Raw genomic sequence first — 57,671 nt, 5'->3', positions numbered from 1 at the left:
CATCAAAGAAGTTATATGCCATTCCATCTTCTCCTCCGAAGGCTTTACGGAAAGCTTTTTTATAGGAAAGCTTCAGAAATTCCTCCTCACCGTAAAGAAGATAATAGGGCTTGAAATCTCCGCTTTTAAGGTCAGTTCCAAGCTGCTGATAATCATTTTCGTTTTCTTTTTTCTTGTATGCCATATATACCCCGATGAATCATGATTTTCATAAATCTTATAAAAGTATATCTCCCGCTTATGACTTAACACAAGCGGGAGATTGCCAAAATATATTATGTTGACTTATTTGAAGCTTACAGAATTGAGGATCTTGTCACCCATGGTTCCGTCGCTGAGATCCACTCTTACTATACCGATAGATACAGCATGAGTATCATCAAGTTGGGCAAGGTACTCTGTCCATTCATAACCTATGTTCTTGTAGGTGCGTCCCTTAAAGGTCTTTCCACCGATTTCACGGTCATCGATGTCCTTGTAGTTCTCGAATTTCTCCTTATAGGTATCAAACTTATCCAGGTTTTCTTCAACTTTAAACTGGATAAATCCTGCTCCGAAAGAGTTAATGTCTTCGTTCTCTACAAGATGCGCCTTCTTTTCATCATAAGCCCATCCTGAGTCAGGAATCTGCATGCCGACCTTAACAATGTCATCCTTATTTCCCCATGGAGTAATCTCTATGGTGAAGTCCTTCATCTTGGCATTGGCAGTTGCTGCTTTATCTGCATCACTTGCCTCAGCCTTAACTGCATCAAGATACTTTGCTTCTGCATCTGATCCGCTGAAACCGCTGGTGTTAAAGCTGCTTACACGATAAACACCGGGCTCCTTCGCAGCATCCTTCTCATCAAAATTAACATAGATAAAGTGATTTGAGTCATCCTTGGAAATCCACTTATAGTAACGCTTGTTGCGCTGCATGTGGTCTGAATACTCTTCCTTGTCAAACTCACCCTCTACTCCGAAATGATCTGCCAGATCTTCATAAGTAAGATTGAAAACATCCTTTGCAACCTTATTGAGCCATACATAGCCCTTCTGAAGATCTTCTTCGCTTACCAAACCGTCTCCGGAAGCAACTCCGTCAGGAACCTTCTTTCCGGAATCTGCGGCTGCTTCTGTTTCGGAAGCATTATCCTTCGCTTCTGTTGTTTCCTTAGCTTCCTCGGTCTCGTCTTTACTCTCGGATGCCTCTGTTGCAGCAGTCTCTGCAGGAGTTGATCCGTCATCACGCACCATGGTGTAATGAGCCACATCCTGCATATCAAGCTTCAATGTATCGCCCTCAAGCACATATGGATACTTTGTGGTGCCGTAAACGGTGATCTCACCAGGTTCCCATGTTATATCCAGAAGGCTGTGGAAAAGATTGAATTTTCCTGTTCCGTCCTTATAGAGTTCCAGATAGGTATCTCCCATACCTGCTTCTACAAGCATCTCATGAGTTACGGGATGGCCGCCTGCTTCGTACTCATAGATTATAAATTTACCTACATCAGCGCTGTCTGCCTCGGCCTTTTTCTCAGCCTCTGTTGCCGCTTCTGTAGCTGCCTCTGTTTCTGCTTTTTTCCCGGTTTCTTTTTCCTTAGATGCCTCGGTTGCTGCAGCCTTTGTCTCTGCCGCTGTTGTTGCTGCTGTTTCGGCTTCCTTCGAACCGCCGCCACAAGCCACAAGCATTGACATGGATCCTGCGATGATCATCGCCATCAATAGGTGTCTCTTTCTCATAATGCCCCTCCTTGTTAAAAGCTTTCATTAATACTCTGTAAAATATTTTATTCTTTAATCGCCATAAAGTAAATAATATTTCCTAATCATTCCAAATCCTGAAAGACCGGTTCCGCCGGGGCACATGAAGGTCAGAGCCGGTGGGCATCCATCATAAACCGGGTCGCCCGGTCGGGAAAATCCAAAGTCTGAACTCTAAGTGCTTCTATGCAGCTATCAATCAGAACAGGCAGTCCGTGCAACAAAAAAACGCCGGAGATGAACACATATGTCCAATCCCCGGCGGGCTGTTTTTATTTTTTATCAGATTTCCGCATCTGCAAGCTTTGCTTCTGAAAACGCTGCGCTGTTCTCGCCTTTGCACTTTTTAACTACGAGGTCGAAGGTATCCTGGATTTCCTTTGCAGGCTCGAAGGTCACCTTGGAAACTGCAACGTCTGCAACAAATGCAACTACAAATGCAGGAAGAAGCTCATAGATTGCGAATGCACCGCCCATAGGAGCAACAAGGAACTTCCAGATGAATACCATTGCGCCGCCGGCGAACATTCCTGCTGTTGCACCGCCGCGTGTACTCTTCTTCCAGAAAAGAGCAAGGATCATAACCGGTCCGAAAGCTGCTCCGAAACCTGCCCATGCGAAGGATACTACTCTGAATACGCTGCTGTTTGGATTCCATGCAAGGAAAAGAGCAATGATAGCTATAGCCACAACTGTTCCTCTTGCAACCTTCATAGAAGTCTTATCATCCATCTTGATGTGGAGGAAGTCTCGCAGAAGATCCTCTGACATAGAACTGGATGCCGCAAGGAGCTGTGAATCTGCGGTTGACATGGTTGCCGCAAGAATTCCCGCCATGATGATACCTGCAACGATTGCGAAGAATACACCATTCTTACCCATAAGATTTGCAAGGCAGATGATGATAGTTTCAGAATCTGATCCGGTTGTAAGGAACGGTATCTCCCCCGCTACAGATACACTGTAGCCAATGATTCCGATAAATACAGCAACCAGCATGGAAAGAAGCGCCCATACAGATGCGATACGTCTTGAAATTTTTATCTCCTCAGGATTTCTGATAGCCATAAATCTGAGAAGGATATGAGGCATACCGAAGTATCCAAGTCCCCATGCAAGAGTGGATATAACAGGAAGAATTCCGAAGCTTCCGGCTGTTCCCGTAGCCGCATCGTAGCCCTGTGAAAGATTGAGATATCCGGGAAGCTCCTTGGCATTATTGATAACAGTGCCGAGTCCGCCTGCGCAGGATATACCGAATACAATGATAATGCAAAGAGCCACAGTCATTACGATGGACTGGATAAGGTCGGTGGTTGATACTGCCATGAATCCGCCCATAACTGTATAACCAATGATAACAACTGCTCCAAATACCATTGCCAGATGATAATCCCATCCAAAAAGACTGTTAAACAGTGTTCCTACAGCCTTAAAGCCTGATGCTGTATAAGGAATAAAGAAAATGAGGATTACAACAGCTGCAAGACAGGATAATGTATTTCTCCTGTCGTCATATCTCTTTGAGAAAAACTGTGGAACAGTGTTTGCTCCGATGGTTTCAGAATAAACACGGAGTCTCTTCGCTACAAAGAGGAAATTGAGATAGGTTCCTGCCGCAAGTCCGATAACTGTCCAGCCTACCTCTGCAACACCTGCAAGATAAGCGAGTCCCGGAAGTCCCATGAGAAGATATGAACTCATATCCGAAGCCTCGGCACTCATAGCTGTAACTATAGGATTAAGCCCTCGTCCTCCAAGATAAAAATTGGCGGTGTCAGATGCAGATCCCTTTTTGCTGAAATAAACACCTATCCAAATTGTGATTCCAAGATAAGCAATGATTGACAGTAAAATAAAAATACTTTCGCTAGTCATACTTTTCTCCCTTTCTTTCGGAAATATCATCCCTTTGCATTTAATCCCGAATAACCGATTCATAATCAATGACATTCCCATGAACTATTCCTCCGGGTTAGAATCCGTAAAGATTGTATTCCCATGTATTATTGCTTTGTACTATAGCATAACTTTATGTAGACTAAAATACAGAACAGAGTATAGACCATAGTCCATACTCCGTTTGAATAATCGTATGATATTTGGCTTTAATTCGTAATTTTTTAGATAGACTGATTATAGTTCTAATTAAAGTCCTAAAAAAGAAATATTTTAAAACTATGTATTTGTTATAAAACTTCGGAATAAGAATCATTCTGTAACTATATGTCCATATAGAAACATCATCATAAAAATCACTTTGAAATTCTATATCCATTAAGGAACATTGGCATAAGTCTGTCTGCATTTCTGATGAGAGAATACTCCCCGTCCTCAAGGCACCAGTCATATAAAAGCGCTCTTTCAAACATGGCATAATCATTTACGATCTGGTTGGCCGCCATGTCATCCCTGACTTCTCCCTTTGCCTGCCCTTCCTTCACGATCTGCTTCAGCACCTTGAAATACGCCCTTTTTCTGTCAAGCAAATGCTTCTCTCCATGGGTTATAAGCTGCGAGGAAAACAGTCTTGTCAGAAGCTCAACAGATACCGATGAATCAATCAGTTCATAGAGAACATGGTTGAGATAAATAAGCTTATCTATGGCATGCATCTCAGGATCCATGGTTTTCTCAAGCTCCTCATACTTATCGTCAAATAAGATATTGAGGGAGCCGAGAAGCGCATCCTTCCCCTCGAAGTAATGATAAAATGAACCCTTTGAGGTACCGGATTCAAAGACAATGTCATCGACGGTGGTGTCCTCATAACCCTGCTCATAAAAAAGCTTCCATGCCGCAGATACTATTTTCTGTTTTGTGTTTCTGCCATTCTTTTTCGCCATATAGCCACCTGTAATTAATTCAAAATCTCAGCTTTCGGTTTCCGGGTCACCGGAAACGTAAACAGCCGCATTTATTCCTAAAATTCCCCAGATGCAGTGTCTAACATCCGTCAATCCAACAGAAAATCACTTAGGATAACATTGGACACATCCATGCCATGCTCCGAAAAACGATAACGATATCCATCGTGAATTATGAGCCCCTGACTGACATACTGCGAAAGCTTATCTCCGAACACGCTCATTATATCCACCTGAAATCTTGTTTTAAACTCAACTTCAGAAACGCCTTCTATACGCCGAAGTCCCAGGAACATAAATTCTTCCATCTGCTCATTTCTGTCGAGAACCTGTACATCTGTGTGAAGCTCTGCCCAGCCGTTCTTCATATCCATATGGAAATTAAGCTCCATATACTTCTTAAAATCTCTTGTGTTATTCCAACGACGATTATCGTAGTAAGAAGCTGCTCCCAGTCCGAAGCCAATGTACTCGACATTGGACCAGTAACCATAATTATGTCTGCACTCAAAGCCCGGCTTAGCGTAGTTTGAAACCTCATAGCGTTCAAACCCGTACTTCACGGTTATAGTCCGGGTTATCTCATCAATTGCAGACGCTGTCTCCTCTCCCGGAAGAGGAAGCTGACCGGCATTATACATATCATAAAAAGGGGTGCCCTCTTCAATTATGAGGTTGTAAATGGACACATGCTCCGGCTTAAGCATTAACACATGCTTCAGAGTATCCTGCCAGGACTTCTCCGTCTGCCCCGGAATATCGTTCATAAGGTCAATGTTTATATTTCCGAATCCCTCCATCCTTGCATTCTGGAAGCACTTGAGAAAATCCTCATAGATATGTATACGGCCAAGGGTCTTAAGCTCCCGGTTATCGGCGGATTGCAGTCCGATAGAAAGTCTGTTTATACCTGCATTTTTGTATAGTGTAAATTTGTAGGCCAATGTTGACGCCGGATTGCATTCAATAGTAATCTCAGCATCCTCCCTTACGCGAAAATGCTGTCTTATGGTTTTCATGATCCTCACTATATGTTTCGGATCAATAAGAGACGGAGTACCTCCCCCTATAAAGATAGTTGATATCTCCCGCTCTGATGGAATTTTTTTCGATATGAGTTCTATCTCCCCGCAAAGCTTGTCAACATATTCACTGTGCTCCTGCTCCCGGGCCGGAAAGGACAGAAAATCGCAATAATTACACTTCTTCGCGCAGAAGGGAATATGTATATACAGTTCAAGTTGTTTCTTGTCTGTTGGGTCAATGATCTTTGTTTCAAGCATGATGCACCTGTTAGATTAATTGATTTTTGGAAGCATTATCGCACATCTCGCAGCAAAGCTGTTCGATGTAGTCAGCTTCCAAACACATGCTCGTATCGGCACGGCATGCACTTGAAAGCATTATCGCACAAAAGAAAGCCTGCCGCAACGCGACAGGCTTAGTAATATAACATTATTATCAGCAAACGTGGTGGATCCAGCCTTCAGGTGCCTCGATCTTTCCGCTCTGGATACCGGTGATGGTGCTGTAAAGCTCGCCGATAACCTCGCCGGCCTTTTCCATACCTGATGGAAGAAGGATTTCTTCATCACCGTTAACGATACGGCCAACAGGCGAGATAACTGCTGCTGTTCCGCAGAGACCGCACTCCTTGAAGCCCTTGATCTCCTCGAACTTAACAGGTCTCTCATCAACTGTAAGGTGCAGATAATGCTCTGCGATATAAACGATTGAACGTCTTGTGATGGAAGGAAGGATAGACGGTGACTTAGGAACTACAAGCTTGCCATCCGCATCAACGAAGATAGCATTGGAACCGCCTGTCTCTTCAACATAACTTCTTGTTGCCGGGTCAAGATAAAGATTCTCGGCATAACCTGCCTGGTGAGCAAGTACTGATGAATGAAGACTCATTGCATAGTTAAGTCCTGCCTTGACAGAACCTGTTCCGCGAGGTGCTGCTCTGTCGAAATCAGATACAAGGATAGCGATAGGTGTTGCGCCGCCCTTGTAGTAAGGTCCTACAGGAGTTGTGAAGATTCTGAACTGATACTCTGTTGCAGGCTTTACTCCGATAACAACGCCGGAACCGAACTCATAAGGTCTCAGATACAGTGAAGCTCCTGAGCCATATGGAGGAACCCAGTCGATATTGGCCTTAACAACCTGATCAACGGCATCGATGAACTGCTCCTTAGGGAACGGAGGCATCTCGATTCTCTGAGCTGATTCGTAAATTCTGTCTGCATTAAGGTCGGGACGGAAGCAAACAACAGAGCCATCCTCCCAGGTATAAGCCTTTAAGCCCTCAAATACCTGCTGGCAGTACTGAAGTACGCATGCTGACTCGTTAAGTGTCACATTAGGATCATCAATGAGGGCACCTGCATCCCACTTGCCGTCTTTATAATTTGAAACATATCTCTTATCAGTTACATGATAAGCGAAACCGATATTTGCCCAATCAAGGTTCTTTTTAGCCATATCCGTAATCTCCTTTCACAACACTTTTATGTTGTTTTCTCAGTAAAGTATAGTCTCAAAAAAGCTCTATTTCAACGAGATAAAATACATAAAAATATTATAGAAGTTATAATCGGAGATTATTTTTATGTTTTATATCCAAACTCGCGGTTATATCTGCTGCTGCGCATTACCTGACATAGTCATGGGTGCCATGGCTGTAAGTCCCGCATTTTGTCCCGTGGTGTTTGCCGTTATATCGGCTTTCTGCTGCATCATGGCTGAATAAGGGTCCATATTAAGGTTGTATATGATATATGTTATTTCCCATCCCGAAACGTTTACAGGAATGCTTAGAACTCCGTCCATGCTGCAAACCACATCCGCCGTGTCGCCATTGTTGAAGATAACTCTGTATGTAATACCATTCTTAACATCAGCGGTTACAGGAACATTTAAAGTGCCAACTTCCATGCCGTCAAATGCATGCTTAAAATCGATGGTTCCTGTCCCCTTGATATTCTCTGTGCCTAAGGTCTGAACCCCTGCTGCTGCAAAATTGCACATTGCTTCCGGTGTACTGAGTGACCTGGTATATTTCGAAAGGTCCACCGAATGTAAACCGTCGCCATGTGAAGGAGTAACTGCAGGGTCCATAACAGCTGCATTGTTATTGGCTGCTTCACCGTTTGCCGGAGATATCATAGTCCATTGATTTGTAACCGGATTAACATTTACATCCGCTTTATTGATGTCTTTATAGTCATCATGATTGTCATGTTCCGGTTCTACATTTATCACAGGTTTCGAGGCATCAGGAATAGAAAGCTTGATGTTTAACCCTGATTTAACCTCAAGTGTCCAGGTTCCGTCGCCGTTATCGAAAGCTTTCACATATTTATCGTATTCTGTCGGAATGCTGAAGTGTTCAATCTTAAAACCATCATTGGGAGTTATTTTAATAGTAGTTGAGGATTGAGTTGTTCCGGTTGTCCCAAGCCAGTTACCATCATAATCTTCGCTGGTTGCAAACTTACCGCCTTGCTGAGTGGTATTACCGCCGCCTGTGATGGAAACCGAGAAGTATTCTGTTCCGATGTTCTTTGTGACTTTTCCTCCCAGGTTGTAAACAGTACCGTTATTCTCGGCGATGGTTCCTCCGGCATAGTTTCCTACAATTCCGTCGAAAGCATTATCAACAACTTTTCCTTTATTCTCCAGTATCTTACCGGTGTTAATGTATACGGTTCCGTTATTTGTGCTTACAATGCCATAGTTTCCGCCAAATTCCTCACCGCCGATATCGCCATTATTTGTTGCGACGTTACCGAAGTTCTCGTCCACAAGTCCGATGTTTGTACCTACGTCTTTATGATTACCGCCAATGTAGCCGTCGTTCTCTGTCACCTCTCCGTAGTTGTAGATAATTCCCTGGTCGTAGTCATCTGACTGGTTCTTATCAACCGTACCATAGTTTCTGATTATTACGCCCTGATTGGTTTCAACTTTGTTGGCGTTAGCTATGACTACTGCATCAGAATAATTGTTTTTTACCAATCCATAGTTGTTGCCGATGAGACCGCTGTTATCTACTACAACGCCCTTTTTGGCATTATTTTCAACGCCTGCGTAAAACTCCCCTTCTTCAAGTCCATAGGCACTATTGGAATATACTACACCGTTGTTGGTTCCGACGTAACCTTCTTTGTTATACAGCACATCACCGTTGTTGGTTTTTATGCAACCTTCGTTGTCATATACTCCGCCTGAAATACGATTCTTCCCTACAACTTCAATCTCACTGTTGTTTTCATTTATGGTTCCGTAATTTTTCTTAACAGAACCTTCATTTGTGTCTATATATCCGGTTCCGTTGTTTTCTTCGATATAACCCGTTTCCTGGTTGGTATCTACATCGCCGTGATTTTCACGTATACCGCCATAATTGTTTTCTATATAAGGGGCTCCTTCATTCACCCTGTTATAATTATCATCCTCTTCTTCGCTTCCGTTTGTGTATACTATGCCTTTATTGTCCCCTACTTCACCGAGATTCTGGTTTATTATGCCTTCATTGTCCCCTACTTCACCGAGATTTGTGTCTATCGTCATGTCTTCATCGTTTTTATCGACACTGCCATGATTCTCCGCGATCTCATCATCTTCCGTGATTTTTACATCACCATATACTGTATCATGATCACCTGTATCCCCGATTTTTTCACCTTCCCCGATCACAACTTTGTGATCGCCAGTACGTGTCACCGCATATGATGTCACAGGGCTTGCCGATATCACCATAGTGACCGCCGTAACCAAACTTGCTGCTTTCCTGAAATTCCTTCTCATAATCAACTTCCTTTCGTAAAACTCAATCAGATTTTTCTTCACGTTCCGTTTCTTCTGATCTGCTGCATTAATATACTCAGATAAACACAATCTTCCTTGTCTATTTAATCGTCAAAAAAATCAAAAAGAAAAGCAGAAAATATACATTATTGTTATTTTTTTATCCAAGCATACTCAGGTACAGAATCAATCATTATATTGGCAAATCCACATACTTTATGATAGGATATTTGAACGAAAACGAAGAAATATACCCGAACTGCATGTTTGGGAACGCGGTCAGAATCGGAGCCTGCTTGAATGCGGACTACCGATATCCGGATCGCTTACATTAACACATTTATAAAGGAATAACATGTCAGAAAATATAAACGTTGATCAGTCAAGAATCAGAAATTTTTGTATCATTGCGCATATCGATCACGGCAAGTCAACATTGGCAGACCGTATCATCGAAATGACGGGCACTCTTACGGCGAGAGAGATGCAGTCCCAGGTGTTGGATAACATGGACATCGAGAGGGAGCGCGGTATCACCATCAAGTCTCAGACCACCCGCGTTATCTATACTGCGAAGGATGGAAAGGAATACACCCTGAATCTCATCGATACTCCGGGACACGTTGACTTTAACTACGAGGTTTCCCGTTCACTTGCAGCCTGCGACGGAGCCATCCTGATCGTGGACGCAACCCAGGGTATCCAGGCCCAGACTCTTGCCAATACTTACCTCGCACTTGATCACGACCTGGAGATACTTCCGGTCATCAATAAGATTGATCTTCCATCTGCAGACCCTGAAAGAGTTGCAAACGAAGTTGAAGATGTCATCGGCATTGAGGCTCTTGACGCTCCCAGGATTTCCGCAAAGACAGGTGAAAATGTCGAAGAGGTTCTGGAGGCCATCGTGCAGAAGCTTCCGGCTCCGGAGGGCTCCCCTGACAATCCGCTTCAGGCACTTATATTCGACTCCCTTTACGACAACTACAGAGGAGTTATCATTTTCTGCAGGATAAAGGAAGGAAGAGTTAAGGTCGGAACCAGGATCAGACTTATGGCAAGCAAGGCTGAGTTTGATGTTACGGAGGTTGGCTATTTCGCTCCGGGAAGATTTATCCCCTGTGAGGAGCTCAGCGCCGGCATGGTCGGCTACATTACCGCCTCCATCAAGGATATCCGCGAGACCCGGGTTGGTGATACAGTTACGGATGCCGCTAACCCTGCAGCGAAGCCGCTGCCCGGATACAAAAAGGTTCAGTCCATGGTTTACTGCGGAATATATCCGGCGGACACCATGCGCTACCCGGATCTCCGTGATGCTTTAGAGAAGCTTCAGCTTAATGATGCCGCCCTTCAATATGAGCCGGAAACTTCACAGGCTCTCGGCTTCGGTTTCAGATGCGGATTCCTGGGACTCCTTCACCTTGATGTAGTTCAGGAGAGACTTGAAAGAGAGTACAATCTTGATCTCGTAACCACAGCGCCTTCGGTTGTATATCATGTTTACAAAACCGACGGCACTATGATTGAGCTTTCCAACCCTGCAAACCTTCCTGATCCTTCTGAGATCGATCACATGGAGGAGCCCGTTGTAGATGCAGAGATAATGGTTACACCAGAGTTCATGGGTCCCATCATGACTCTCTGCCAGGAGAGAAGAGGTGTTTACAAGAGTACAGAATACATCGAGGCAAACCGTGCCATCCTTAAATACGATATGCCTCTTAATGAGATCATCTATGATTTCTTTGATGCCATAAAGTCAAGATCCAAGGGATATGCGTCCTTTGACTATGACCTGAAGGGATATCAGACCAGTAAGATGGTGAAGCTTGATATACTTGTAAACCGTCAGATCATTGATGCCCTCAGTTTCATAGTTCACGCGGATTCTGCTTACGAGCGCGGAAAGAAAATGTGCGAGAAGCTGAAGAACGAAATCCCGAGACAGCTCTTTGAGATTCCTATCCAGGCTGCCATCGGCGGACATATTCAGGCCAGAGAGACTGTTAAGGCCCTTCGTAAGGACGTGCTAGCCAAGTGCTACGGCGGAGACATTTCCCGTAAGAAGAAGCTTCTTGAGAAGCAGAAGGAAGGAAAGCGCAGAATGCGCCAGTTCGGTAATGTCGAGATCCCGCAGAGCGCATTTATGTCAGTGCTGAAGCTGGATTCGGAATAAGAGATAGAAGTAGCATTTCTGAGTTCGACCTCCAGGATTCAGACCTGAAATAACATAATCATGACTCAAATCAGAAAATAGCGAAATGCGGTCAAGCAAAAAGTCCGGAGGCTATGACTCAATTTGGAAAATTTCCTTATTGCAGTCAAACAATCAGCCCAGAGACTATGACCCAATTTGGAAAATCATCTCATTGCAGTCAAACAATCAGCCTGGAGGCTATGACTCAATTTGGAAAATTATCTTATTGCAGTCAAGCAATCAGCCCGGAGGCTATGACTCAATTTGGAAAATTATCTTATTGCAGTCAAACAATCAGCCCGGAGACTATGACTCAATTTGAAGAATTATCCCATTGTAGTCAGATTCTGTCTGTAGCATATATGACTCATATCGAAGAACCGCTAATCGTGGTCAAGAATGATAAACTGAGGCAATGACTTATATTGAGGAAAGACGGATTGCAGTCACGCAGACCCGAAAGCTTCAAGTTTATGAAAGCCTGTCAGAGTACATTCCGAATAATTATTATCTGATTATTGTTTGAAAAAAAATAAATGAGAGCTTAGCAAACCAGCTAAGCTCTCTCGTCTTCTTTTAATGCTTCATATTTCTGAATGCTGCATTTTCCAATCTTACAAAGAAATATAATCTTTCAAAAATTTCCAATCATCCAAAGATTTACAATCTTTCAAGATTTCCAATCATCCAAAGATTTACAATCTTTCAAGATTTCCAATCATCCAAAGATTTACAATCTTTCAAGATTTCCAATCATCCAAAGATTTGCAATCTCTCAGTTCTGCACCGTCACCATCTTCACTGCCGGTGTTGAAACTCCCGCAGCGCCGAAGGCCTTGGTAATCTCCTGCATGAGCTCATAGTACACTGTCCAGTAGTCACCGCTCTTAACCCAGGCTCTGGCTGTGAAGATTATGGATTCATTTGTACCGCCGTCAATGGAAGCAAACGGAGCATGGGCAGGTGAGTCTGTAAGGACTTTGGCATTGGACTTCATAGCCTCAAGAAGGATGTTCTGGATCTTTACGATGTCCTCGCCCTTTCCGGTGCTGAACTGAAGGTCTACTCTTCTAAGCTCCTCCGATGAGCAGTTGGTAATGCTCTTGTTCATGAGCTCGCCGTTAGGGATCATTATCTTCTTATTATCGTTTGTGAGAAGAGTTGTGTACATGATACTGATGGCTCTGACACTTCCCTCAACACCGTTTGCCTGGATGTATTCTCCGACACTGAAGGGTCTGAAAATGAGAAGCATAATTCCGCCGGCAATGTTGCTGAGGGCACCCTGAAGAGAAAGACCTATGGCCATGCCTGCAGAAGCAAGGATGGTGATAACCGATGCCATGGGCACTCCAAGAACGCTGATGATACTAAGCAGTAAAACGATATTAAGGACAATGTTTATGCCGCTTATAATGAAGGTTGCCACAGTCTTATCTGCGCTTCCGATGGCGTGAATCTTTTTCACCAGCTTCATGATATGACCTATTATGATGCGTCCGACAACAAAAATGATGAGTGCCAGCAGCAGTTTACTTCCCGCCTGCATACTGATAGTTGTGATCTCCGACATTACTTTTTCCACGTTAAACATAAGAACCTCCTTTTTTAGAAAAACATTTTTACACATAGAATTTCAATGATTAAAGCCTCACGAATATATTTCATTAGTTTCGATTTTATCAAAAAAAATAATATCAGTTAAGATATTTTGGCAGCCCCGTCCCTGATGGATTTCTGCAATAAATTATATCGGACCTTGCACCCCCGCCCATCTTCTGCTATGATGTGTTCCTATGAACTACAAAAGACCATTGCTTCTGATTGCGTTTGTGTTCGTACTTGGAGTGTGTGTAACAGCAAGAGAGGCAGGGCTTTTTCCTGAAATTACCGCGGGAGTTCTTTTCAGCGGTATTTTATTCCATGGTTTAAAAAGCAAGCGACTAAAGCGGGGTGCTGCGACACTCCTGTTTGTTATGTTCATATCGGGAGTCATCAGGTATCAATACTCATGCCGTACAATCGATAACTGTCAGAAACGTATTGCGGCTTTCGAGGATCTTAATGTCTCCATCAAGGGCACTGTTATAAGCCACACCTCCGGTTCCAAAAGCGAGAAAATCGTTCTTAAGGATGCTCTTCTTTCCAGCGCCTATGGCAGCTCCGAAACATTACCGGCAGATGCCTCGGAGAAAATGAGAAAGAGATATGATCAGCCGGTAGGGACTGTGATGGTATACCTTTCGAAGCAGGAGGACTCTGATGCAAAAATCTCTTACTCTGATAATCAAATTTCGCAAAATACCGGAGTAGTATTTTCAAGCGAAGAAGATCATCCTCCAAAGGAACATCAGACTACTCAGACTGATAATTCTCTCTATACAACGGATACGGGACCTTTTCCCGGCGAAATCGTGAAGATTTACGGTACAGTCATCCCACCGGAGGGTGTTCGAAACGAGGGACAGTTTGACTTTGAACTTTACTATAGGACTCTCGGCATAAGCAGTTCCTTGTACGGTGACTGCGCTGAAGTCATCGGCGGGGAACCTGAGCCCTTCAAGGCCGGACTTCAAAGGTTCAGAAACCTGATTTGCGGTCAACTTGATGAAGTTGCCGATGAAACAGATTCGGGAATCTATAAAGCTATTCTTGTGGGCGAAAAATCCGAAATGAATGAAGAAATCCGAGACCTTTATCAGGATATGGGCATCGCTCATATCCTTGCAGTGTCCGGTCTTCATCTATCCATAATCGGAGCGGGATTCTATGATCTTCTAAGACGCTTCGGCGCTTCCAAAAAGATTGCGGGAGTGGGTGGTGCAATGCTGATCCTGTCTTATGGAATCTTCACAGGAAGCTCAGGCTCTGCCATACGTGCTGTTATCATGCTACTAATGAAGTTCCTGGGAGCAGCCATCGGAAGAAGCTATGACATGCTGACAGCATTGGCACTTTCCTGCATCCTTTTGGTCATGGACGAGCCCTATATCATCTTCAGTTCCGGCTTCCAGCTTAGCTTTATGGCGGTTTTTGCCTTGGGTATCGGCAACCTTTTGCCTCATCCTAAAAACAGCTTTTTAAACGGTGTCTATATGTCTCTGTTTTTACAGATCATGACTCTGCCCGTTATCCTGTATCACTTTTTCAGATTCCCATTATACGGACTTTTACTTAATCTCATCGTCCTGCCGCTGATGAGTTATGTAGTTTACAGCGGGCTTCTGGCAGTGACATTATCCTTCTTTTCAGTGATGCTCGGAATAGCTTCGATTGGGTTTGGACACTATATTCTCAGGTTCTATAACAACCTGTGCATCGCGATGAAAGAGATACCTTATTCCTCACTTCTTCTGGGAAGACCGGATATCCGAAGCATCATAGTCTACTATTTTTTGCTCAGCATACTGATTCTCACGGTACTCTATATGAAAACCCTAAAGAAAAAGAACCTCATGTCACGGCAAACAAAGCACTTGTATTCCATCATGCCTAAAATAGCTGTACTTGTTATTTTGACCGGGTGTTTTCTGCTCATAAGAAAGCCACCCTCCGGTCTCGAAATCACCACCATTGATGTAGGTCAGGGAGATGGACTGGTCATAAGATATGAGGATATGGTGATAACCGTTGACGGTGGCTCCACCTCGGAAAAGAAGCTGCCTGAAGAAATGCTCATACCCTACTTTGAATCTCAGGGAATCGATGTTATCGACATTGCCTTTATCACCCATTGCGATTCCGACCACTATAGCGGCATACTGTACCTTTTGGAAGAGAGCGAGGCTATAAAGATAAAAGAACTGGTGCTTCCTCTTCCTGCGGAGAAAGATGCGAGATATGACAAGCTGAAAACTGCTGCCTCCGCAAAAAATACCGGAATACGGTATTTCGGTGCCGGAAGCAAGCTTCAAGTTGACGATTTAAATCTAAGAGGACTTTATCCTCTAAGCAACGACTACATAGAAGAAGCCAACAGTCACTCTATCGGAATGCTTTTAAACTACAGAAATTTCAGCATGCTGTTTACAGGAGACATGGACAAGGAGTGCGAATATAAAATGCTTGATTATATGGAGAAATCGGGTTCCGGAATCCTCCCTCAGATCTCCTCTTCAAATCCTTCAGGCATCTCTGATGTTACAAAAAAACCTTTCGACATTGATATTCTGAAGGCCGGACACCATGGGAGCTCCACCAGCACTTCTGAAGATCTGCTTGATTTCATGACCCCGGAGGTAGCAATCCTGAGTTACGGAAACAACAACCGCTACGGACATCCGCATAAAGAAACTTTAGAAATACTAGAGAATCATGGTATAGAGCTCTATGAAACCGGGAAGAACGGAGAAATAAGGATAATTAGCAATGGAAAAAAATATAAAGTAAGTCATCATATAAGTTAGAGATTTATTCTTACCAACAAGGTAACTATTCTTCAAAAAACACAATCTGCGGGAAAGATTGTTAAGGAATTTCATGTATGTTATACTCCTTAGCAAGAAGGATTCCCTAAAGAAAAAATCATAGGAAGTCCTTCCGGGCTCTCTCTGATTTATATAAATAGTCAGGGAGGTTTATACATTTTGAAAAATTCAGATTTACCAATAGATTCCGGTGGGTTCCCCTATTCAAGACCCGGCTTTTGGCTTGATCCAAAAGAATATCGTAAGATATGTTCTGAAATCAATCAAATCTATTATGCGCAGTACTGCAAAAAACGCATTGCGGCGCATATATCGTTTGGCATTGATGGCAGACCATATACCTATTGGTTTGAGAATCACGGATTCAATGACTACAATATTTATCAAAGGGTATATGATGGTGATTAAGGAGGAAAAAAATGGAAGAATTTGCAATTCGTTTAAACAATGTAGAAGATTCTTATTACAGTTTTATAGTTGCAGTGCTGACATATGTTAAAAAGAAGGAATCACGTCTTAAAGCCGTAGAAGGCTTCATGAATGAAAACCCAAACGCTTTAACATCAGATATACTTGAATTTATTTCTGATCAGGATGATTTCTTTGAAGATGCTGCTCCTGCAAGATCAGAAGCAAGTTGACACCATTAATAGTTCCATTTAAGCAGCCTCGGGGGCAATCCCCGAGGCTGCTTCTTTACAAAAAATAATATATTATCCTTTTATCCTGAGACTTCCGTTTGCGATAAGTCTTCCGGATCTTCTGTCAAACAGCAGGATGTTCTTTCCTGTGATTTCGATTCTCTCCTTCTGGCCGATCTGGTAGATCATGCCGCCGAAGATAACACCTGTGAGAAGGAAATCACCGATCTTAAGCTTGAGGGTAGACTCCATACCTGTAGGCATGGCACCATAAACTGTAGCCTCGATGCTGCCATCCTCTTCGATATCTATAGCTTCAGGTCTGATACCGATAACGTAATCTTCGTCTGTGATCACAGGCTCATCAAGAAGGCTGTCATCCTGCTCGGTAACCTTCTGGATATGATACTTGAAAACCTCATCCTTGTTGGTCTTTTCAACCGCACCCTTGCGGCTGAGCCTCTCTCTTTCAAGTTCTTCCTTTTCACGGTCTGCCTGATCTCTCTTACTTCTCCACTCAGTGATATCCATCTTTACTTCAGGAACAAATTCTGCCTTTATTCCGTCAAGGATATCTACCTCGAAGCTTCCGTCCTCCTTCTGGGTTCCCTTTGCATCAACAAAGTTCATGGAAGGATTACCTACGAAATCTGCAACGAAAAGATTTGCAGGCTTGTTGTAAACCTCAAGAGGTGCAGCATACTGCTGAAGAACACCATTGTTCACAAGACAGATTCTGGTAGCCAGAGTCATGGCCTCCATCTGATCATGAGTTACATATACGAAGGTACTTCCGGTCTCTACATGAAGTCTCTGGAGCTCATATCTCATTTCGAGACGGAGCTTAGCATCAAGGTTTGAAAGAGGCTCATCCATGAAAAGCACCTGAGGTCTCGGAGCAAGAGTTCTTGCAATGGCAACTCTCTGCTGCTGACCACCGGAAAGCTCTGCAGGATATCTGTCCATGAACATACCGATCTTAACGATTCTTGAACATGCTCTGACTCTGGAATCAATCTCTTCCTTTGTGAGCTTTCTCTTGGTCTCCAGAACCTTGCCGCCCTGGGTCACCTCGAATTTATCGTTAAGCTCTTTGCCTTCGCCGGCATATTTCTTCTTGATATCTTCGAGTTTTTTCTCATAATCCGCGAGCTTGCTCTGTGCTGCGGCATTAGGCTCAGCTGCCTCATGGATTTTGAGATCAAACAGCTCCTTCGCAGTAAAGATGGAAAGTGAAAATGCATCAATAAGCTTAACCAGTGCCTTCTTCTCATCCAGCTTTCCGTTTTTATCGAAGCATTCGGAAACGATCTCCTTTACCTTGTTTCCGTTCTGAAGAGATCTGATCATATCTCCTGTCTGCTTTGCCTCAATGTCTACATCCGGCATCTCTTCGTTAATGTTCTTAAGTCCGAAGGAGATATTCTCATAAACCGTCATGTTGGGCCAGAGTGCATAGTTCTGGAACAGGAAACCAACCTTACGTTTGTTTGGCGGAACATTGATTCCGGCATCAGAATCAAATACAACTGTATCTCCTATGGTGATCCTTCCCTCAGTCGGTGTTTCAAGGCCGGCTATCATTCTAAGGATAGTGGTCTTTCCGCAACCTGAAGGTCCCAGAAGTGTTATGAATGAATTGTCAGGAATGTTCAGGCTTACATTATCTACACCGAAAAACTTTCCCCATCTCTTTGTGATATTTTCCAACTTAATCTCAGGCATGATTACTTTCCTCCGATTCCACTGTCAAGACTAGCTCCTGTCAGCTTATTTACCAATGTATTGAATACCAAAATCGTCACTATCAAAATTAGGTTGATGGCACTTGAGAATGCATAAAGTCCCATCTCATCAAAGTAGTCAAGTGTTGTGGACAGGATGAAGCCCTGTGTACAGAGCAGCAGGAACAGTGACAATTCACGGAGACATGTCATAAACGGAAGCATGTATCCGCTGATGATTGATGATTTCTGGATAGGAATGATGATTTTCAACATTCTCTTTATCCATGGCGTGTTCTGAATGATGGCCGCCTCTTCCAGCTCGTTACTTATCTGAAGCATGGAGTTCAGCGAGCTTCTCGACGCGAACGGTATGTACTTAACAACACCCGCGATGATGAGCAGTGTGTAAGTATTGAACAGGTTGATGTGCTCGTTTGAGAACAGTATGAAGAATGCTGCACCAACTGCAATTGATGGCATGAGGTATGGCAGGAAGGCTACATTGTTAACGTAGTTTGCCCACTTGCTTCTTCTGTTCTTGGCAACCGCATAACCTATAAGTGTTCCGATGGTACCTGCGATAAGGGCACATACCACTGCAAGGAACAGTGTTCCGAAGAATGCATGCCAGATGGTCTTGTTGTAAAGAATTCCGGACTGACCATACATTCCGTTCTCGGTAATGTTCTCATTTGTCATCCACCACTTGGTAGTGAGATGCGCCATATTTCCTGTGTAAAGGAAACTGTAGTCACCCGGGTTCGGAAGGAATGTCTCCAACGCGAAGAGGATGATAGGCCAGATACTTGTGAAGAAAGTGATCAGAATGAAGATGATTCCCACAATGTATTTTCCGGCATTTCCAATGGAAATCTTCGTAAGCTGTCCTGACTTTCCGGTTACGGTTGTATAGTTCTTACGGCTCTTCAGACTCATCTGGTTCATACCCAGGATCAGTACGCCGAATACCATCATGATGATGGCAAGGATACTTGCTTCACCGGTGTACTTACTGTTCAGTGAGATGTACTTTGTTGAAAGTGTGGTGAGGTTGAGGTAATGAGGAACCGGATAACTTCCCATGGCGCTTCCGAAAACCAGAAGGATGGTTGACAGGATAGCCGGCTTGATCATTGGCAGTGTTACCTTGAACATGATCTTCCATTTCGGAGTATCAAGTATCGTAGCTGCTTCCTCGAGGTTAGCGTCCATGTTCTTGAAGATTCCGCCGATGAGAATGTAGGCGAAGGGCGCGTAGTGAAGTCCCAGAACCATGGCACTGGGGAAGACTCCCTGACACCACCAGTGTGGGAAATAGGTATGGAATATCGCGGCGATAAGTCCGTCTGAAGTTCCCGTTACCTTGTTGCTGTAGAACATGTGCTGCCACACAACCGCCAGTGTCCACTGAGGCATGATGTATGGGAAGATGAAGATGGAGCTCAGATACTTCTTGAACTTCATGTTTGTCCTTGTGACTAAGAATGCGAACAAACCTCCGAAAAGAATCGATATGAAGCAGGTGCATACCGACAGGATCACGGTGTTTAAAAGCGGTAACCAGAGATTTGTCTTAGCCAGTCTGGAAGTGAACAGATCGATGTAGTTCACTATGGTATATCCCGAAACTCTTCCGGTCAGATGCTGATCTATGGTACCGGGATGTATCTTGAATGTGTCCTCCACGATGGCAACTATGGGTGCCACTGTACTGAATGTAAGTACTATTCCGAATAAGAGCAATATTATATTCTGGGGCTGGGAGAACCAGGTCTTCAGCGAATTCCTGAATATCGCTCCCTTATCAGGTTGAATGCGTTTTTCCATTGCCTTTCCCTCTCATTATTTCCTTCGTAACAGTTCAGACTCCGTCCCCATGGTCCACCGTCTAAACTTTTAACTTTCCTTCGCCAGCCCATCTGAAATAATATCAGCGAGGGTCTGACACTTCATTTTCTTTTAACAGAAATCTGATTTTTTCCTTTAAAATAGGATGCCGCTTTTGGCAGCGACATCCTGATTAAATTATCGCCCGGGAGCACCGGATCCGGGTCAGCCTGAGCTGACATATTTACTGTCCGGATCCCTGCGCCTGCCCGCTAAGCGATTTACTGTCCCGGTGTATAACGATCAAGTACGTCGATCCAGCTTCCTACTGAGAATGATACCTCTGAGCAGTATGCAGGATCCTCGAGAACGAGCTCGCCCTGGCCTTCGCCTGTCCACCAGTCATAGCCACGGTCATTCTTTGCAGGGAACTCATCTCCGCCGCCTGTTGAATGATGATACTTCTCTTCAACTGCCTTTGATACTTCAGGGTTAGCTGAGTATCCGCCCATATCCTTGCCCCATGCATCGAAGCCTTCTTCTGTACATGTCATATAAGCGATAAATGCACATGCTGTCCATGGAAGCGGGCTGTTCTTTGTAAGGAAGAGATAATGGCAGTAGCCGTATCCGCCGATACCTGTGTAACCGTCCTCGTAAGCTGCAACCTTGATGTTGTTTACAGAAACTGTTGCAGACTCTTCAACTGAACGAAGCTTTGAATAAACCAGGAGACCTGACTGATCCTTAGCTGATGCATCAACAAGTGTGTTACAGATAGGACCGTCATCTGTCTGCTCGTTGTAGTTGCCTACCCAGAGCTTGATCCATGCAAGTGCGTATGCACCGTTTGCGCCGAGTCCGAGGTCAGCTGCATCTGCCTGAACAGACTGGATTGTCGGCTCGAAATAAGCCTTCTTGGTATCATCAAGCTGGTCATAAGCTGCCTTAAGCCAATCAGCATACTTGTCTTCTGTGAGCATCATAAGGAAGTTCTTTCCAACGATCTCAGAGTCAACACCCATGAATAACGGATGTGATCCCTCGTATACGAAATCCCAGCAGTTCTTGAACTCTGCAGATCCTGTGCAGTTGTACATGAATACCTTGTTAAGTGTCTGGAGCGGGAGGAATCCTGTGTACTCATCAGGAGTTGTTCCGTTTGCCTTTGCCCAGTCAAGTGGAACGAAGGTCTTAAGGATATCTGTGTCTACCATCTTGGACTGGATCTGGTTTCCGTCCTGGATAAGTGTCATTGCGAATGTTCCTTCACTCTTCAGTGAATCGGAAGTGAGCTGCTCAAAGATCTTGTTGTTCTTTGGCTGCTGCCACTCGAACTCCATGTTGTAAGATGGATCGATGGTCTTTAAGTACTCGATAAATACAGGAAGTGCTGACTTACCACGGCTGGAGTTTCCTACGCCGTAGAAGGTCTTTCCGTTTGACTCTTCGATAGCCTTCTTTGCAAGCTCTTCAAGAGACATTGTCTGAGCCTCTGCGATGATAGCATCAATACCTGTAAGGTTCTCTGTCTTCTTCTCTTCTGCGCCGCCTGCTGCAGGAGCCTGAATCTCTGCTGCTGCCTTTGTCTCAGCTGAAGCTGCTGCAGTTGTTGCCTGTGTTGTTGATCCGCCGCCACAGCCTGCCAGTGTTGTGGCCAGAATGGATACTGTCAGAATTGTTGATAAAATCTTTCTCACTTTTTGTCCTCCTTAAAATACGTTCCGTGCAAAGTTCTTATGCTCTTTGCACATTTGTAACTCTATGTTCAATATTATAGTTGTGCGATTCTCACATCAAAATATGACTACTCTGATAAATCTTGTAAAAAAATGACATCATTTTCACGATGAAAATGATGTCATTCGTAAATCCATTATTACATTTTGCACAAGCATTGCCTCCGGAACAATCAGGCAAACCTCACAATCCAACATGGCACTCTATCCGGTTCGGTTATCAAGAAAAAATCAGTCCATTCCGTGCATCTGATATTCCGAAGGAGTCTTCCCAACCAGCTTCTTAAAGGTATTGGAAAAATAGGCGATGTCCTGATACCCCACAAGATCCGCCACCTCATACACCTTGATCTTCACATCCTTAAGAAGCTCCATGGCCTTTTTGATGCGGTACTTTGTGAGATAGTTGTTTATACTGCACTCGGTCTCCGCTTTGAACAGCCTGCTGATATGCCCGTCACTTACACTGATGCTTTCGGCAAGGGCTGCCAATGTAAACTCCGGATCCTTATAGTGCTTTTCAATATACTCTATTGCCTCAAGAACATATTTGTTGCCTACCTCCGACTTATCTTTAAGCCCGAGTATATCAGGTTCCTTTTCCTGTTCTTTCATAGTCTCGAAATGCACCAGCTTCTGTATGGTGCTCTCCAGTTCTCCGTCCTCAAAGGGTTTGAGAAGATAATCAGAAGCCCCTACCCGAAGTGCCTTTCTTGCATATTCAAAGTCACTGTAGGCAGTGAGATATATAAGCTTTATTTCCGGATAAAGCTCCATCAGCTTTTCCCCCAGCTCCAGCCCGTCCATCTCCGGCATCCTGATGTCAGAAATCACAAGATCCGGTCTTACTTCTCCGGCTTTTTCCAGTGCTTCGGTTCCGTTTGCAGCCTCCGCCACCACCTCACAACCTATTAGTTCCCAGTCGGTTTCCTGAATGATACCACGTCTCACAAAACGTTCATCATCTACTATCATTACTTTAATCATATATCGCTCTTTCTATCTTTTCGATATCATAATTTATCAGATGAAGTGTCTTTTAAATATTACCTTCTCATCTATCAGCTCTGGTTTTTAGCCAAAATATCTTACATATAGATATCGATCCAATCGCCCCATATCTGTCACTCATTTATTTCTCCAAATTCCAACGGCACCCTCACCGTGATCAGCGTTCCGCCTTCCTCTCTCCTTGATGCCTTAACTCCGTACGCCTTACCATAATACATACGAATGATGGTATTAACATTGTTAAGACCCAGATGTCCCTTGAGAGTCTCCTCATCGTCAATCTCCAGAGCTTTAATGTATTCGTCGGAAATGCCTTTGCCGTTATCCTCGATATCAATCTGAAGATTCTCTTCTGCAAATGCCCTGACCTTTATCCTTCCGTCCTTCTGTCCTTCCATACCGTGTATTATTGAATTCTCAACAAGGGGCTGAAGTATGAGTTTAGGGACAACAGCATTAAGCAGCTCCTCACTGACCTCAGTCTCCAGAGTGAAACAGTCATCAAATCTTATCCTCTGGATGTCGCAGTATCTTCTTATCATTTCAAGCTCTTTTTCCAGAGGCGAGAACTGCTTCCCGGAAATACTGTACCTGAGAATCCCCGCAAGAGATGCGGCTAATGTAGCCACCTCAGACACCTGATTTGCCTTTGCGGCCCACTTTATGGTATCCAGAGTATTGTACAGGAAGTGCGGATTGAGCTGCGCCTGCATCATGGCGATTCTGGTTTCGGTCACCTTTCTTTCCGCTCTGACCTGCTCTTCCATGGTCTCCTTGAGCTGAGTTGTCATCTTGTTGAAACCAACCGCAAGCTGCTGGAACTCATCCTCCCGGTCAAGTTCTATCTTCGTATCGAAGTCGCCTTTTCTGAACCTTTTCATGGCCCGGTAAAGCTCATTTATAGGCCTTGAGAAAAATTCACTGAATTTTGATGCTGCGATAAAGCACACGATCATACCAAACAGTACCAGCAAAAGAAGTACCCGGTATCCCGCATTAACAGCACTCTCTTCCAGCACCGGAGGTGTGATATACAGACAGAGAAGCTCCGTTCCGGAAAGCTCGTTAAGGTAGACATTGTCCCTGATCTCGGAATTGTAGGCCCGCGAAGAAAGAAGATTTTCTCTGACCTTCGAGAGAACCATTCCGTCCTCAGCCGTGCCGATAAGACAGAAGGGTCTCAGATATTTATTTGCAAGTATGAAACCGTCACGGGCATTAATGCCATCCTTGATCTGTTCCTTTACCTGATCCTGTGAAAGCCTTATCATTATAAAGCAGGGCTCGGGGTCATCAAGTACCTTTTTCACCATAAGGAGCGACGATCCCGCATCAACTGCCGATGAGTTCAATGCATACGCCACCACATCTTTTCCCGCCTCAGCTTCTTTGAGCATCCAATAGTAATCTGAAGACATAAGACTGCCATTACTCGTTCCGGTGCTGTAACGGCATTTGCTTCCTCTGTATAGCTCAATCACCGCAAAATTTCTGATATCTTCAGTTCCGCGATACAGTTCCGAATACACATCTATGGTATTGCCGTTTCCTGTCCGAAGTGCCTCTTTTATCACCCGACTCCGGCTCAGATTCTCCATAGCGGTCTTTGAAAGCTCCAGCATCCCGCTTATCCTGTCAGAAACAAATCTCTGCTGTTCCAGATCTCTGTTTTCATAGTCGATTCTGACTCTGGTCTGGAAGGTCTGTATGGTAAGTATCCCTCCGGGTATCACGATAAGAAGCAGCACCAAAAGAAAGACCGCAAAAATCTGCCGTTTAAAAGACTGTTTTATAAATCCAAGTCCCATGTAGGTCTGCTCCTTTCCATCTTACATGACAGGGGTTCTGTTGTTTTCGGGTGTTTTTCGTACTGTTTGTAAAATTCATTCTGCCATTTAATCTTATACACCGACACAGGTCTTATGGATGCTCCCTGCCTGATGCCCTGACAGCTCTCCATGCGTCCATGGCCCTATTCTCATCAGCTGCCGATTTTTTTATATCAAAATCCAAAAGCTTCACTTCCTCATAATCCTTAGACAACTCCACATCCTTTCTCACAGATCTTCTGTGGAAATGTTCTGCAGCATACTTCTGAGTATCATAGGCTATGATGAAATCAAGAAATTTCCCGGCATTATAACTATGAGGTGCATCCTTTACTATGGCACAGGCATCAGGAAGGGCCGTAGTTCCCTCCTCCGGATATGTCATGGTGATTTCATAACCATTTGCCATATATTTTTTTGCAGTTTCTTCCAATGTTATCCCCACCATGCATCTGCCTGATTCCACATAGGGAATAACGAGACCGGAAGAATCAAGAACATTGCCGTCAAGCTGTTCATATAATTCCTGGATTATTTTTTCCGGTGTCTCATTAAAAAGCTGCGACATAAGAGAGACTATAGTATAGCTGGTTCCCGAAATCTCCATATCCGCAAATGCTATCTGCCCCTTAAAACGTTCATCAAAAAGATCCCTCCAGCTCCCGGGAGCATCCTTCTTTTCCACAAGCTTGGGATTGTAAATAAATACGATAGGAAGCTCGGTAAAGGGAGTCCATAAATCTTCAGAAGAAAGATACTGGCTGTCAAGAATATCACTTTCCGCCACTTTGAAAGGTGCAAATAACTCCTTTTTTGCCTCGTAATACTCTGCGCCTCCCCCGAACATGATGTCACAGTCACTGCCCTCTCCGGACTCGATCAAGTCGAACATCTCCGAAGTTCCACCGGCAACTATATTCACCCATATGCCGGTAGTATTTTCAAATTCCGTGATCACCGGAAGATAAACCTCCTCCTTGTGAGAAGTGTAAACCGTAAGCTGTTTTTCCTCCGGCACACTGTACTTCTCTGAAAGCGACTCTATATCATGTTCCCGCTGATTCCCTCCGCAGCCGGACAGGAAAATGGAAGCCGTTATAATTACAACTGTCAGAGTCTTTTTTAAAAATATATTATACAGACTTTTCATCCCATTGCCTCTTTACCGAAAATAACCTCTGCTACCATTATGTCACACTGTAAAATGTATAACAAGCAAGCCTGTCGGATACTCAGCTTGATAGATGCTCAGCTGCCTGATATCGAACTCAAGAAAAAAGATGCCCCCTGAAAAGAGGACATCTTTAAAATCTCAGTTCAAAAGACCTTTTATAAAATCAGCTCTCGCATCAACGGCTGCTCTCTGGATGCTGCTGTCCTTTGCCATGTCAAAGGCATGTACTGTGCCGCGGGTTTCGTTCAGTGTTACAACATTACCCTGCTCCTTAAGGCGCTTTGCGAATTCAACACCCTCATCATGCAGAGCGTCAAATTCTGCGGTTTCCACATACATGGGGCAAAGACCCGAAAGTGATTCGACTTCTGCAGGAGAATAGTGGTATTTCAGACCTTCCTCTCTGTCAGAATGAACTATCTTTCTGATAGCACTGATTGAATCACCGTTTATGACTGGAACGTCTGAGAAACTATTCATAGAGTCCGTTTTAAATCTCATATCAAGAGACGGATAAAGGAGAAGTGTTCCCTTAGGCATCTTAAGTCCTTTGTCTCTTGCCAGAAGGGTAATGGCTGCCGCCATGGTTCCTCCTGCCGAATCTCCGATCACAAAGATTTTTCCGGGATCTATGGCATATTTTTCCGGATTGTTCTGGAGTTCAGTGTAAACCTCAAATGTTTCCTTTATCTGAACAGGCGGCTGACGATAAGGTGCGAGATCATACATTGGAAGCATAACTTTGCAGCCGGTCTTTTTTGCGAGATTCTCTGCAAGCTTATAATGGTAAGGAAGCGCAGGAAAAAGGTTGGCACCGCCATGAAGGAACAGGATGACCGGCGCATCCTTTTTGTCCTTAACTGCAAATGGTACATATACAAGAGTCTCAATCTGCCCCTTTGTTGAAGTGGGAACAGGGATTTCAAATCGGTCAAGACGCATACCCAATGGTGCTGTCACTTTCTTAGGAAGGCCCTTGTACATAAGCTCCACAAGTTTAACCTGGAACCTGGTCTTCACAACAGGAACCTTTGAAAGCGCTGCGAACTCAGGACTTATTCCATAGCTCTTCTTTTCGCCGGCTTTACTGTCAAAATCAAGAATAACCGAGAAAAGGATACAGCCCTTAAGAATAAGCACTCTTACTTCTTTGGTCAATGCTGACAGAATGGAAGCTGATAATGCCACCCAGTCCTCTTCGTCTCCATCGATATACTTGTTGAAGGAAGCCATGTTGTAACTGTCGAGAGTCCACAGATACGCTTCCTCTACATCTTCACAATCCATTTCAAGGAGTGTTTCCTTATCCGCACGGCGAACACCTATTTCTTCCGCTGCTTTTTCATTCATTTCTACGGTTTCGAAACTTGTGCCCAAAAGAACCTTTAATTTTTGAGAAACTCCGGATAAACTTTCAAAGGAAATATCCTGGAGGGTTCCGGGGGTAAGCTCCATGGTAAGGGCACACAGATGTCCATCTCCATCTATGTTGAAGCACCTGTCATTTACATTTCCGGATAATCTTGTTATCTCCATCATTTCTTCCATAACAAGATTTATATGCATTTCATCACGGCTTCCAAGCCCCTGCTTCTTTGTGTACTTTTCAGTGAAATCTTTTATTTCTTCAAATGTCTCGGTTTCATTTCCATCTTTGATGATGATCATAGTTTCTGCCTCCAATTTTGGAACAATAATTCTTTACAATATGTTCTATTTTATCAGAGAAAAAACATTATTGAAACACCCTACATAAAAGCCGGTGGATATAAAAAAACCCGCGGTGGGTTAACCGCGGGTCTTCGTGAGTAACGTTACTTACAAAGTAATTTTTCAAGAACGACTTGAAAACAGAAATCCTGATCAAAGATTCCTGTGCGCCTTTCGCGCAAATTAGTTCATAGAATCTACAGCCTTGTAAAGCTTAGCAACTTTTCTTGAAGCGTTGTTTGACTTGTAGATGCCCTTGCTGTGAGCCATAGCAATCTTCTTCTGAGCCATCTTAAGAGCGTCCTGAGCCTTAGCCTTATCACCGGCCTCAACTGCTGCGTATACTCTCTTGATGTATGTCTTAACTTCTGAACGGATAGCCTTGTTACGCTCATATCTTGTAGCTGCAACAAGAATTCTCTTCTTTGCTGACTTAATATTTGCCATTTGGAAATATCTCCTTTCACCTGATATCGATATCTTACATATGCGTTTTTCAAGTACCGGACACGGACAGTTTGAAAACACGCTCAACTATCATATATAAAAGCCCCATTTGTGTCAAGTGCTAAAAAAATGAATTTTCGAGATTCCCACCGTGTTTCCCACCGGGAAAATCCATGAATAAAGGGCCAGGCATGATGCCTGACCCTGAATAACTATTGGAAACCCCCACCTGAATATGGAGATTCATATAACGGAACGAAATTACTCTTCGATTCCTGCCATTTCCTTAATGGACTTCATAGCGAATGTAAGTGTACGTCCGCAAGCGATACCTGCCATGAGACATGGATAGTTGTTTGCGAAGAATGAACCTGACATATCGCCGCCGATGTAAAGACCCGGAATCGGCTTGTTCTCAGCATCAAGAGCCTGTGTCTTGTCATTGATAGAGATACCCTGCTCTGTTGTAAGGAGTGATGCACCGAGCCAGCAGCCATAGAATGGAGCTGTTCTAAGCTCAGAGAGACGAACCTTCATCTTACCGAAGTCCTCATCCTCCTGCTTGTCATAGAGCTCATTGTAACGCTCAACTGTTGCAAGGAAGTTAGTCTTATCCTCATCCTTGAAACCAAGCTTGTCAGCAAGCTCTTCGATGGTGTCAGCCTTGAAGATCAGGCCTTCGCCCTCTTCACCGTACTGCTCAAGCTGCTTGTCTACATAGCCAGGGATGTTTCTTGACTGTGCTGAACATCCGATAGTATGGAATCTCTTGATGTCCTCCATGTAGTTTGCATCCATGATCTGAGCATATACATGACCCGGCTGATGAGCTGCTGCATAAACGATATCATTGTATGGGCTGGACTCATTAGCGAAACGCTGACCATGACGGTTAACCTTAAGGAATGGCTGTGTACCGGGATTGTACTGTCTTACAGTTCCAGGGAATGCCTTTCCGCCGAAGGAAGACTCGCTTGTAACATATCCTGCATTAACTTCAGGAGCTACGAGACCACGGTCAAAGAGCATAGGAGCTGACTCAGCATCAAGATGAGCACCTGCCCAAACAGCTGCACGGATTCCATAACCCTTATCAGCAGGGCTGAAAGAGCATGCTGTTGTAACAGAAGTTCCAAGCGGATCAAGCTGCTCCATCATGAATGGGTTGCCGGGATATCCGCCGCATGCAAGGAGAACACCGTCCTTGGCATTGTAACGGATAAGGTCGCCTGAATCTACGTTCTGAGCGATAACGCCTGTTACTCTTCCTGTATCATCCTTCTCAAGCTTTACAAGAGCTGTCTTGAAATCTACATCATAGCCTGCCTTCTGGATAACCTCGAGGAATACTTCATTTCTCTGCATTCCGTACTCAGACTCTGAAGCTCTGTAGTTGTGCTCCTGCTCAGGGAATACGAAAGTTGTATTCTCATCGCTGTCCGGCCAACGAGCTTCCTCACCGGATGTGAAATCGCACTTCCAGTTGTATGGCTCATTCTCAAGGATGCCTGCTACGAAATCATGCATTGCAGCTGACTCGTCAAGCCATAACTTAACTACTCTCTGGTCGCACTTTCCTGATGCATAACGGCTGATCTCTGAAAGGAGTTTCTTCTTATCAACATGTGAACCTGCTGCGATAGCTGCGGAACTGTTGATAGCGCCGTACCAGTGACGTGTATCCTGAACTACTGCATTCTGCTCGATAACGCGGAAGTTAAGTCCCTTAGAAGCTGCATAAGCTGCTGCCATCATACCTGCATTACCTGCACCTACGATAAGGATATCTGTATCGATAGTATCCTTTATGTCAGCATCATCAACTACAGGTTCCTCACCAAGCCAGTCCTCATCAGAACCTGTCGGGATAAGCTCTCCTGTTGCTGCAACTGCCTCACCCTTTGCCTGTGCGATACAGTTAGCCGCTGCCTTCTTAACAGCGTCAGATGTGATGGTTGCACCTGATACAGCATCAAACTCTGCTGACTGTGCATCCATAAGAGCCTTCTCAAGATCAGGAACAGCTGCGCCACCGATTGAAGCTGTCTCGCCGTCTGCATTGATCTTTACTTCTGTGATGGATGACTCATCAAAAGTCATTGTAACTGTAACCTTTGAGCTGATTCCATCTGCACCTGCTGTGTAAGTACCGGGTGTGTAAAGAGCACCACCTGCAGGAGCGGCTGCGGCTGTTGTAGCGGCCTCAGTTGCAGCAGCTGTTGTAGCGGCAGCTGTAGTTGCTTCCGGTGTTCCCGCACCACTTGTGCAGGCTGTAAGGGAACCGAGACCTGCGATCACTGCAGTGGCGCCCATTCCCTTGATGAAATCTCGCCTAGTTAATTTTTCTGACATAATAGATCCTCCTAGATTTAAATAATAGCTTTTGACTATTTTTATACAGCTAATACATAAATATACGAATTCGGCGGGTTTTGGGGCCCTGCTCACCGACATTTCTGAGCATTAGCATGTATTACATAAAGTTATGCCTTGTATATTATAACGAATAATCAGGTGGAATCATACCATTTTGTTACAGTTTAATCAATTTTTAATAGTGTTTCATTTTGTTACGGTTGCTTTATATTTGTTATTTCCCGGCCGATAAAGAATGTAGCGGTTTATTTCAAAACGTATTTTTATTCGTTCAGGAAATAGCCGGCCATATCAGAAATTTTTTTGAGTAAGCACTTGTTGCTTGCACAAAGTATTTGGGGGATGAAATGCTTAAAAGATGTATTGGATTATTCACAGCGGTTTTTTTGATAATGTCTTCCTTTACAGCTTATGCCGTCGAGTGGCATCAGGACGCCCTGGGCTGGAAGCTTTGGGATAAGAGCAAGAAGCCCCTGACCAGTGAATGGTACTACGACAGCGGTTATCAGTATTATTTAAAAGAGGATGGCTACCGGGCAACAGGCTGGACCCTTATCGATAACAGCTGGTACTATTTTGATCAGAAAGGACATCTGGCTACCGATAAATGGATTGATGACAAGTACGTGGATTACAGCGGGAAAATGCTGACCGACACCCGGACCCCGGACGGCTACTATGTGGGGGCGGACGGAAAATGGGTTGAGAACTATCAGGGCGGTTCCGGAACAGCCGGCGCCGGTACCACGGCAGCTGCGAGCACCGGCAGCGCTTCCGCATCGGCAAACACCACTGCCTCGGGTTTCGACGCGGCAGCCATGTACAGCTATGCCGGCAGCTCCTACATCCCGAAACAGCCCATTGAAATCCAGTACATGAAAGCACATATGACTAAGGACGGAGGCATTTCCCCCAACATCTACTTTATTAACTCCTCCGGTAAAATCATTAACGCAATAGTCTTTACAGTAACTCCTTATGACGCAAGGCATAATGTTGCCACCTGTGAAATAACCGGCAATTCCACCGTCGAGCAGTCGGTAACAGGTCCATTCTATCCCGACGACCCCTACTCTCTCGGACAATATATCCTGGGTGAGGATGGTAATGTTCACAAAACCTCATTAGTCACTGTCAGCGATAATGCAAGGACCTTCAACAATTTTGTGCTGTTGGATCATCTCTGGCTGAGTAAGACGGTTTCAACCTATGCCATAGTCGGCATCAAGCTTCAATATGCAGACGGAACCTGGGAAACCGTTGAGCCAAATTCCGTGATTAAGCAGTCTTAGAAGGAAATCCAAACAAAACGTTTTCCATGTAAGTGTAATAAATCCTAATCAGAACGATTTTTAGATTTAAAAAAAGGATTTTCGAATACGTGGTTTTTAAGCCACTTTCGAAAATCCTTTTTTATTCTTTATTTCAATTCAGCGGGTCTTTCGATAACCCCTCCGCCGAGTCCGTTCTGCCCGATGTGGCAGCTGATAAGCAGTGACAGAGGAGCTACAACGATCTCCGGATTCAGTCTGTCCGGGAACTCTGTCTTCAGCTCTTCTGCAAATGCTTCCGCCTGCTCGGGGTTGTCTGTGTAGGCAACGCAAACGTAGCAGTTGTTCATATCCTTATCATTGAGACGGCCCTCAAGTTCAGCCTTAAGGCCCTTAATGATGGCTTCTCTGACCATTTTGGTGGTTCTCACCTTGGTGAAGGAATCAAGCTTTCCGCCGTTTGTGATACCCAGAACCGGCTTGATGTGAAGGAGGGTTCCGATGGCAGCCGCCATGGGAGTGATACGTCCGCCCTTCTTGAGATACTTAAGGGTATCAACACCGATATAGATCTGATTGCTTGTAGATTCACGGTTGATAATGTCACAAATCTGCTGTCCGTCATAACCCTTTGAGGCAAGCTCTGTCGCAAATATGCAGTACTGTCTCTGGGTTATGGAAACACCCTTATCATCCGGAACAAATACTTTTCCTTCATACTTATCTTCATGACTAAGCATTATGGCTGTCTGAGTTGAGCCTGAAAGTCCGGAGGTAAGAGGAATGTGAACCACCTGATCACAGGTTTCCAGAAGCTCGTCCCAAACCTTCATTACGTCTTCCATGCTTGGCTGTGAAGTTGATATGTCACAGTCATTCTTGAGCTTTTCGAAGAACTCTTCTCTGGTAATGTTTATATCTTCAAAGTATTCCTGTCCATCTATACGGAAGGGCATGGGAACAACACGAACTCCGAGCTGCTTGCTTTCTTCCTGTGTGATGCCGCTCCCGGAATCTGTAGAAACTCCAATTCTCATTAATAACACCTCTATCTAAACATCAATAAATCTCAGCGTATCAGGCAGGGAAATGCTCAGCCCGATTTGCATCAGAAGTCACATATCATATCGCGAAAAAAGATAGTACAATCGCGCCGAGCCATTGTACTATCTTTTTTATAAACTGTCAAAGCCTTTGCATCAGCCTATCATTTTACGATAAGTGACTTTCCTGACATCTCTTCCGGCTGAGGAATCTCCATCATCTCAAGAAGAGTAGGAGCAAGGTCGCAAAGTGCGCCGCCCTCACGAAGCTTCCATGAAGGATCAGCGTTGACAAGGATGAATGGAACAGGATTTGTTGTGTGAGCTGTCCATGGCTCGCCTGTCTCGTAGTTGATCATCATGTCAGCATTACCATGATCTGCACAGATGACCATCTGACCGTTTGCATCCTTAATGGCGTCTACTACCTTACCTACAGCCTCATCAACAACCTCGATGGCCTTAACTGCAGCAGGGATAACACCTGTGTGTCCAACCATGTCAGGATTTGCGAAGTTAGCGATGATCATATCGTACTTGCCTGATCTGATAGCGTCGCAAAGCTTGTCGCATACCTCAGGGCATGACATCTGAGGCTTGAGGTCATAGGTAGGAACATCCTTTGGTGAAGGAACCAGTACACGGTCCTCACCCTCATTAGGCTCCTCAACACCGCCGTTAAAGAAGAAGGTTACGTGTGCATACTTCTCTGTCTCGGCGATACGAAGCTGCTTAAGTCCGAGGGATGCAGCATACTCACCGAGAGTCTTTGTTATAGACTGCTTCGGGAATGCTATCTCCTTGTTAGGGATTGTAGGATCATAATCTGTGAAGCATACGAACTTTGTATCCAGGCGCTTGCCTCTTGCAAAGAAATCAAACTCATCATCGCAGAAGCAGTGAGTCATCTCACGTGCACGGTCCGGACGGAAGTTGTAGAAGATGCAGGAATCGCCGTCTGTGATTACGTGAACAGGCTTTCCATCCTTCTCAATAACGCATGGAACCACGAACTCATCAAGAACCTTTGCTTCGTAGGACTTGTCGATAGCTTCTGTAACTGATGCTGCCTTATCACCTACGCCCTTTGTCATGGCATCGTATGCCTTCTCAACACGGTCATAGTTCTTGTCACGGTCCATAGCATAGTAACGACCGGAAATCATAGCGATCTCGCCGACACCAAGCTCTGCCATCTTGCCCTCAACCTGCTGAAGGAAGCTCTTTCCTGAATCAGGCGGTGTGTCACGACCGTCAAGGAATGCATAGAGATAAACCTTCTTTAAGCCGTTTCTCTTAGCGAGCTCAAGGATACCGAAGATGTGCTCGATGTGTGAGTGAACGCCGCCGTCGGAAACAAGTCCGAACATGTTGAGAGCGGAATCATTCTTCTTGCAATTCTCGATTGCATTCATAAGTGCGGGATTTGTGAAGAAATCACCGTCATTGATGGACTTTGTTATACGTGTAAGATCCTGATATATGATGCGTCCTGCACCCATATTCATATGTCCTACCTCTGAGTTTCCCATCTGTCCGTCAGGAAGACCTACGAAAAGTCCTGATGCCTGTCCTTCAACAAATGGGCACTCTGCCATAAGTTTATCCATAACCGGAGTCTGGGCCATAGCTATGGCATTACCCTCCGGATTTTTATTGATGCCATAACCATCAAGGATCAGAAGTACTACTGGTTTCTTATCTGTCATGAAACATTACCTCTTTTTATTAGATTTTTTTGTAGTTTATACCAAATAAAAGTTAGCGTCAATGACTCTGACGCTAACTTTGTTAAAAAATATACAATTCGTTTATACATCCGCAGAGAAAAATGATTCCACCGGGATTTCTGTCTCTTCACTTATACTTCAGCCGAAAAGAATGAATCTTCCGGGTTGTACGTTTTCTCTACATATTTTAACTGGTATTGTTTCAGTCTCGTTACAACCTTCGGATCCAGGGCATTCTCATCCGGCAGATCCTTAAGTATCTCATTCAGATCCTCCATGAGCATGGAAATGTCCAGACTCTGGGTGACTATGATCCTTGCCATGCTTTTCATGATGCCCAGGGTGTTGCCCCGGTTCTCACTCAGGAAGGACTCCAGCTGCTCCTCGCTTACCCGCATGAGAAGAACGTCATTTAATGCCACCGCCGTATAAACCTGCGGCCGCCCTGTAAGCATTGATATCTCCCCGAAAAATCTGTTTTCCTCGAGGATTCCCAAAACATTCTCATGTTCTTTCTCGTGATTTACGTACAGGGCCACACTGCCTTTCAGCACCTTGTACATGTATGGATGAATTTCCTTTTCCTTAAATATAATGTCTCCGGCAAGGTACCTTTTCATTCCGCCGGGTTTTACATCGTATGTAATCTCACCCATTTATTTGTCTCCTTAATCTTCCAAACACTTCATCATGAGTTAATCTCTCAGGATTTGTGGCTGCATACTCATCAGCTTCTGACAAAGCTTGTTCAACATTTTTTGTCAACTTTGAATATGTCTCAATGCTCATAACCACCATAGAACCATAGCCATTCTTAGTTAAGAAAACAGGTTCGCCATCTTTTACAACATTCTCTATATCTGCAAATTTATTTCTAAGATCAGAAACAGGTCTTATATTAACCATACATGCCTCCTAAAATTGTGATCATAAATTATCATAAATTTATCATAATTATGATATAACATCAACCATGAAGACGTTCCCGGACACACAAAAAAGAGGGATCAGATCACTCCGCTCCCTCTTCATCCAACTTTGATTTACATCCTCAATGTATCCGCGAAATCACCAGACCCCCAATTATCCACTGATTTCTTTATAATTGATATGTTTGTCCCAGAAGTAAAATCCAAGACAAAATACATAGATAACAACAGCATAGAAGAATGTAAATGCCAAAAGCTTATTTGTAAAATCTTTGTCCTTCTCCATAAGGCATTATCCGAAGTATCTCTTCAGGAGACCTGCAAATGCCTTTCCATGCCTTGCCTCATCCCTGGCCATTTCATGCACTGTGTCGTGGATAGCATCAAGGTTAAGAGCCTTTGCTCTCTTAGCGAGATCTGTCTTGCCCATGGTAGCACCGTTCTCAGCCTTTACACGAACTGTAAGGTTCTCCTTTGATGATGCTGATACGCACTCACCGAGAAGCTCTGCAAACTTAGCAGCGTGCTCTGCCTCTTCAAATGCTGCTGTCTTGTAGTACTCACCGATCTCAGGATAGCCCTCACGGAAAGCTGCTCTTGACATTGCGAGATACATTCCAACCTCTGTGCACTCGCCCTCAAAGTTTGCGCGAAGATCTGCCTTGATATCTTCCGGAGCGTCAGCTGCTACGCCGATAACATGCTCTGCTGCCCATGTCATTTCTCCTGCCTGCTCAACAAACTTTGATGCAGGAACTCCACATGTCGGGCACTTCTCAGGAGGTGTCTCACCCTCGTAAACATATCCGCATACTGAACAAACCCATGTCTTCATTTTTCGTACTCTCCTTTTCTTTAGTTCATCGTTTCCGGTGTCCTCGGAAACTGATGTAATAACCGTTTTCAATTAATACCACTCTACCTATATTTAATAGATTAGTCAATGATATAGTGGAAATATCTTTCATTAATTTTTTGTACGAAGATGTTTGTTTTGCCTAACTAAAACTATACTGTTTCTATTCGCTTTTTCACTGTTGATTCAGACAGGTTCATAGAAATATCATGGACAGAAACGCCCTGTATACACTATCACTGAAGAAAGGAGCTAATGCCTATGTGGAGTATAATCATTATCCCGTTTCTGGGAACAGCGCTGGGAGCTGCCAGTGTGTTTTTGTTTAAAAAAGAGATGGAGCTAACGATGCAGCGTGCCCTGACAGGATTTGCTTCAGGGGTTATGGTATCTGCATCCTTTTTCAGTCTTCTGCTTCCTGCTCTCGATCAGACTGCGGAAATGGGGAGACTCGGATTTCTTCCTGTGTCTGTAGGATTCGGAATAGGAATGCTTTTCCTTCTTGTCATGGATATGGTTACACCCCATATGCATCTGGACAAATGCGAGGAAGGCCCGAGGGTGAACATTCAAACATAGGAACCATCGCGTTTGCTATGGGATTCATACTCATGATGGCACTGGATGTGGGACTTGGCTGATTAATGTTTCCTATAGGCTTGATTGATTGACAGTTTTCTATAGGCTTCGTTGATTGATTTTTTCTTAGGTGGATTTTTTTCGTTAACCGATTTATAATATATGAGCATTTATGGGCTCAACTGACAGATGCCCGGTGTAAAAAGCCGGTCCTGAACATTGTCCTTCAGGCATTCAGGAACGACAAAAATCATACTTATTTCATAAAAAATCAAGGAGTCAAAATGGGACAGATTAAAGTTACCAAAGCACCTATCGAGGGTCTTTATGTAATCGAGCCAACCGTTCATGGCGACAGCCGCGGATACTTTGTAGAAACATATAATCAGAACGACATGCATGAAGCAGGTCTTGACATGGTTTTCGTTCAGGACAACCAGTCCATGTCCACCAAGGGCGTTCTTCGCGGACTTCACTTCCAGAAGCAGTTCCCTCAGGGCAAGCTTGTACGTGTTATCAAGGGTTCCGTATATGATGTTGCAGTAGACCTCCGTCAGGGTTCCAAAACCTACGGACAGTATTTCGGAGTTGAGCTTACAGAGGAGAACAAGAAGCAGTTCTACATTTCCGAAGGCTTCGCTCACGGCTTCCTGGTACTCTCCGATGTTGCCGAGTTCTGCTATAAGGTTACGGATTTCTATCATCCCGGAGACGAAGGCGGACTTGCATGGAACGATCCCGAGATAAACATTCAGTGGCCTCATGTCACAGGTGAGTACAAGGGTAATGCTTCCGCCGAAGGCTATACCATGGATGACGGAACTGCCCTCAACCTTTCAGACAAGGACCAGAAGTGGCTTGGTCTCAAGGACACCTTTAAGTTCAATGTATAAGCAGCTCTGCAGGAGTTGATGCCCGGCAGCAGCCAAGTATCACTTACTTCATCAACCTGCGAAGAAATCATATGCCAAAAAATCTAAGAGTACTAACCTATACAATTCCGAAAAGCTTCCACGGCAAGACCGTAGAGGCTTTTCTTCGTTCCATGGGTTTTTCAAGAAGTGTGATGTACCACCTTAGGAATACCGGCACGGAGCTTATCCCTTCGGATATACCCGGGCTTTTGGTTAATGGTGAAAAAACCTGGCTCAAAGCCATTCTCCATAAAGGCGACGAGCTCACCTGCAATATTTTGGAAACAGCGGCTGAAGAGAATGTGGTGGAAACTAATCTTCCACTTTCCATAGTGTATGAAGATGAAGACTTTATGGTCATCAACAAGCCTGCCGGCATGCCCATACATCCTTCCATGGGGCACTACGATGATACTCTCGCCAATGCTCTCTGCTTCTACACTCACCATGTCCTTCACTTCGACACCTACGTGAACCGCATCATTAACCGGCTTGACAAGAACACCAGCGGGCTCCTCATTTCAGCCAAAAACATGCATGCAGCGGCAAGACTTGGGAATTTTGTCAGGGAGCGATCCATACACCGTCAGTATATCGCCATCTGTCAGGGCGATGTGAGAGACTGCCTTAAACATTACCCTTCTTCACTTGAAGGCTTCGACATGACCATATCCGCCCCCATCGCGAGAAAGGATGCCTCTGTTATAGAACGAATCGTGGATTATGCCAATGGAGACCCCGCCACAACTCACGTTAAGCCTCTCATGTACGACAGCGAAAAGGATCTGAGTCTCATAGCCCTGAAGCTTGAAACCGGACGCACACACCAGATAAGAGTTCATATGAAGCACATCGGGCATCCCCTGATAGGAGATTTCCTCTATAACCCGGATTACCGCTATATAAAAAGACAGGCCCTTCACTCCTGGAAGCTTAGTTTCAAGCATCCCATAAGCGAAGAGCCCATGAGCTTTACCGCGGCATTACCGGAAGATATGCAGGCATTATTCCAGCTCTGACAGCTTTTTAAACACTTCTCCGATGCTGTCATTTATCATCAATACTTCCTGGTTTCCGGATCTGACTTTGAGCGCGTCACGGTTAATGATAACGAGATATTTACCTTCAAAGTAGTTGATATAGGAAGCCGCAGGATACACCGTGAGAGAGGTTCCTCCGATTATGAGCATATCAGCCTCGGCGATGGCATTAACAGACTTCCTAACTGCAGTCTCAGGCAGGCTCTCTTCATAGAGAGTGATGTCCGGGCGGATAACGCCTCCGCACTCGCAATGAGGGATAGGCTCTGTGGAATCAAAAACATAGTCCACAGGGTAAGCCTTGCCGCAATGCATGCAGTAGTTCCTGAGGGCACTTCCGTGGATCTCGTAGACCTCCTTGCTTCCGGCCTTTTGATGGAGCCCGTCAATGTTCTGGGTCACCACAGCCTTCAGCTTCCCTTTCTTCTCCAGCTCCGCAAGATACTTGTGAGCGAAGTTAGGCTCGATCTTTCTCGTGTCCATCTTCTGCCTGTGGAACTCATAATAAACCTTTGGTTCATTCACAAGACAGCTGTGGCTGAGAAGATATTCCGGATGATACTTCTCAAACTGAACGTCATGCTGATTGTAAAGGCCGTCCTTGCTTCTGAAGTCCGGAACTCCGCTTTCCGTTGACACTCCCGCGCCTCCGAAGAAAACGATATTCTTTGAATCGTCTATCATTTCTTTGAGTCTCTTGATTTTTTGCTCGTCCATCATGCCCTCCTTCAATAATTATTATTAACTCTTATTTAAATCTCTATCCCAAAATGCAGAAATACATCTGCAAAAAATCGAATCTTCCCAGGAATACTATTTTAAATCCTTCACTGAAATGTCTTTATGCAAACACTCAGCATCACTTCTTCCACGGAAACAGACTTTTCAGGATCTCTGTCAGTCCGCTTTTCACAGCATCCCTTTTTATCTCCCCCAAAGTATCCTCACTCTGAACCCTCGGGTTATAAATCTTATCCTCTGTAAAAACACGGTCCATCTTAATGTCATTCTGCTCCATGGGAACTCTCTCCGAAAGCAGTTCCTCAAAGCAGAGACAATATTTATAAATACTGAGTCCATGAAGCCATTTGTCATAGTATCCCGCTCCGTGACCGAGCCTTCCGCCCCATCTGTCGGCGGAAATGCATGGAACAACGGCCAGTGCGATCTTGTAGCCGTCAATGACCGGAAGCCCTTCTTTCGGCTCAAGGATGCCCATGGTTCCCGGCTCTAGATCATCAAAGCTCTGAATCTGAACCGCCTCCATGATATGCTCCGATCCCGGCTTACACCTCGGCACCGTCACCATCTTTCCCATCTGAAATGCTGTCTCAATGATGGCTCTCGTATCAGGTTCATCCGGTGTATTCACGTAGCAGAAAATCGAATCCACCTGCTGAAATACCGGGTATAGCAGAAACCTTGTGGCGATCTCAGCATTGGCTCTGTCCTTATAGTCTGTTGTAAGATTTTTTCTTTTTTCGCGGATCATCGTCCGCAGCTCTTTTTTGTCCATAATTCACACATTCCCACCCCGGAAGCTCTCAACTGTCAAAACTGTACCGGGTAGCACCATTCCTATAAATCTAATAATGATATTTCTTCCTCAAGGCAACCATAAAGATGCTGCCGGTCACAGCTGCCATCAGCTTACACCATTTTATAATATCCTGTCTTCCCTGTGCAACAGCTATGAAAATAAACGAATGCTTCTCTCCGGACATTATCACCTTCTGAATATTTTATATCATTTACAGTATGAAAAAGGATGCCAATGTCTTCACACTGTGCATCCTTTTAAACATGAGTAGCTATTAATTTCAGTCTCTGCTCTTAGGTATTCTGTACCTTTATGGAATGTTCTCAACTGAAAAACCGTCCCCGGTGGCACTATTCCTATAAATCATCCATCTCCGGCATTGCAAGAACTTCCTCAGCAATATCTTCATCATCCCAATCAGAATGCTTACTCAAAGCTTTCCGAACACAGAAAAGAACAGTAGGATTGATATCCAAAATGGTTAAAATATCATTATCCGGATATATTCCGTCATTTTTCCGTATCGATTTTACAATCTTTTTATATTCACCAACCAATTGTTCATCCATCGCAAATGTATTGATACTCATATACTCTGTTCTCCTTTCATGGTTTTGTTTAACTTTTTTTACCGCCTCATCCAACATCTTCGAATACTCAGATTTTGGTGCTTTTCCATCCATGTATGATAACATTTCTTTAATGTCATCATTTACCTCGTGTTTCTCTTTATCAATTGACCCCTTTGCGTTAAGCACGATTTTCATTGCGTAATCGTCCATCCGAATGCCTCTGGACTCATACCCTGTCTCGATGGTTTTTTCTCGTTCTATCACTGTTATCTTCTTGATTTTCTTTCCAAATATCATCTCAAGAAGCGGTTTTACATTTTGAGGATCCCTCATAACAGTCTGAAACATATAATTGTCTGTTATCGTAAGATCATCAAACGGTTTTTTCTTTATTATATTGTCCATTAACACCTCTGTAGCTAACATCATTATATCATTTATAATGAATCGCTCTATATTGTTTTTGACTTATATTTTTGGATTTTTATATCTCCCGGAAAGGGAATATAGATTATTCAGTACTGAATAAATTCGATTCTTAAATAGACGTTTAGAATCGGCATGACTTATAGTACGCGCAGCCTAAACAATTGTCAACATCAAATTTAAGGCACGTCATATATTAGACAATATGAAAACGCAACAAATTGTGATATCATCCAAATGTCGATATGAATTATCTATAAAAGATGATTTGCAATTATTGACTACACCCAAATAAGGAATTATATTGGACACAGATAAGCATGCACATGAGGTATGCTTGAGCGTTGAGGTTGCACGGAGAGCTGGTTTGCTTTGTGCGATGGAGCCATTGGTGGGTTCGATAAGTAACCACAAGCCAGCTAGGATTATCCGAAAGAAAATTATCCGAGAGTCCTGTGTAAGCAGGACTCTCGTTTCTTATTAATAAATCTTTCAGTCTTTAAAAATCTATAGTAAAAGGTATTTATCTGCCACAATTCACCGTATCATAAATAATTTCCGAGACACTAACGATTTATCATAGGTTTATATTGACTATCATACACATAATACGCATAATCATAATTGGAGGAAGTTCATGACATCAAGAGAACTTGAAAAGCTACTTAGATCTGATGGCTGGATACCAGTTTCACAGGTAGGTTCTCACAAACAGTTTAAGCACCCTACTAAGCCCGGAAAGATCACTCTTCCTATACATTCAGGAGATGTAAATATCAAAACAGCAAACACTATTCTCAAACAAGCAGGCCTTAAATAAATTTCTCGTTTTATCAGGAGGGAAACAAATGAAACTCGTATATACTGCAATCTTTGATCCTAACGATGATGGAAGCTACACTGTGACAGTACCAGATCTTCCCGGATGCGTTACAGAAGGACCAAACCTTGCCGAAGCCATAGACATGGCAGTTGATGCTGCCAGTGGCTGGATTCTGGGCGAACTCGAAGAAGGAAACAGCATTCCTTCTGCCACACCATTCTTTGATGTTCAACTTGACGATCCTAACTGCTTCAAAAGCGTTCTATCCCTTGATATGAACGCTTACGCTGAGAAATATAGCACCAAAACAGTAAGAAAGAACATAACTATTCCGGCTTGGCTTAACACCTACGGTGAAAAGAACAACATCAATTTCTCAAAAATACTCCAAGATGCGTTACTCAAACAAGCAGAGAATGAAACAAGAGCTAAAGGATAAAAATTATTTTGATTTCGACAATAAAGTACTTTTAAAACCATGTTTACCGTTTTCAAAACACAGAAAAAATGCGTCTTCAATGCCAACTAGACTTGCGGTTTGAAAGAACATGGAGCGAACAACGTCCGACAGGGACAAACACGTAAGTGTTTAGTCCATGGCGGACGTTGTTCGCGGAATGTACTTTCAACACCGTGGGCCGTTGGCATGAAGACGCATTTTTTCGTCCGGCGCGAGACCACCCCCCGTTGCCATAAAGCCTTCTCTCCAAAACTTACAAAATCGGTGAAATCTTACAAAATAAAAATTATTTCCTTACATTTTGATATTTACAAAATCACTTCCATATGTTAACATTAAATCACAATAAAGAACGGGTTAACACATCACCTGACGAGAAAGGGTGATCGAGTTAACAAAAGCGATGATGATCCGTCGAGATCATAAAAAACATCACTTCAGAAAACTGTAGAAAGCAGAGGTATGAAAACGATGACGCCAGCACAGTTATTGGATGATATCTCCGTAGTTCAGGTAAGGTAATATTGATAAAATGATAACAGCACGTCAAGTGGTCATGTTATTCAGCTGAGGAGTGTTTCTCCTATGATTTAACCTTCTTGAAACGTGGACATCATCTTCGGGAAATATTAAAAAGTTAACGATTAGTCTTACAAATCTATTTGTCACTGGGTATAGAAGCAGACTTAGCACAAAGCTTTGTCGTAGTAAGCTATCATACCTAATACAATGAAAGGAGAATACTCCGTTGTATTAGTTAGCCGAAAATAGAATATTGATTAAGAAACTTGTTAAATTTTAATATTAAAAGGACCCTTGAGGAGGGTCCTTTTATAGTGCCTAATTCTCTAATATCCACCGAAGCCATCGGGTACATTTACCGATGGACAGAAAAACTTCCGAAGGCAAGCTCACTTGTTAGGATGCATAGCCATATTTTTATTTCTTTTTTCCCACCATATCCGTCGCCAGGTTAATGAGCACTTCCACCATCTTCCTCATGGAGTTGATATTGAGATACTCATATATTCCGTGATAGTTCTCGCCGCCGGTTGAAAGGTTCGGACAGGGCAGCCCCATGAAACTGAGTCTCGCGCCGTCGGTGCCTCCGCGAATTGGCTTTATCACAGGCTCAACTCCTGCTTTTCTGAATGCCTCCTCCGCCGCACTTATGAGATACATATTGTCCGGCTCGATCTTCTCGCGCATGTTGTAATACTGATCCTTTATTACAATGTCTACGTGCGCTGCTGTCTCTTTATACTTTTCATTAAGCTTATCCGCAGCCTGTTGAAATACCTTCTTTTTCTCTTCAAACTTTACTTTATCATGATCTCTGATGATATAGCTCATCTTTGTAAGAGCCTCATCACCTTCCATGCCCACAAGATGGAAAAAGCCTTCGTAGCCTTCGGTCAGTGCCGGACGCTGATCAGCAGGGAGCAATGCATTAAACTCCATACCTACGAGGAGCGCATTGATCATCTTGTTCTTTGCGTCTCCGGGGTGAACATTAACACCTGTGATCTCAACCTTTCCGGAGGCAGCATTGAAATTCTCATACTCGATCTCACCGAGAGTTCCACCATCAACCGTGAAAGCCACATCTGCTCCAAATTCTGCCACATCAAAGAAATCCGCGCCTTCTCCTATCTCCTCATCCGGTGTGAATCCAAGGAGGATCTCGCCATGCTTTACTTCAGGATGAGTAAGGAGGTACTCTGCCATGGCCATGATCTCGGCATCTCCTGCCTTGTCATCCGCACCCAGAAGTGTGGTTCCGTCAGTCACCAGAAGGTCTGCACCGATCATAGTGTTAAGCTTCGGGAAAGTCTTCGGCGACAGAACTATCTTCTTCTCAACATTTAGGACGATGTCTCCGCCCTGATAGTTTTTTATCTCACGGGGATTTACGCCTGTGTCGCTCGCCGCCGGGGATGTATCCATATGAGCGATGAAGCCAAGCTTCGGGGTTACAGCATTATCCTCCTCACTTAAATTTGAAGGAATCCTTCCGTATACATAGCATTTGTCACTGAGACGAACATCTCTGGCTCCCATCTCTTCCATCTGCTTAACCAGAAGTCTCGCAAGATTGAACTGCTTCTCTGTTGATGGGTGAGTACCGGTGGTCTCACTTGATTGTGTGTCTATCTTTGCATATCCGATAAATCTTTCTAAAACGTCCACTAAATTTCACCTTTCTGTTTTTAAATATTCTGGCCAGAATACTCAGCTGTCCAGTAAATCCTCAGACTTTTTAAATGTAAGAGTCGTATCCCTCTCACTGAAATGATTTCCTACCGCCACATAGCTGTCACATTTCACAGGCTTAAGCTCAGTGAGATCATACGGGGTCTCCTGATATACGAAATTGAGCCAGTTGGTGTAGGTACAATTTGAAGTGGATCTCCAGCTGAGGATCGGCTCCTGTGCGGGGTCATCATTCTTATAGTAGTTAATCGGGACATCGGGATTCAGACCCTTTGCAACATCTCTCTTGTACTCTTTATCAAGGTCGTACTTGTCATACTCGGAGTGTCCGGTGATAAAGATCTGTCTGCTGGAGCAGGCGAGAACCATGTAAATGCCGCCTTCCTCGGGATCCACAGAATCAGCCACCACATACAGTTCCGGATTATTCCTTACTGCATCCTCATCTATTCCTGTATATCGGGAAATGGGAACGTAGAAATAATCATCCATTCCTCTCATGATCATCTTCTTGCGGTGAAGAACCTTCTGACGGTAAATGCCGGAAAGCTTCTTCGGAAGCATTACCTTCTCTATCCCATAATGATAGTAAAGACCTGCCTGAGCCGCCCAGCAGATATGGAAAGTCGAGAATACATGTGTGAGAGACCAGTCCATGATCTCCTTAAGCTCATCCCAGTACTCCACCTCTTCGAAAGGCATCTTCTCCACCGGAGCTCCCGTAATGATGAGGCCGTCAAAGTACTCATCCCTGATCTGTTCCAGTGTTATGTAGAACTTATTGAGGTGGGAAGCATCCGTATGCTTTGACTCGTGAGAAGCCACCTTCATAAAAGTAATTTCCGTCTGTATGGGAAAATTGGAAAGTACCCTTAAAATATCAAGTTCTGTATCTTCTTTCAACGGCATCAGATTCAGGATACATATACGAAGTGGTCGTATCTCCTGAGACTGAGCACGCTTTTCATCCATTACAAAAATGTTTTCGCTTTCCAGTATATGTTTAGCCGGTAAATCATTTTGTACTTTGATCGGCATATGAACATCCCCCTTTGATAAAGTGTTTGACGCATTGAATATAAGTATACAATAATTTTGGGTATAAATTTATAAAAATCTCACTTATGGAATTGGCAAAATTGTGGGGTCACTTGATTCGATTGTATCCAGCGGCATATATTATCCGATTGTAGGCGGAATCCAAAGTTATGTGAACGATTAAATCACCGTTCAGAGTGGTATCTATGAGTGTGATATCCTTTGAGGTGGACAAGTCAGCATCTTTCAGGATATCCAGAGCCAGTATGCGGTCGCTTTCTTCTTTGAATTGATCGGAAGAAAGGGTTTCTCCGAGGCTCAGGTGGAAGTCGTCTTCCAGGATACTGCTGTATTTGTAGTAGCGGTAGGAGGTGTTTGAAGGTGCTCCTGAGATGTGGGAGGGAAATATATGTCTGCATATGTCAAAGCTCTCTGCATCCACATCTCTGTCTACAATCATGTATTGCTCAGTTTTTGTGGTACTGGAGCAATAGGGCGGTACTATACATAAAACCACAGCTGAGATTACACCAAGTATCAGCACCGGAAGGGAGACTTTTGTGAAAAATTTAGCCCAGACCGGAAGCTCATATGTTCTGGCCCATAGCCCGAAGACTCCGACAATAAATGGCAGAAACATGACGAGGTAATGAACATTTAATATAGGAGTACGTTCAAAGGACAGCTTTGGAAATCTCATGGACCAAACGAACATGGCTACAAAATACAGCAAAAGCTGAAGCGCTATTCCAACTATGAAGTCGTAGGTCAGCCAGTCATGCCATAGTGTATGCTTTTTGTTTTTGGAATTATCGGATGAAAACTTCAATTAAAGCCCCCTATAGTTTATCTATTAAACGATAAATAGTGCAGCCACTTATGTGACTGCACTATTTTAACATATTTTATTATGATGTTTAAATACTTACTGCTCCCAAGGAAGCTCAGGCTTGCCGAAGTGTCCGTAGCTTGAAACGAGGTTATAGTTAACATCTCTAAGCTTAAGGGAATTGATGATGCCCTTTGGAGTAAGGTCATAATTATGCTTTATCTCATCCCAGATCTTGTTACGGTCTTCTTTTTCTGTTCCGAAGCAGTCAACGTAAACTGAAACAGGCTCTGCAACACCGATGGCATAGGCAAGCTGTACTTCGCAGCGGTCAGCCTTTCCTGCCTTAACGATATCTCTTGCGATCTTACGTGCCATGTAAGCGGCTGAACGATCAACCTTACTTGGATCCTTTCCTGAGAATGCTCCGCCACCGTGGTGAGCAGCCCCGCCATAGGTGTCGGCGATGATCTTACGTCCTGTAAGTCCTGAATCTGCGAAGGAAGAACCCATTACAAAACGGCCTGTAGGATTAACCAGGATGCGGAAATCAGTATTGAGACCCATTTCCTCTGCAGTCTCCTTCATGATACCGGAAACTATCTCACGAACCTCGTCAAGAGAAGTTTCCTCAGCATGCTGAGTAGAGATAAGGAAGGTATCGATACGATGTGTATCATAGTCAAAAGATACCTGTGCCTTGGCATCGGGACGGAACTTCTTGAAGCCATCCTTGATATTGTACTCTCTAAGCTTAAGAAGTGCTCTGTTGGAAAGAACATAAGGGATAGGAAGAAGCTCTTCAGTCTCGTTTGTGGCATATCCAAACATCATACCCTGATCTCCGGCGCCGTCATTATCAACGCCCATGGCGATATCGGGAGACTGCTTAGAGATAAGAATGCGAATGTTGTATTTATCAACATCTGTAAGGCCGATATTCTTAAGAACGTCTCTGGCAAGCTTCTCATAATCGGGCTCATAGTTTGTGGTAACTTCTCCAAGGACAGTTACCTCCCAGTCCTTAATGGTTGTCTCTGCTGCGATACGACCTGCCTTGTCGTGCTGTAAGATGTCTGTAACGATGGCATCTGAAATCTGATCGCAGATCTTGTCAGGGTGTCCGTTTGATACCTGCTCTGATGAAAATAACATTTAATTAGTCCTTTCTGACGCTTGGCGTCCTGGTGTTTCGAAATACCTAAAAAAATAGGTTGGAGAAATGGTCTCCTGCTGCTTTATGTACTATGTGGTTAATAAGTATGCCTACGAAAGTAAACCATATCTATGGCCACAATATCGTACAAAAAAAGCCGGTCGAACAATCGACTGGCTTGTAATAAGCATCCTCTTATTGTTCGAAACAAAAAATAGTTCGCTCAGGTTAGCACCTTCCGGTTTCCCCGGGGTTGCTGCGGTTTCATAGCTCCTATGTAGCTCCACCGACTCTGAATAAGTATTCATTTGTACGGCATATTGTATGCAATAGAATCCGGTTTGTCAACAGGTATCTGAAAAAACATAAAGCCGTACGGTTTACCCATATTATTTTCATCGGCATTCGCCCGATATTTATAAATGTCTGGCTGATATTTGTTTGGATTATAGTCAAAACTGTGGTCTGAATCCATATATATATGATCCAAATCATGTCATATTCCAACTGAGTCAAATATCTTAGGGGTAACATCTTGACTTCAATTTAATATTTAGTGTATTGAGCCAATGTTCGTAGAATATTTCCATGACTGCTTTTCAATTCATCTTAAATTTGAGTCACCTAAAGTAAAGTATTATTTTGACTGCATTTTCATATAAATTGCGATATGAGTCAACCCTTGAGCTGATTATCATTGATTCCAATTCCAATTTTTCAGATATGAATCAAACCATAAGTTTAATACCATTGACCCAAACTCCCAACCTTGTGGAATGAGTCATCCCCTAAGCCTTAGTATAGTGACTTCACCCCTAAACGAGCAAAAATCCCACGGTTTTGTAACCGTGGGATTAAAATTACTTGTTGTAATTAACGATTTTTCCGAAGTCAGGCTTAAGTGAAGCACCACCGATAAGTCCGCCATCGATATCAGGCTTGGACAAAAGCTCAGCTGCGTTGCCTGCATTCATTGATCCGCCGTACTGTATACGAACCTCTTCAGCAGTATCTTCATCATACAGCTTTTCAATAAGGTCACGAATAAGCTTGCAAACCTCTTCAGCCTGATCTGAAGTAGCTGTCTCGCCTGTTCCGATAGCCCAGATAGGCTCGTAAGCGATAACAAGCTCCTTAACCTGATCGGCAGTCACACCGTCAAGATCCCAGGTGATCTGTCTTTCGATCCACTCCTTGTAAGTACCGGCCTTACGAAGTGCCAGAGACTCACCGCAGCAAAGAATCGGCTTAAGACCTGAAGCAAATGCCTTCTTAACCTTTGCATTGATAAGGATATCATTCTCACCGAAGATATCTCTTCTCTCGGAGTGTCCGATGATGATGTATTCAACACCTGCATCCTTAAGCATAGGAGCAGAAATCTCACCTGTGAAAGCACCCTTGTCTTCAATATAGAAGTTCTCAGCACCAACATGAACATTTGTGCCCTTTACAGCATCAACTACAGGGATGATATCAATTGCAGGTACACAGTAAACTACGTCTACATCATCATTCTGTACAAGTGGCTTTAATGTCTCAACAAGCTTAACAGCCTCTGAAGGAACCATGTTCATCTTCCAGTTTCCGGCAATAATTTTCTTTCTCATATAAACTCCATTCTATATATGACTTACCGTCATACATCAGAAAAAATTCTATGTATTTCTAAATCAATCTTTCCGAAGAACATCTCATGTCCTCCGGAAAGACATTAACAATATCTTACTTGTTGTCTGCAGCAGCAACGCCAGGAAGGTCCTTACCCTCAAGGAACTCAAGAGAAGCTCCGCCACCTGTTGATATGTGTGTCATCTTGTCGCCATAGCCCATCTGGTTAACAGCAGCAGCTGAGTCACCACCACCGATGATGGTTGTAGCATCTGTATCTGCAAGAGCCTGTGCAACTGACTTTGTTCCGGCTGCAAGAGTAGGGTTCTCAAATACACCCATAGGTCCGTTCCATACAACAGTCTTAGCTGACTTAACAGCATCAGCATAAAGAGCCTGTGTCTTAGGTCCGATATCCATACCCATTCTGTCAGCAGGGATCTTGTCGATATCAACAACTGTTGTGTCGATAGGTCCGTCGATTGGCTCAGGGAAGTGGTCTGTTGTAACAGCGTCTACAGGAAGAAGGAGCTTCTTGCCAAGCTTCTCAGCCTTCTCGATCATTTCCTTGCAGTAATCAACCTTAGTCTCATCGCAAAGAGATGTACCGATCTCATAGCCCTGTGCCTTAGCGAATGTATAAGCCATACCTCCGCCGATGATAAGTGTATCGCACTTCTCAAGGAGGTTAGAAATAACATTAAGCTTATCAGCAACCTTAGCGCCGCCAAGAATAGCTACGAATGGACGTACAGGATTCTCAACAGCCTGTCCAAGGAACTTGATTTCCTTCTGCATAAGGTAACCAACAGCGTGAGGACCGTTAAGGAACTGTGTAACACCAACATTTGAGCAGTGTGCTCTGTGAGCTGTTCCGAATGCATCGTTAACGAATACATCAGCGATAGAAGCAAGATCCTTTGAGAATGCCTCTCCGTTCTTTGTCTCTTCAGCTCTGTAACGTGTGTTCTCAAGAAGGATAACGTCTCCGTCTTTCATCTCAGCTACAGCGGCCTTGGCATTTGCACCAACAACCTCAGGATCAGCTGCGAACTTAACTTCCTGTCCGAGAAGCTCTGAAAGTCTCTTAGCTACAGGAGCAAGTGTCTTTGAAGGCTTGTCCTCCTCTGTCTTAACCTTTCCAAGGTGTGAGCAAAGGATAACCTTTCCGCCGTCAGCGATAAGCTTCTTGATTGTTGGAAGTGCTGCTACGAGTCTGTTCTCGTCTGTGATCTTGCCCTCTTTAAGAGGAACGTTGAAATCACATCTGCAAAGTACTCTCTTGCCCTTAACATCGATATCATCGACTGTTAACTTGTTTAATCCTGCCATATGAATCTCCTTTTTGAGAGAAATATCTCTCTGATTTTATATTCTTTTTAAATATTATAGAAGATTTTTCATCCATTTGTGTTTTTTGACAAAAGCATGTGCAAAAATCTTCTTTAAATTGTCAATTATGGTTGTATTTACTATAACTTATTACAAGAAAAAGAGGCCAGGCCCATATAGGCCGGACCTCTTCAAAGTCATGTCTTATTTATCTTTCAAGGATAATTACTTATTAAGAAGGCTTCCGAAGTGCTTGATAGTACGAACCATCTGGCTTGTGTATGAGTTCTCGTTGTCATACCATGAAACAACCTGTACCTGTGTGGTTCCGTTGTCAAGAGGAAGAACCATTGTCTGAGTTGCATCAAAGAGAGAACCATATCTCATTCCAACGATATCAGATGAAACGATCTCATCCTCGTTGTAACCGAAGCTCTCATTGCTTGCTGCCTTCATAGCTGCATTGATCTGATCCTTTGTAACATTTCCTTCAACAACAGCTGTAAGGATAGTTGTTGAACCTGTAGGTGTCGGAACACGCTGAGCAGCGCCGATGAGCTTTCCGTTAAGCTCAGGGATAACAAGGCCGATTGCCTTAGCTGCACCTGTTGAGTTAGGAACGATGTTGCATGCTGCTGCACGTGAACGTCTCTTGTCGCCCTTTCTCTGAGGTCCGTCAAGTGTCATCTGATCGCCTGTGTAAGCGTGGATTGTGCACATGATACCTGACTTGATAGCTGCGAGATCATTAAGAGCCTTAGCCATAGGAGCTAAGCAGTTTGTTGTACAAGAAGCTGCTGAGATGATCTTGTCATCAGCTGTAAGGTTCTGGTGGTTAACATTATATACGATAGTAGGAAGATCATTTCCTGCAGGAGCAGAAATGATAACGTGCTTAGCGCCTGCATCGATGTGAGCCTGTGACTTATCCTTGCTTGTATAGAAACCTGTACACTCAAGAACAACGTCTACACCAAGCTGTCCCCAAGGAAGGTTCTTAGCATCAGCTTCCTTGTAGATTGTGATCTTCTTTCCGTCAACAGTGATGGAATCCTCACCGTAAGAAACCTTGTCACAAAGCTCGTAACGACCCTGTGTGCTGTCGTACTTAAGAAGATGTGCAAGCATCTCAGGGCTTGTAAGATCGTTGATTGCAACGATTTCAAATCCCTCTGCACCAAACATCTGTCTGAATGCAAGACGACCGATACGACCAAAACCGTTAATAGCAACTTTAACTGCCATAGTAAATATCCTCCTGATACTTAAAATAAAAAATGCATATTGCAAATGCTGAATGGATGAAATTTCCGTCAGCAAACATATTGTATGTCAAGTTATGTATTTTTGCAAGTGCAAAACAGTAATTTTGTGAAAAATTTCACAGCAGACATTTGCTATATATCCTAAGAAAATCATACATATTCAATATTGCATATCCGGATTTAATAAAAATACTATATAAAATTTATTTTTTCACAATAGGTAAAAAATCAAGCGAGAATACTCACTGATTCTTTTTAATCGCTCAAAGCTGAGCGGCTCCCTCGATCAAAAAATAAATCGTGGGCAAATACAAAAACAGCAGGGCATCCTTTTTCAGATGTCCTGCTGCCGCAAAATGTCTTTATGTAATTTATCACGCAAATCCGTAATACTTGTTTACCCCGAGAACCAGCCCCTCAGCATACTTGTCACAGGCTTCCTTTGAGTGGTCTGCGGTCTTGTCGCCGAGCTTTACATATGCCGATATAACAGAAGAATAAGCTGTCTGCACCACATCCTCTTCCACACTGCTGCCGGAGCTGATCTTTACTCCGTTGGCCTCAAGTCCTGAGATCAGACTGTCACCAAGCTTTTTCGATTTGTTCCAGTACTTTGAAACCGGCTCAAGCTTTTTAAGCTTATCCGGGGCAGAAACGTAATACGCTCCCACACCGCTTGATGAATCATTGAAATGAATGGAGATATGACAGTCTGCCTTGTTGTTGGAGAGAACCGCTCTGGCCACATCATCAAGCTGCACATCTTCACCATCTCTTATCATAAGCACGTCATATCCTTCGGAAAGAAGCTTGTTTTTAAAGCTTTCAGCCACCATAAGGCTTGCGTCTGCTTCGGTTACTTTATCCTGGAATGTCATATCCCGGGGCACAGCTTCGCATATTGTGCTTCCATCCGCTCTTGCCGATCCGTCAGGATGGCAAAGGATTTTCACATCTTCTCCCCCTGCTGTTCCATGCCCTGCATCCACAGCTATGGTGATATTCTTTTTATCGGCGGCTTCGCTTGTATACAGCCTTGCCCTTCCGGTATTGATCTTTGAGTTTTCAGCGTACTTCCAGTCAAGATTCAGTCCGATGTCAGTCGCTGCCAATGCAGAAACGCTCATGCAAAGTGACATGACAACGGCTGCAATTGCTACCTTTATCTTCTTCATTTATTCCTCTTTCAAATACCTTATAAATATAACTTCGGCAGGGCCGAAATTATTTATAATCACATGTTGAGAATAATCCAAAAAAAGAGGGCCCGCAACCGACAATCGGTTACGTCCCTCTTAAGTATTTCTTACACCCTAATCAGGCTCTCGATACCGCAAACCACAGGAGAACTATAATGCCCAAAACTATACGATAATAGCCAAAAATCGTGAAGCTGTGCTTACGGATATATCTCATCAAAAAGCTTATGCAGTATACACTTACCAGGTAAGCGATAAGCATTCCGAGTATCATATAGAACCACTGAACCGTATTGAATCCTGCACCTCTCTTGAGAAGCTTCAGAAGGCTTGCTCCGAACATCACCGGTACGGAAAGATAGAATGAAAACTCTGCTGCAGCTGTTCTGGAAACGCCGAGAAGCATGGCTCCGATTATGGTTGCCCCGGAGCGTGAGGTTCCCGGGATGAGGGCAAGACATTGGAAACAACCTATCCATAATGCAGTTTTCAGATCAAGCTCACTTACTCTCCTGACAGAAAAGGTGGTATATTCATTTCTTTTTTCTATGACGATAAATGCCACGCCGTAGATGATAAGAGTAAGAGCCACCACGAATCCATTGTAAAGGTAGGTGTCCAGGAAATCGTCCAGAAGAAGTCCCAGCACTGCTGCGGGAAGGCAGGCAATGATTATCTTGATCCAGAGCTCAACCTTTGCGGGAGCAAGGCCGATGCCCCCTTTGCGTCTTGTTTCAAAGGGCCATAACTGCCTGAAAAATGTGGTAACCACCGCAAGTATTGCCCCAAGCTGTATCACAACCTGGAATACCTCATAGTATTCCGCAGGCTGACGAAGCTTGATGATGTCATTAACAAGAATCATGTGACCGGTGGAGGAAACCGGAAGCCACTCGGTGAATCCCTCTACAAGTCCAAAAACCAAAACCTTTAGTATTTCTACAAAACTCATATGAACCCCTTTATAAAAAAAAATTAAATATTTTCAATCTGCCAGTCAACCGGACTTAACCCATTCGCCTCGAGATAGGCATTGGCCTTCGAAAAAGGTTTTGAACCGAAGAATCCTCGATATGCGCTGAGGGGACTCGGGTGCGGTGACTTCAGTATCAGATGCTTCGGATTGTCAAGCATGGCCTGCTTCATCTGTGCCGGCCTTCCCCACAGTATAAAGACCATAGGCCTGTCCACCTTATTAAGCGCCTTAATGGCGGCGTCCGTGAACTCTTCCCAGCCAAGTCCCTTATGACTGTTTGCCTCATGAGCCCTGACGGTGAGAACCGCGTTCAGAAGCAGCACGCCCTGATCTGCCCATTTTTTCAGGTAGCCGTTGTTGGGGATGTAACACCCCAGATCATCATGAAGCTCTTTATAGATATTAACCAGTGACGGCGGAATGTCTATGCCCTGCTTTACGGAAAATGAAAGTCCGTGGGCCTGCCCCGGTTCATGATAGGGATCCTGCCCGAGGATCACCACCTTCACATTACTCACAGGAGTATAGAGGAAAGCATTGAACACATCCTCTGCCGGGGGATAAACCTTTTCTGTCTTATATTCCCGGTCTATCTTTTCATACAGATTTTTATAATAAGGCTTCTCAAATTCAGGCCTGAGCAAAGCCTCCCAGTCGTTATTTATCATCATTTTCCTCTCCGTGGAGCTGAGGGTAATACTTCCGGCGTCCCATAGACACGTTCTTGTAAAGATCGTACAGCAGGGAGCCTGTTTTACCTTCCTCCGGGTGATCATCCTTCTTTATGTTGAGATCATACTTGTCGAAAGCATTGATTATAACCGTTCCCGACGGATGAACCTGTACCCTTTTGAATTTCCCGTAATTCCCGTGAACATGACCGTGGATCATGTATTTGGGCTTATACCTCATGAGGAGGTCATTAAAGCACTGAAATCCCTGATGAGGCAGATCCTCGAGATCTCCGTAGCCCTTTGCGGGGGAATGGGTAAGCAGGATGTCAAAACCGTTATAAAGCATTATGGTACGCCTCAGACGTTCTATCCTCTTCTCCATTTCCCTTTCGGTGTAGAGGTACGGTCCCTCTTTATATTTCATGGAACCCCCAAGTCCAAGTATCCTTAGTCCGCGGAAATCAATGATCCTGTCATCGGCGCAGTCACACCCCATAGGCGGATGGTCCACGTAGTAACTGTCATGATTCCCCGGAACATAAACAAGGGGCGCGTGTCCCATGGTCACAAGGAATTCCAGATATCTTGCATCGAGGTCTCCCGCAGATAAGATGAGATCTACCTCCCGTAGTTTTTCCGGATCATAATGCTCATATAGCACCTTGTTTTCTTCGTCAGCGATCAGAAGAACCTTCATCACTCACATCTCCCTTATTTGTCATAAATCCGCTTATGCGCATAAGATACTGTGCTCTGTCGTTGAATGCCTCTATAGGAGGAATGGTGCCTATGATATTGTCATTAAGCCAACGCATATTCACTATTTCCTCGCCGGACAATCTCGGGTCTGTTTCCTTTTTGATGATGCCCTCCTGACTCCGTAACTCTCCGTCAAAAGGATTTAACATCTCTTCAACTATACCTTTTTTAAGCGCCTCTGTCATTTTTCTTGAAGCATAGCCAAGCTCTCTCGACAGAATGACATCCACTACCCCCGACTTCATGCCAAACCAGAAGTTGAGAGCTTTATGATCCTTTGTCAGGGTTGAGTTATCCCAGGTTCCGCTCAAAATGGAGTCTATGATGATCTCATAGAACCTGCCCCAGTCAAATATAGGCATGGCAATGTTCGAGACAACGTCCCCGTCCGATACCATGTAAACGCCGTATTCTTTTCCTGAAACCTTGGGCGGTGTAAGCTCCGGACCCGATATGGTGATAATGTTTTCTCTTCTGAGTTCTTCTCTCCAGTCTGAATCCTTTAGCTCCATCCACTTTAAATGTATGCGGGAATATGGATTTATCAACTGGGCACCAATGGCAAAGGCATTGACATTGGCAAGAGTACCATACTGGGGACAAAGTTCAACATATCCTATGTCATGACCGTCTGTCAGCGATGCCGCAAGGGCTCCCATGATGAATTTCGCCTCGTACATACGGCTGTAATAGGTTCGTATAGTGTTGTAATTTGTATTTACGGAGCAGTTGAGGATGTATATCTCCGGGTGCTCCACTCTCGCCTTTACGGACTCGTCTATCATCATTCCCGAAGTTGTGAAGATGACATGGGCACCGGCCTCTGCGGCTTTTTCCAGAGCCTCATGCACAAGCTCCGGCGTTCCGCAGTCATCATATACCATGGTTTCTATGTGCTCACCGAACTTTTCGGAAAGATAGGCACGTCCCAGCTCATGCCCGTAGGCCCAGCTTGAACTCTCAGTACTTTTTTCGTAGATAAATGCTGCCTTCAGAACATCGCCTCTGAAGCCCTTAGACGTGAAAATGTTGAAAATATTTGGCTTCTCCTGCTTTTCCAGAAGCTCAGGTTCCTTAACGAGGCTTATATCATCCGATTCCTTCAGGAATTCCTGCCAGATCTGGTCGAGATTCTTTTCAATCTGGGCATTGGATACATCCTGGATATTGTAAAGTCCGAATACCGTGAGATACAGTAAAAATGCATCGCCTGTTTTCATCTCCAGACGGTCTCCGCCTTTCTTGATGAAAATTTTGGAGAACCTGCTGAAGGCTGCCTTGACGCTCTTTCTTACCTCTACGTCCCAGGGCTTAGACATTGGCAGCTTCAGAACATCACAGAGCTTCTGATACTGTCCTTCTTCGCTGAATCTGATGCCGTAAAATCCCGCTGCCTTAAAGAACTCAACAAACTCATGATAGATATTGTCCTCTTTGCTGCCTGTCCTATCGGGCATAAATCTGATGACATCCGCCATTATGGAATCCGAACCGATAAATTTGGATACGGAAACACGCTTGTTTCCCTCCTGTACATAAAAACGGCCCATGTACTCATAAACCAGTATGGCGTCTCTGATGCCTTCATTCATGGCTGCATCATAAAGAGAACTCCATTTCATGGCAAATTCTGTATTCAAGTCAAGAATGGGCATGAAATTGGTGGCAAATGCCTCCTGCCTGCCGCGGGTCTTGGTCCCGGAGATCGCGGAGATCGGTATCTCCATCACTCCCAGTCTGTTTTCCGCAACTATATCGGCAGAAGCGATCATATCATCAAGTGCCGTCAGATAAGGATATCTGCCGCCGGTCACATCCTTACGATATTGTGCATCTCCCCTGCGTTTTGCTTTTGAGTAATCTTCGATCATTTAATTCCCTTAAAAACAATGGGAT

Annotated in this window: 49 protein-coding genes and 1 riboswitch (1 of these 50 running past the window's edge); of the genes, 10 read left to right on the top strand and 39 right to left on the bottom strand. The window is 44.0% G+C overall.

The genetic code is table 11. The annotated features are described in order from the left end of the window. The 7 genes from holA to T357_RS0102640 form a co-directional block, all read right to left on the bottom strand. A protein-coding gene (holA, locus tag T357_RS0102670) for a DNA polymerase III subunit delta (protein ID WP_044915912.1) crosses the window boundary here: on the bottom strand, positions 1–184 show its beginning. Its footprint begins 833 nt before the window's first position; only the first 184 of its 1,017 coding nucleotides appear in the window; the start codon lies at positions 182–184; its stop codon lies beyond the left edge, outside the window. Positions 185–285: 101 nt separating this feature from the next. Continuing rightward, on the bottom strand, positions 286–1,728 hold the full coding sequence (locus T357_RS0102665) for a hypothetical protein (RefSeq protein ID WP_031548355.1): 1,443 nt from the start codon (positions 1,726–1,728) through the stop codon (positions 286–288). A gap of 303 nt (positions 1,729–2,031) precedes the next feature. Continuing rightward, positions 2,032–3,627, bottom strand: a complete 1,596-nt coding sequence (locus T357_RS0102660) for a sodium/proline symporter (protein ID WP_031548353.1) — start codon at positions 3,625–3,627, stop codon at positions 2,032–2,034. A 377-nt stretch (positions 3,628–4,004) separates the two neighbouring features. Beyond that, complete coding sequence (locus T357_RS0102655; protein ID WP_031548351.1) at positions 4,005–4,595, bottom strand: TetR/AcrR family transcriptional regulator; 591 nt, start codon at positions 4,593–4,595, stop codon at positions 4,005–4,007. 110 nt (positions 4,596–4,705) lie between these two features. Further along, positions 4,706–5,899 carry a radical SAM family heme chaperone HemW gene (gene hemW / locus T357_RS0102650; RefSeq protein WP_031548349.1) on the bottom strand — a complete coding sequence of 398 codons (1,194 nt, stop codon included), beginning with the start codon at positions 5,897–5,899 and terminating at the stop codon, positions 4,706–4,708. A 178-nt stretch (positions 5,900–6,077) separates the two neighbouring features. Next, the gene (locus T357_RS0102645) at positions 6,078–7,103 is read right to left on the bottom strand and encodes a branched-chain amino acid aminotransferase (protein WP_031548347.1); all 1,026 of its coding nucleotides are present in this window, start codon (positions 7,101–7,103) and stop codon (positions 6,078–6,080) included. A gap of 150 nt (positions 7,104–7,253) precedes the next feature. Next, entirely contained in the window at positions 7,254–9,431 is a 2,178-nt protein-coding gene (locus T357_RS0102640) for an autotransporter outer membrane beta-barrel domain-containing protein (protein ID WP_031548345.1), read from the bottom strand. Positions 9,432–9,786: 355 nt separating this feature from the next. Between T357_RS0102640 and lepA the strand changes: the two genes are divergently transcribed. Beyond that, positions 9,787–11,610, top strand: a complete 1,824-nt coding sequence (lepA, locus tag T357_RS0102635; RefSeq protein WP_031548343.1) for a translation elongation factor 4 — start codon at positions 9,787–9,789, stop codon at positions 11,608–11,610. Positions 11,611–12,406: 796 nt separating this feature from the next. Here the strand turns inward: lepA and T357_RS0102625 are convergent. Beyond that, positions 12,407–13,225 carry a mechanosensitive ion channel family protein gene (locus tag T357_RS0102625; RefSeq protein ID WP_044915910.1) on the bottom strand — a complete coding sequence of 273 codons (819 nt, stop codon included), beginning with the start codon at positions 13,223–13,225 and terminating at the stop codon, positions 12,407–12,409. 202 nt (positions 13,226–13,427) lie between these two features. Between T357_RS0102625 and T357_RS0102620 the strand changes: the two genes are divergently transcribed. The 3 genes from T357_RS0102620 to T357_RS0102610 all read left to right on the top strand — a co-directional run bounded on the left by T357_RS0102620 (position 13,428) and on the right by T357_RS0102610 (position 16,699). Then, the gene (locus T357_RS0102620) at positions 13,428–16,037 is read left to right on the top strand and encodes a DNA internalization-related competence protein ComEC/Rec2 (RefSeq protein WP_049962225.1); all 2,610 of its coding nucleotides are present in this window, start codon (positions 13,428–13,430) and stop codon (positions 16,035–16,037) included. Positions 16,038–16,217: 180 nt separating this feature from the next. Next, the gene (locus T357_RS0102615; RefSeq protein ID WP_031548334.1) at positions 16,218–16,466 is read left to right on the top strand and encodes a hypothetical protein; all 249 of its coding nucleotides are present in this window, start codon (positions 16,218–16,220) and stop codon (positions 16,464–16,466) included. Between the two features lie 11 nt (positions 16,467–16,477). Further along, positions 16,478–16,699, top strand: coding sequence for a hypothetical protein (locus tag T357_RS0102610; protein WP_031548332.1), 222 nt, complete (start codon positions 16,478–16,480; stop codon positions 16,697–16,699). Positions 16,700–16,771: 72 nt separating this feature from the next. Here the strand turns inward: T357_RS0102610 and T357_RS0102605 are convergent, their stop codons facing one another. The 9 genes from T357_RS0102605 to T357_RS0102560 form a co-directional block, all read right to left on the bottom strand. Continuing rightward, positions 16,772–18,424, bottom strand: a complete 1,653-nt coding sequence (locus T357_RS0102605) for an ABC transporter ATP-binding protein (RefSeq protein ID WP_031548330.1) — start codon at positions 18,422–18,424, stop codon at positions 16,772–16,774. Positions 18,425–18,426: 2 nt separating this feature from the next. Further along, positions 18,427–20,253: an ABC transporter permease gene (locus T357_RS0102600; protein WP_031548326.1), complete on the bottom strand. Its 1,827-nt coding sequence runs from the start codon at positions 20,251–20,253 to the stop codon at positions 18,427–18,429. Positions 20,254–20,534: 281 nt separating this feature from the next. Continuing rightward, complete coding sequence (locus tag T357_RS0102590; RefSeq protein WP_031548324.1) at positions 20,535–21,953, bottom strand: hypothetical protein; 1,419 nt, start codon at positions 21,951–21,953, stop codon at positions 20,535–20,537. Between the two features lie 270 nt (positions 21,954–22,223). Further along, complete coding sequence (locus T357_RS0102585; RefSeq protein WP_031548322.1) at positions 22,224–22,979, bottom strand: response regulator transcription factor; 756 nt, start codon at positions 22,977–22,979, stop codon at positions 22,224–22,226. Positions 22,980–23,116: 137 nt separating this feature from the next. Beyond that, positions 23,117–24,811: a sensor histidine kinase gene (locus T357_RS0102580; RefSeq protein WP_031548320.1), complete on the bottom strand. Its 1,695-nt coding sequence runs from the start codon at positions 24,809–24,811 to the stop codon at positions 23,117–23,119. Between the two features lie 112 nt (positions 24,812–24,923). Next, positions 24,924–25,982 carry an extracellular solute-binding protein gene (locus T357_RS0102575; RefSeq protein ID WP_044915908.1) on the bottom strand — a complete coding sequence of 353 codons (1,059 nt, stop codon included), beginning with the start codon at positions 25,980–25,982 and terminating at the stop codon, positions 24,924–24,926. A 162-nt stretch (positions 25,983–26,144) separates the two neighbouring features. Then, the gene (locus T357_RS0102570) at positions 26,145–27,674 is read right to left on the bottom strand and encodes an alpha/beta hydrolase (RefSeq protein WP_031548315.1); all 1,530 of its coding nucleotides are present in this window, start codon (positions 27,672–27,674) and stop codon (positions 26,145–26,147) included. Positions 27,675–27,899: 225 nt separating this feature from the next. Then, a complete protein-coding gene (gene rpsT, locus T357_RS0102565; RefSeq protein WP_029201317.1) occupies positions 27,900–28,163 on the bottom strand; it encodes a 30S ribosomal protein S20 in 264 nt (87 codons plus the stop codon). 261 nt (positions 28,164–28,424) lie between these two features. Next, positions 28,425–30,515 carry an FAD-binding protein gene (locus tag T357_RS0102560; protein ID WP_031548313.1) on the bottom strand — a complete coding sequence of 697 codons (2,091 nt, stop codon included), beginning with the start codon at positions 30,513–30,515 and terminating at the stop codon, positions 28,425–28,427. A gap of 371 nt (positions 30,516–30,886) precedes the next feature. On the opposite strand from T357_RS0102560, the gene T357_RS19885 reads away from it, so the two are divergent. Next, the gene (locus T357_RS19885) at positions 30,887–31,831 is read left to right on the top strand and encodes a hypothetical protein (RefSeq protein WP_031548311.1); all 945 of its coding nucleotides are present in this window, start codon (positions 30,887–30,889) and stop codon (positions 31,829–31,831) included. Positions 31,832–31,959: 128 nt separating this feature from the next. On the opposite strand, the gene T357_RS0102550 is transcribed toward T357_RS19885, so the two are convergent. From T357_RS0102550 to T357_RS0102525, 6 genes are all read right to left on the bottom strand, one after another. After that, a complete protein-coding gene (locus T357_RS0102550; protein ID WP_031548309.1) occupies positions 31,960–32,847 on the bottom strand; it encodes a DegV family protein in 888 nt (295 codons plus the stop codon). Between the two features lie 170 nt (positions 32,848–33,017). Continuing rightward, complete coding sequence (gpmI, locus tag T357_RS0102545) at positions 33,018–34,562, bottom strand: 2,3-bisphosphoglycerate-independent phosphoglycerate mutase (RefSeq protein WP_031548307.1); 1,545 nt, start codon at positions 34,560–34,562, stop codon at positions 33,018–33,020. Positions 34,563–34,714: 152 nt separating this feature from the next. Next, positions 34,715–35,239 carry a cyclic nucleotide-binding domain-containing protein gene (locus T357_RS0102540; protein ID WP_031548305.1) on the bottom strand — a complete coding sequence of 175 codons (525 nt, stop codon included), beginning with the start codon at positions 35,237–35,239 and terminating at the stop codon, positions 34,715–34,717. After that, positions 35,232–35,489, bottom strand: a complete 258-nt coding sequence (locus tag T357_RS0102535) for a type II toxin-antitoxin system prevent-host-death family antitoxin (protein WP_031548303.1) — start codon at positions 35,487–35,489, stop codon at positions 35,232–35,234. Before T357_RS0102535 ends, T357_RS0102540 begins: the two co-directional genes overlap by 8 nt. A 177-nt stretch (positions 35,490–35,666) precedes the next feature. After that, positions 35,667–35,798, bottom strand: coding sequence for a hypothetical protein (locus tag T357_RS21955; RefSeq protein ID WP_255342788.1), 132 nt, complete (start codon positions 35,796–35,798; stop codon positions 35,667–35,669). Positions 35,799–35,804: 6 nt separating this feature from the next. Beyond that, positions 35,805–36,347 carry an NADH peroxidase gene (locus T357_RS0102525; RefSeq protein WP_031548301.1) on the bottom strand — a complete coding sequence of 181 codons (543 nt, stop codon included), beginning with the start codon at positions 36,345–36,347 and terminating at the stop codon, positions 35,805–35,807. 282 nt (positions 36,348–36,629) lie between these two features. Between T357_RS0102525 and T357_RS18925 the strand changes: the two genes are divergently transcribed. From T357_RS18925 to T357_RS0102510, 3 genes are all read left to right on the top strand, one after another. Further along, positions 36,630–36,947, top strand: coding sequence for a ZIP family metal transporter (locus T357_RS18925; protein WP_049962224.1), 318 nt, complete (start codon positions 36,630–36,632; stop codon positions 36,945–36,947). A 284-nt stretch (positions 36,948–37,231) separates the two neighbouring features. Further along, a complete protein-coding gene (rfbC, locus tag T357_RS0102515) occupies positions 37,232–37,840 on the top strand; it encodes a dTDP-4-dehydrorhamnose 3,5-epimerase (RefSeq protein ID WP_031548298.1) in 609 nt (202 codons plus the stop codon). A 71-nt stretch (positions 37,841–37,911) separates the two neighbouring features. Beyond that, positions 37,912–38,880, top strand: a complete 969-nt coding sequence (locus T357_RS0102510; RefSeq protein ID WP_031548297.1) for an RluA family pseudouridine synthase — start codon at positions 37,912–37,914, stop codon at positions 38,878–38,880. Here the strand turns inward: T357_RS0102510 and T357_RS0102505 are convergent. The 4 genes from T357_RS0102505 to T357_RS0102490 all read right to left on the bottom strand — a co-directional run bounded on the left by T357_RS0102505 (position 38,866) and on the right by T357_RS0102490 (position 41,418). Beyond that, positions 38,866–39,618 carry an NAD-dependent protein deacylase gene (locus tag T357_RS0102505; protein ID WP_044915905.1) on the bottom strand — a complete coding sequence of 251 codons (753 nt, stop codon included), beginning with the start codon at positions 39,616–39,618 and terminating at the stop codon, positions 38,866–38,868. The genes T357_RS0102510 and T357_RS0102505 overlap by 15 nt on opposite strands. Positions 39,619–39,760: 142 nt before the next feature. Beyond that, a complete protein-coding gene (locus tag T357_RS0102500; RefSeq protein WP_081828017.1) occupies positions 39,761–40,417 on the bottom strand; it encodes a 5-formyltetrahydrofolate cyclo-ligase in 657 nt (218 codons plus the stop codon). A gap of 70 nt (positions 40,418–40,487) precedes the next feature. Further along, positions 40,488–40,625 carry a hypothetical protein gene (locus T357_RS21080; protein WP_155991197.1) on the bottom strand — a complete coding sequence of 46 codons (138 nt, stop codon included), beginning with the start codon at positions 40,623–40,625 and terminating at the stop codon, positions 40,488–40,490. Positions 40,626–40,797: 172 nt separating this feature from the next. After that, the gene (locus tag T357_RS0102490) at positions 40,798–41,418 is read right to left on the bottom strand and encodes a hypothetical protein (protein ID WP_031548291.1); all 621 of its coding nucleotides are present in this window, start codon (positions 41,416–41,418) and stop codon (positions 40,798–40,800) included. A gap of 658 nt (positions 41,419–42,076) precedes the next feature. On the opposite strand from T357_RS0102490, the gene T357_RS0102485 reads away from it, so the two are divergent. Both T357_RS0102485 and T357_RS0102480 read left to right on the top strand, forming a co-directional pair. Beyond that, the gene (locus tag T357_RS0102485) at positions 42,077–42,259 is read left to right on the top strand and encodes a type II toxin-antitoxin system HicA family toxin (protein ID WP_031548288.1); all 183 of its coding nucleotides are present in this window, start codon (positions 42,077–42,079) and stop codon (positions 42,257–42,259) included. Positions 42,260–42,287: 28 nt separating this feature from the next. Beyond that, positions 42,288–42,701 carry a type II toxin-antitoxin system HicB family antitoxin gene (locus tag T357_RS0102480; protein ID WP_031548285.1) on the top strand — a complete coding sequence of 138 codons (414 nt, stop codon included), beginning with the start codon at positions 42,288–42,290 and terminating at the stop codon, positions 42,699–42,701. Positions 42,702–43,661: 960 nt separating this feature from the next. Here the strand turns inward: T357_RS0102480 and pepT are convergent. The 12 genes from pepT to T357_RS0102415 form a co-directional block, all read right to left on the bottom strand. Then, entirely contained in the window at positions 43,662–44,912 is a 1,251-nt protein-coding gene (gene pepT / locus T357_RS0102475) for a peptidase T (protein WP_031548284.1), read from the bottom strand. A gap of 42 nt (positions 44,913–44,954) precedes the next feature. After that, positions 44,955–45,974: a homoserine O-succinyltransferase gene (locus T357_RS0102470; protein WP_031548282.1), complete on the bottom strand. Its 1,020-nt coding sequence runs from the start codon at positions 45,972–45,974 to the stop codon at positions 44,955–44,957. A gap of 109 nt (positions 45,975–46,083) precedes the next feature. Beyond that, the gene (locus T357_RS0102465) at positions 46,084–46,803 is read right to left on the bottom strand and encodes a hypothetical protein (RefSeq protein ID WP_031548280.1); all 720 of its coding nucleotides are present in this window, start codon (positions 46,801–46,803) and stop codon (positions 46,084–46,086) included. Between the two features lie 96 nt (positions 46,804–46,899). Next, positions 46,900–47,958 (bottom strand): methionine adenosyltransferase, encoded by a 1,059-nt coding sequence (gene metK, locus T357_RS0102460; RefSeq protein WP_031548278.1) that lies wholly within the window; start codon positions 47,956–47,958, stop codon positions 46,900–46,902. A gap of 193 nt (positions 47,959–48,151) precedes the next feature. Then, positions 48,152–48,262, bottom strand: a riboswitch (SAM riboswitch). Between the two features lie 557 nt (positions 48,263–48,819). After that, positions 48,820–49,569 (bottom strand): triose-phosphate isomerase, encoded by a 750-nt coding sequence (gene tpiA / locus T357_RS0102450; RefSeq protein ID WP_031548276.1) that lies wholly within the window; start codon positions 49,567–49,569, stop codon positions 48,820–48,822. 115 nt (positions 49,570–49,684) lie between these two features. Then, positions 49,685–50,902 carry a phosphoglycerate kinase gene (locus T357_RS0102445; RefSeq protein WP_031548274.1) on the bottom strand — a complete coding sequence of 406 codons (1,218 nt, stop codon included), beginning with the start codon at positions 50,900–50,902 and terminating at the stop codon, positions 49,685–49,687. A gap of 225 nt (positions 50,903–51,127) precedes the next feature. Then, entirely contained in the window at positions 51,128–52,147 is a 1,020-nt protein-coding gene (gene gap, locus T357_RS0102440; RefSeq protein ID WP_031548272.1) for a type I glyceraldehyde-3-phosphate dehydrogenase, read from the bottom strand. 394 nt (positions 52,148–52,541) lie between these two features. Next, positions 52,542–53,342, bottom strand: coding sequence for an N-acetylmuramoyl-L-alanine amidase family protein (locus tag T357_RS0102435; protein WP_031548270.1), 801 nt, complete (start codon positions 53,340–53,342; stop codon positions 52,542–52,544). A gap of 142 nt (positions 53,343–53,484) precedes the next feature. Beyond that, entirely contained in the window at positions 53,485–54,318 is an 834-nt protein-coding gene (locus tag T357_RS0102430) for an undecaprenyl-diphosphate phosphatase (RefSeq protein WP_031548268.1), read from the bottom strand. Between the two features lie 23 nt (positions 54,319–54,341). Continuing rightward, positions 54,342–55,010: a uracil-DNA glycosylase gene (locus T357_RS0102425; RefSeq protein ID WP_031548266.1), complete on the bottom strand. Its 669-nt coding sequence runs from the start codon at positions 55,008–55,010 to the stop codon at positions 54,342–54,344. Then, positions 55,000–55,713: a metallophosphoesterase family protein gene (locus T357_RS0102420; protein WP_031548264.1), complete on the bottom strand. Its 714-nt coding sequence runs from the start codon at positions 55,711–55,713 to the stop codon at positions 55,000–55,002. The genes T357_RS0102425 and T357_RS0102420 overlap by 11 nt, the downstream gene beginning before the upstream one ends. Next, positions 55,691–57,646 (bottom strand): BMP family ABC transporter substrate-binding protein, encoded by a 1,956-nt coding sequence (locus tag T357_RS0102415; protein WP_044915898.1) that lies wholly within the window; start codon positions 57,644–57,646, stop codon positions 55,691–55,693. Before T357_RS0102415 ends, T357_RS0102420 begins: the two co-directional genes overlap by 23 nt. Positions 57,647–57,671: the final 25 nt, after the last annotated feature.

Origin of the sequence: Oribacterium sp. FC2011, assembly GCF_000701645.1 — a bacterium.
Taxonomy (GTDB): Bacteria; Bacillota; Clostridia; order Lachnospirales; family Lachnospiraceae; genus Oribacterium.
The sequence above is the reverse complement of the archived record's forward strand: the minus strand, read 5'-3'. Positions and strand labels throughout refer to the sequence as shown.

Bases quoted from the DNA above. Each gene is read 5' to 3' on its own strand.
- T357_RS0102425 (WP_031548266.1), bottom strand. From the start codon at position 55,010: ATGATAAATAACGACTGGGAGGCTTTGCTCAGGCCTGAATTTGAGAAG.
- T357_RS19885 (WP_031548311.1), top strand. From the start codon at position 30,887: ATGCTTAAAAGATGTATTGGATTATTCACAGCGGTTTTTTTGATAATG.
- T357_RS0102540 (WP_031548305.1), bottom strand. From the start codon at position 35,239: ATGGGTGAGATTACATACGATGTAAAACCCGGCGGAATGAAAAGGTAC.
- T357_RS0102645 (WP_031548347.1), bottom strand. From the start codon at position 7,103: ATGGCTAAAAAGAACCTTGATTGGGCAAATATCGGTTTCGCTTATCAT.
- T357_RS0102575 (WP_044915908.1), bottom strand. From the start codon at position 25,982: ATGAAAAGTCTGTATAATATATTTTTAAAAAAGACTCTGACAGTTGTA.
- T357_RS0102550 (WP_031548309.1), bottom strand. From the start codon at position 32,847: ATGAGAATTGGAGTTTCTACAGATTCCGGGAGCGGCATCACACAGGAA.
- metK (WP_031548278.1), bottom strand. From the start codon at position 47,958: ATGTTATTTTCATCAGAGCAGGTATCAAACGGACACCCTGACAAGATC.
- rfbC (WP_031548298.1), top strand. From the start codon at position 37,232: ATGGGACAGATTAAAGTTACCAAAGCACCTATCGAGGGTCTTTATGTA.
- T357_RS21955 (WP_255342788.1), bottom strand. From the start codon at position 35,798: ATGGAGAAGGACAAAGATTTTACAAATAAGCTTTTGGCATTTACATTC.
- T357_RS0102605 (WP_031548330.1), bottom strand. From the start codon at position 18,424: ATGCCTGAGATTAAGTTGGAAAATATCACAAAGAGATGGGGAAAGTTT.
- T357_RS0102625 (WP_044915910.1), bottom strand. From the start codon at position 13,225: ATGTTTAACGTGGAAAAAGTAATGTCGGAGATCACAACTATCAGTATG.
- T357_RS0102430 (WP_031548268.1), bottom strand. From the start codon at position 54,318: ATGAGTTTTGTAGAAATACTAAAGGTTTTGGTTTTTGGACTTGTAGAG.
- T357_RS0102445 (WP_031548274.1), bottom strand. From the start codon at position 50,902: ATGGCAGGATTAAACAAGTTAACAGTCGATGATATCGATGTTAAGGGC.
- T357_RS0102470 (WP_031548282.1), bottom strand. From the start codon at position 45,974: ATGCCGATCAAAGTACAAAATGATTTACCGGCTAAACATATACTGGAA.
- T357_RS0102420 (WP_031548264.1), bottom strand. From the start codon at position 55,713: ATGAAGGTTCTTCTGATCGCTGACGAAGAAAACAAGGTGCTATATGAG.
- T357_RS0102570 (WP_031548315.1), bottom strand. From the start codon at position 27,674: ATGATCATCATCAAAGATGGAAATGAAACCGAGACATTTGAAGAAATA.
- rpsT (WP_029201317.1), bottom strand. From the start codon at position 28,163: ATGGCAAATATTAAGTCAGCAAAGAAGAGAATTCTTGTTGCAGCTACA.
- T357_RS0102610 (WP_031548332.1), top strand. From the start codon at position 16,478: ATGGAAGAATTTGCAATTCGTTTAAACAATGTAGAAGATTCTTATTAC.
- gpmI (WP_031548307.1), bottom strand. From the start codon at position 34,562: ATGACAGATAAGAAACCAGTAGTACTTCTGATCCTTGATGGTTATGGC.
- tpiA (WP_031548276.1), bottom strand. From the start codon at position 49,569: ATGAGAAAGAAAATTATTGCCGGAAACTGGAAGATGAACATGGTTCCT.
- T357_RS0102585 (WP_031548322.1), bottom strand. From the start codon at position 22,979: ATGATTAAAGTAATGATAGTAGATGATGAACGTTTTGTGAGACGTGGT.
- T357_RS0102535 (WP_031548303.1), bottom strand. From the start codon at position 35,489: ATGGTTAATATAAGACCTGTTTCTGATCTTAGAAATAAATTTGCAGAT.
- T357_RS0102505 (WP_044915905.1), bottom strand. From the start codon at position 39,618: ATGGACGAGCAAAAAATCAAGAGACTCAAAGAAATGATAGACGATTCA.
- T357_RS0102525 (WP_031548301.1), bottom strand. From the start codon at position 36,347: ATGAAGACATGGGTTTGTTCAGTATGCGGATATGTTTACGAGGGTGAG.
- T357_RS0102665 (WP_031548355.1), bottom strand. From the start codon at position 1,728: ATGAGAAAGAGACACCTATTGATGGCGATGATCATCGCAGGATCCATG.
- T357_RS0102600 (WP_031548326.1), bottom strand. From the start codon at position 20,253: ATGGAAAAACGCATTCAACCTGATAAGGGAGCGATATTCAGGAATTCG.
- lepA (WP_031548343.1), top strand. From the start codon at position 9,787: ATGTCAGAAAATATAAACGTTGATCAGTCAAGAATCAGAAATTTTTGT.
- T357_RS0102500 (WP_081828017.1), bottom strand. From the start codon at position 40,417: ATGGACAAAAAAGAGCTGCGGACGATGATCCGCGAAAAAAGAAAAAAT.
- T357_RS0102580 (WP_031548320.1), bottom strand. From the start codon at position 24,811: ATGGGACTTGGATTTATAAAACAGTCTTTTAAACGGCAGATTTTTGCG.
- T357_RS0102490 (WP_031548291.1), bottom strand. From the start codon at position 41,418: ATGGACAATATAATAAAGAAAAAACCGTTTGATGATCTTACGATAACA.
- T357_RS0102480 (WP_031548285.1), top strand. From the start codon at position 42,288: ATGAAACTCGTATATACTGCAATCTTTGATCCTAACGATGATGGAAGC.
- T357_RS21080 (WP_155991197.1), bottom strand. From the start codon at position 40,625: ATGTCCGGAGAGAAGCATTCGTTTATTTTCATAGCTGTTGCACAGGGA.
- T357_RS0102415 (WP_044915898.1), bottom strand. From the start codon at position 57,646: ATGATCGAAGATTACTCAAAAGCAAAACGCAGGGGAGATGCACAATAT.
- T357_RS0102510 (WP_031548297.1), top strand. From the start codon at position 37,912: ATGCCAAAAAATCTAAGAGTACTAACCTATACAATTCCGAAAAGCTTC.
- T357_RS0102485 (WP_031548288.1), top strand. From the start codon at position 42,077: ATGACATCAAGAGAACTTGAAAAGCTACTTAGATCTGATGGCTGGATA.
- T357_RS0102620 (WP_049962225.1), top strand. From the start codon at position 13,428: ATGAACTACAAAAGACCATTGCTTCTGATTGCGTTTGTGTTCGTACTT.
- T357_RS0102640 (WP_031548345.1), bottom strand. From the start codon at position 9,431: ATGAGAAGGAATTTCAGGAAAGCAGCAAGTTTGGTTACGGCGGTCACT.
- T357_RS0102655 (WP_031548351.1), bottom strand. From the start codon at position 4,595: ATGGCGAAAAAGAATGGCAGAAACACAAAACAGAAAATAGTATCTGCG.
- T357_RS0102660 (WP_031548353.1), bottom strand. From the start codon at position 3,627: ATGACTAGCGAAAGTATTTTTATTTTACTGTCAATCATTGCTTATCTT.
- hemW (WP_031548349.1), bottom strand. From the start codon at position 5,899: ATGCTTGAAACAAAGATCATTGACCCAACAGACAAGAAACAACTTGAA.
- T357_RS18925 (WP_049962224.1), top strand. From the start codon at position 36,630: ATGTGGAGTATAATCATTATCCCGTTTCTGGGAACAGCGCTGGGAGCT.
- gap (WP_031548272.1), bottom strand. From the start codon at position 52,147: ATGGCAGTTAAAGTTGCTATTAACGGTTTTGGTCGTATCGGTCGTCTT.
- T357_RS0102435 (WP_031548270.1), bottom strand. From the start codon at position 53,342: ATGAAGAAGATAAAGGTAGCAATTGCAGCCGTTGTCATGTCACTTTGC.
- T357_RS0102560 (WP_031548313.1), bottom strand. From the start codon at position 30,515: ATGTCAGAAAAATTAACTAGGCGAGATTTCATCAAGGGAATGGGCGCC.